At 57.9% G+C, this 44,320-nt stretch carries 44 protein-coding genes and 1 pseudogene; 22 read left to right on the forward strand and 23 right to left on the reverse strand.

Annotation, left to right across the window (positions count from 1 at the left end):
* Positions 1-237 precede the first annotated feature (237 nt).
* On the forward strand, positions 238-2,358 hold the full coding sequence (locus VZP09_RS11610; protein WP_328795153.1) for a TonB-dependent siderophore receptor: 2,121 nt from the start codon (positions 238-240) through the stop codon (positions 2,356-2,358).
* A 41-nt stretch (positions 2,359-2,399) separates the two neighbouring features.
* Here VZP09_RS11610 and emtA read toward each other — a convergent pair whose 3' ends face one another.
* The gene (gene emtA, locus VZP09_RS11615) at positions 2,400-3,011 is read right to left on the reverse strand and encodes a membrane-bound lytic murein transglycosylase EmtA (protein WP_002910846.1); all 612 of its coding nucleotides are present in this window, start codon (positions 3,009-3,011) and stop codon (positions 2,400-2,402) included.
* 175 nt (positions 3,012-3,186) lie between these two features.
* On the opposite strand from emtA, the gene ldcA reads away from it, so the two are divergent.
* On the forward strand, positions 3,187-4,101 hold the full coding sequence (gene ldcA / locus VZP09_RS11620; RefSeq protein WP_032438232.1) for a muramoyltetrapeptide carboxypeptidase: 915 nt from the start codon (positions 3,187-3,189) through the stop codon (positions 4,099-4,101).
* Positions 4,102-4,193: 92 nt separating this feature from the next.
* Complete coding sequence (locus VZP09_RS11625; protein WP_002910885.1) at positions 4,194-5,927, forward strand: potassium/proton antiporter; 1,734 nt, start codon at positions 4,194-4,196, stop codon at positions 5,925-5,927.
* A 16-nt stretch (positions 5,928-5,943) separates the two neighbouring features.
* On the opposite strand, the gene dadX is transcribed toward VZP09_RS11625, so the two are convergent.
* The 3 genes from dadX to VZP09_RS11640 form a co-directional block, all read right to left on the reverse strand.
* Entirely contained in the window at positions 5,944-7,014 is a 1,071-nt protein-coding gene (dadX, locus tag VZP09_RS11630; protein ID WP_285286753.1) for a catabolic alanine racemase DadX, read from the reverse strand.
* A 9-nt stretch (positions 7,015-7,023) separates the two neighbouring features.
* Positions 7,024-8,322: a D-amino acid dehydrogenase gene (locus tag VZP09_RS11635; RefSeq protein ID WP_032438230.1), complete on the reverse strand. Its 1,299-nt coding sequence runs from the start codon at positions 8,320-8,322 to the stop codon at positions 7,024-7,026.
* A gap of 98 nt (positions 8,323-8,420) precedes the next feature.
* A complete protein-coding gene (locus VZP09_RS11640; protein WP_004145506.1) occupies positions 8,421-8,567 on the reverse strand; it encodes a hypothetical protein in 147 nt (48 codons plus the stop codon).
* A gap of 76 nt (positions 8,568-8,643) precedes the next feature.
* On the opposite strand from VZP09_RS11640, the gene VZP09_RS11645 reads away from it, so the two are divergent.
* Positions 8,644-10,176 (forward strand): SpoVR family protein, encoded by a 1,533-nt coding sequence (locus tag VZP09_RS11645; protein ID WP_328795155.1) that lies wholly within the window; start codon positions 8,644-8,646, stop codon positions 10,174-10,176.
* 74 nt (positions 10,177-10,250) lie between these two features.
* Here the strand turns inward: VZP09_RS11645 and fadR are convergent, their stop codons facing one another.
* The gene (gene fadR, locus VZP09_RS11650; RefSeq protein WP_002910890.1) at positions 10,251-10,970 is read right to left on the reverse strand and encodes a fatty acid metabolism transcriptional regulator FadR; all 720 of its coding nucleotides are present in this window, start codon (positions 10,968-10,970) and stop codon (positions 10,251-10,253) included.
* Between the two features lie 248 nt (positions 10,971-11,218).
* On the opposite strand from fadR, the gene nhaB reads away from it, so the two are divergent.
* The 3 genes from nhaB (at position 11,219) to VZP09_RS11665 (ending at position 13,923) form a co-directional block, all read left to right on the forward strand.
* Positions 11,219-12,769 carry a sodium/proton antiporter NhaB gene (gene nhaB / locus VZP09_RS11655; protein ID WP_004180420.1) on the forward strand — a complete coding sequence of 517 codons (1,551 nt, stop codon included), beginning with the start codon at positions 11,219-11,221 and terminating at the stop codon, positions 12,767-12,769.
* A 128-nt stretch (positions 12,770-12,897) separates the two neighbouring features.
* A complete protein-coding gene (gene dsbB, locus VZP09_RS11660; protein WP_002910894.1) occupies positions 12,898-13,428 on the forward strand; it encodes a disulfide bond formation protein DsbB in 531 nt (176 codons plus the stop codon).
* Between the two features lie 150 nt (positions 13,429-13,578).
* A complete protein-coding gene (locus tag VZP09_RS11665; RefSeq protein ID WP_002910895.1) occupies positions 13,579-13,923 on the forward strand; it encodes a DUF1971 domain-containing protein in 345 nt (114 codons plus the stop codon).
* Positions 13,924-13,929: 6 nt separating this feature from the next.
* Here the strand turns inward: VZP09_RS11665 and VZP09_RS11670 are convergent, their stop codons facing one another.
* The 3 genes from VZP09_RS11670 to VZP09_RS11680 form a co-directional block, all read right to left on the reverse strand.
* Entirely contained in the window at positions 13,930-14,376 is a 447-nt protein-coding gene (locus VZP09_RS11670; RefSeq protein ID WP_002910896.1) for a YcgN family cysteine cluster protein, read from the reverse strand.
* Between the two features lie 94 nt (positions 14,377-14,470).
* Positions 14,471-15,130, reverse strand: coding sequence for a fumarylacetoacetate hydrolase family protein (locus tag VZP09_RS11675; RefSeq protein ID WP_004180422.1), 660 nt, complete (start codon positions 15,128-15,130; stop codon positions 14,471-14,473).
* Positions 15,131-15,146: 16 nt separating this feature from the next.
* The gene (locus VZP09_RS11680; protein WP_002910898.1) at positions 15,147-15,428 is read right to left on the reverse strand and encodes a YcgL domain-containing protein; all 282 of its coding nucleotides are present in this window, start codon (positions 15,426-15,428) and stop codon (positions 15,147-15,149) included.
* Between the two features lie 126 nt (positions 15,429-15,554).
* Here VZP09_RS11680 and minC point away from each other — a divergent pair, with 126 nt between their 5' ends.
* Genes minC through minE form a run of 3 tightly spaced genes read left to right on the forward strand, consistent with a single transcriptional unit; the run spans position 15,555 to position 17,362 of the window.
* Positions 15,555-16,253: a septum site-determining protein MinC gene (gene minC, locus VZP09_RS11685; RefSeq protein WP_004180423.1), complete on the forward strand. Its 699-nt coding sequence runs from the start codon at positions 15,555-15,557 to the stop codon at positions 16,251-16,253.
* Between the two features lie 23 nt (positions 16,254-16,276).
* On the forward strand, positions 16,277-17,089 hold the full coding sequence (gene minD / locus VZP09_RS11690; RefSeq protein WP_002910900.1) for a septum site-determining protein MinD: 813 nt from the start codon (positions 16,277-16,279) through the stop codon (positions 17,087-17,089).
* Positions 17,090-17,092: 3 nt separating this feature from the next.
* Positions 17,093-17,362, forward strand: coding sequence for a cell division topological specificity factor MinE (gene minE / locus VZP09_RS11695; protein ID WP_002910902.1), 270 nt, complete (start codon positions 17,093-17,095; stop codon positions 17,360-17,362).
* A 77-nt stretch (positions 17,363-17,439) separates the two neighbouring features.
* Here minE and rnd read toward each other — a convergent pair whose 3' ends face one another.
* The 5 genes from rnd to VZP09_RS11720 form a co-directional block, all read right to left on the reverse strand.
* Positions 17,440-18,555: a ribonuclease D gene (gene rnd, locus VZP09_RS11700; RefSeq protein ID WP_014343235.1), complete on the reverse strand. Its 1,116-nt coding sequence runs from the start codon at positions 18,553-18,555 to the stop codon at positions 17,440-17,442.
* An 81-nt stretch (positions 18,556-18,636) separates the two neighbouring features.
* Complete coding sequence (fadD, locus tag VZP09_RS11705) at positions 18,637-20,322, reverse strand: long-chain-fatty-acid--CoA ligase FadD (protein ID WP_002910904.1); 1,686 nt, start codon at positions 20,320-20,322, stop codon at positions 18,637-18,639.
* Positions 20,323-20,527: 205 nt separating this feature from the next.
* On the reverse strand, positions 20,528-21,109 hold the full coding sequence (locus VZP09_RS11710; protein ID WP_002910905.1) for a Slp family lipoprotein: 582 nt from the start codon (positions 21,107-21,109) through the stop codon (positions 20,528-20,530).
* Between the two features lie 38 nt (positions 21,110-21,147).
* Positions 21,148-21,843, reverse strand: a complete 696-nt coding sequence (gene tsaB / locus VZP09_RS11715) for a tRNA (adenosine(37)-N6)-threonylcarbamoyltransferase complex dimerization subunit type 1 TsaB (RefSeq protein ID WP_004151443.1) — start codon at positions 21,841-21,843, stop codon at positions 21,148-21,150.
* A gap of 145 nt (positions 21,844-21,988) precedes the next feature.
* Positions 21,989-23,899, reverse strand: coding sequence for an ATP-dependent DNA helicase (locus VZP09_RS11720; protein WP_004175456.1), 1,911 nt, complete (start codon positions 23,897-23,899; stop codon positions 21,989-21,991).
* Positions 23,900-24,029: 130 nt separating this feature from the next.
* Here VZP09_RS11720 and VZP09_RS11725 point away from each other — a divergent pair, with 130 nt between their 5' ends.
* On the forward strand, positions 24,030-24,374 hold the full coding sequence (locus tag VZP09_RS11725) for a RidA family protein (protein ID WP_002910910.1): 345 nt from the start codon (positions 24,030-24,032) through the stop codon (positions 24,372-24,374).
* On the opposite strand, the gene VZP09_RS11730 is transcribed toward VZP09_RS11725, so the two are convergent.
* On the reverse strand, positions 24,375-24,560 hold the full coding sequence (locus tag VZP09_RS11730) for a YoaH family protein (RefSeq protein ID WP_004145519.1): 186 nt from the start codon (positions 24,558-24,560) through the stop codon (positions 24,375-24,377).
* A gap of 88 nt (positions 24,561-24,648) precedes the next feature.
* Here VZP09_RS11730 and pabB point away from each other — a divergent pair, with 88 nt between their 5' ends.
* The 4 genes from pabB to VZP09_RS11750 all read left to right on the forward strand — a co-directional run bounded on the left by pabB (position 24,649) and on the right by VZP09_RS11750 (position 29,879).
* Positions 24,649-26,004, forward strand: a complete 1,356-nt coding sequence (gene pabB / locus VZP09_RS11735) for an aminodeoxychorismate synthase component 1 (RefSeq protein WP_020956685.1) — start codon at positions 24,649-24,651, stop codon at positions 26,002-26,004.
* Positions 26,005-26,007: 3 nt separating this feature from the next.
* Positions 26,008-26,586, forward strand: a complete 579-nt coding sequence (locus tag VZP09_RS11740; RefSeq protein ID WP_004180429.1) for a CoA pyrophosphatase — start codon at positions 26,008-26,010, stop codon at positions 26,584-26,586.
* Between the two features lie 162 nt (positions 26,587-26,748).
* Positions 26,749-28,113: an L-serine ammonia-lyase gene (gene sdaA / locus VZP09_RS11745; protein ID WP_328795156.1), complete on the forward strand. Its 1,365-nt coding sequence runs from the start codon at positions 26,749-26,751 to the stop codon at positions 28,111-28,113.
* A gap of 182 nt (positions 28,114-28,295) precedes the next feature.
* On the forward strand, positions 28,296-29,879 hold the full coding sequence (locus VZP09_RS11750) for an EAL domain-containing protein (protein WP_328795157.1): 1,584 nt from the start codon (positions 28,296-28,298) through the stop codon (positions 29,877-29,879).
* Between the two features lie 33 nt (positions 29,880-29,912).
* Here VZP09_RS11750 and yoaE read toward each other — a convergent pair whose 3' ends face one another.
* Positions 29,913-31,472, reverse strand: coding sequence for a CNNM family cation transport protein YoaE (yoaE, locus tag VZP09_RS11755; protein ID WP_328795158.1), 1,560 nt, complete (start codon positions 31,470-31,472; stop codon positions 29,913-29,915).
* A gap of 446 nt (positions 31,473-31,918) precedes the next feature.
* On the opposite strand from yoaE, the gene manX reads away from it, so the two are divergent.
* The 5 genes from manX to mntP all read left to right on the forward strand — a co-directional run bounded on the left by manX (position 31,919) and on the right by mntP (position 36,117).
* Positions 31,919-32,890 (forward strand): PTS mannose transporter subunit IIAB, encoded by a 972-nt coding sequence (gene manX, locus VZP09_RS11760; protein WP_002910917.1) that lies wholly within the window; start codon positions 31,919-31,921, stop codon positions 32,888-32,890.
* Positions 32,891-32,946: 56 nt separating this feature from the next.
* A complete protein-coding gene (locus VZP09_RS11765; RefSeq protein ID WP_002910918.1) occupies positions 32,947-33,747 on the forward strand; it encodes a PTS mannose/fructose/sorbose transporter subunit IIC in 801 nt (266 codons plus the stop codon).
* 12 nt (positions 33,748-33,759) lie between these two features.
* Positions 33,760-34,611 (forward strand): PTS mannose transporter subunit IID, encoded by an 852-nt coding sequence (locus VZP09_RS11770; RefSeq protein ID WP_004145526.1) that lies wholly within the window; start codon positions 33,760-33,762, stop codon positions 34,609-34,611.
* Positions 34,612-34,673: 62 nt separating this feature from the next.
* The gene (locus VZP09_RS11775; RefSeq protein ID WP_328795159.1) at positions 34,674-35,132 is read left to right on the forward strand and encodes a DUF986 family protein; all 459 of its coding nucleotides are present in this window, start codon (positions 34,674-34,676) and stop codon (positions 35,130-35,132) included.
* A gap of 418 nt (positions 35,133-35,550) precedes the next feature.
* Complete coding sequence (mntP, locus tag VZP09_RS11780; RefSeq protein ID WP_002910921.1) at positions 35,551-36,117, forward strand: manganese efflux pump MntP; 567 nt, start codon at positions 35,551-35,553, stop codon at positions 36,115-36,117.
* A gap of 3 nt (positions 36,118-36,120) precedes the next feature.
* Here mntP and rlmA read toward each other — a convergent pair whose 3' ends face one another.
* From rlmA to mgrB, 6 genes and pseudogenes are all read right to left on the reverse strand, one after another.
* Entirely contained in the window at positions 36,121-36,915 is a 795-nt protein-coding gene (gene rlmA, locus VZP09_RS11785) for a 23S rRNA (guanine(745)-N(1))-methyltransferase (RefSeq protein WP_002910922.1), read from the reverse strand.
* Between the two features lie 61 nt (positions 36,916-36,976).
* The gene (gene ftsI / locus VZP09_RS11790; RefSeq protein ID WP_002910924.1) at positions 36,977-38,725 is read right to left on the reverse strand and encodes a peptidoglycan glycosyltransferase FtsI; all 1,749 of its coding nucleotides are present in this window, start codon (positions 38,723-38,725) and stop codon (positions 36,977-36,979) included.
* 187 nt (positions 38,726-38,912) lie between these two features.
* Positions 38,913-39,122, reverse strand: coding sequence for a transcription antiterminator/RNA stability regulator CspE (gene cspE, locus VZP09_RS11795; RefSeq protein ID WP_001062678.1), 210 nt, complete (start codon positions 39,120-39,122; stop codon positions 38,913-38,915).
* A gap of 85 nt (positions 39,123-39,207) precedes the next feature.
* A pseudogene (locus VZP09_RS11800) lies at positions 39,208-39,279 on the reverse strand (DUF2627 domain-containing protein); the annotation flags it as partial.
* Positions 39,280-39,869: 590 nt separating this feature from the next.
* Positions 39,870-40,160 (reverse strand): YebO family protein, encoded by a 291-nt coding sequence (locus VZP09_RS11805; RefSeq protein ID WP_002911374.1) that lies wholly within the window; start codon positions 40,158-40,160, stop codon positions 39,870-39,872.
* Between the two features lie 74 nt (positions 40,161-40,234).
* Positions 40,235-40,378, reverse strand: a complete 144-nt coding sequence (gene mgrB / locus VZP09_RS11810) for a PhoP/PhoQ regulator MgrB (RefSeq protein WP_002911375.1) — start codon at positions 40,376-40,378, stop codon at positions 40,235-40,237.
* A 159-nt stretch (positions 40,379-40,537) separates the two neighbouring features.
* Between mgrB and VZP09_RS11815 the strand changes: the two genes are divergently transcribed.
* Positions 40,538-40,777, forward strand: a complete 240-nt coding sequence (locus VZP09_RS11815) for a YobH family protein (protein WP_004145533.1) — start codon at positions 40,538-40,540, stop codon at positions 40,775-40,777.
* Between the two features lie 56 nt (positions 40,778-40,833).
* Here the strand turns inward: VZP09_RS11815 and kdgR are convergent, their stop codons facing one another.
* Positions 40,834-41,625 (reverse strand): DNA-binding transcriptional regulator KdgR, encoded by a 792-nt coding sequence (gene kdgR / locus VZP09_RS11820; protein WP_328795160.1) that lies wholly within the window; start codon positions 41,623-41,625, stop codon positions 40,834-40,836.
* A gap of 177 nt (positions 41,626-41,802) precedes the next feature.
* On the opposite strand from kdgR, the gene VZP09_RS11825 reads away from it, so the two are divergent.
* Positions 41,803-43,173: an MFS transporter gene (locus tag VZP09_RS11825; RefSeq protein WP_002911379.1), complete on the forward strand. Its 1,371-nt coding sequence runs from the start codon at positions 41,803-41,805 to the stop codon at positions 43,171-43,173.
* 65 nt (positions 43,174-43,238) lie between these two features.
* On the opposite strand, the gene htpX is transcribed toward VZP09_RS11825, so the two are convergent.
* The gene (htpX, locus tag VZP09_RS11830) at positions 43,239-44,123 is read right to left on the reverse strand and encodes a protease HtpX (protein ID WP_002911381.1); all 885 of its coding nucleotides are present in this window, start codon (positions 44,121-44,123) and stop codon (positions 43,239-43,241) included.
* Positions 44,124-44,320 lie beyond the last annotated feature (197 nt).

Here is a 44,320-nt window from a genome sequence, read left to right on the forward strand (position 1 = left end):
CTACCAAAATCGGTAGGGGGAAGCGGTCTCCCTGGTCACTACCGTCCCGTGCAGACCCATTCTGCGGCTCGCGGGAAACACTTCCCCACGCCCTCGCGTTGAACAGGTCACCTTTTCGCTTGATCGCACAAATACAAACAATAATAATTCGCATTACTTTTTAACGAATAATGACAGATTCGTTTTTCACGCGGCGGCGTACAGGAGTACCAGACCGCGTTGGTTCAGGATGATCTTATGAACGTGGCTATTTATCGAAAACGCCCGGGGCTGCTGTATGCCCTTGCGGTCACACTCCCCTTCACCGCGCAAGCCGAAGAGACGGTGGTGGTCACTGCCACCCCGCCGGCGTCCGCCAGCGCGCCGACGGAGGGCTACAGCGCCAGCACCTCGCTCGGGGCGACGAAAACCGACCAGCCGTTAATCACTACCGCCCAGTCGGTGTCGGTGGTCACCCGCCAGCAGATGGCGGATCAGGGGGCGAATACCATCAGCCAGGCGCTGGAATATACCCCGGGGGTCTACTCCAGCTTCGGCGGCGGCGCCACCCGGTTCGACGCCATCTCCCTGCGCGGCTACCACGGCGGCGACGTCGATAACCTGTTCCTCGACGGCATGCGCCTGATGAGCGACGGCGGCAGCCATAACGTACTGCAAATCGACCCGTGGTTTATCGAACGCGTGGATGTGATCCGCGGCCCCTCCTCCGCGCTCTACGGGCAGAGCGTGCCGGGCGGCGTGGTCAACCTGACTTCCAGACGTCCGCAGTTCAGTCAGCAGGGCCACATCCGCCTGACCGGCGGCACGCAAAATACCAAAGGCGCGGCCTTCGATTACACCGACGCCATCAATGACCAGTGGGCATGGCGGCTGATCGGGATGACCCGCAGCAGCGACACGCAGTATGACCATACCCGCGAAGAGCGCTACGCGATTTCGCCTTCCCTGCTGTGGCAGCCGGACAGCGACACCTCGCTGCTGCTGCGCGCCTATCTGCAAAAAGATCCTTCCGGCGGCTACCACGGCTCTTTGCCGCTGGACGGCACCCGCTACGCGCACAATGGCCGTAAGCTCTCCCCCAGCACCAACGAAGGCGATCCGGGAGATGGCTATCAACGCCGCCAGCAGATCTACAGCTATGAGTTTGACCACCAGTTCACCGACGTCTGGTCGGTCTATTCCGCCGGGAGCTACACCCATACCAACGTCTCCCTCGATCAGGTCTACCAGGTCGGCTGGATAGATGACAGCGACATGCTGGCCCGCGGCTACAGCGGTTCGCGCGGTTCGCTGGACGGCTGGTCAACCGATAACCGCCTGCGCGCCGATTTCAATACAGGCGACCTGGCGCACACCCTGATCCTCGGCGCCGAATATCATCGCTTCCGTAACGACCTGTGGACCGGCGCCGGCGGCGCGGCGCCCCTTAACCCGTTTAGCGGCTATACCGCGCAGACCGGACATACCGTTACCTACAGCGACGACAATAATCGCCGCTATTACCAGACCGGGCTGTATCTGCAGGATGAGATGGTCTGGAACCGCTGGCATGTGGATGTTTCCGCCCGCTACGACCGCATCGTTTCCCAGCAGGTCAGCGATACCCAGGGGACCTCAAACCGCCGTTCAGACGACCATATCAGCGGCCGCGCCTCGCTGTTGTACGCCCTGGACAACGGTCTGTCGCCCTACCTGAGCTACAGCCAGGCGATCACTCCGGCGATGCTGCCGGGCGCGGACGGCAAACCGTTGAAACCGACCACCGCCGAACAGGTTGAAGCCGGCCTGAAGTTCCAGCCGCCGGGCAGCAGCGATCTCTATAGCATCGCGATTTACGACCTGACGCAAAAGGATGTCGCCACTCGCGACCCGAACATCGCCACCGCCACCTATATTCCGGCGGGTAAGGTCCATTCCCAGGGCGTTGAGCTGGAAGCGCACCACCAGATCACCCCGCAGCTGAGTACTATCGCCTCGTATACCTGGAATCGTCTGCGTTTCCAGGACACCCAAGACGGGACCGACAATAACACGCCGCAGCTGACCCCGGATCAGATGGCCTCCTTCTGGGCGCGCTATCAGTTCCCGGCGGGGATCTCCGTTGGCGCCGGCGTCCGCTACATCGGTAAACAGTGGGCGGATGATGCCAANACCGCGCGGCTGCCGTCGGTCACGTTGATGGACGCCATGATGCGGGCCGACCTCGGCGTCTGGTCGCCAACGCTGAAAGGCGCTTATGTGCAGGTTAACGCCAACAATATCGGCGACCGCGAGTATATTTCCGGCTGCTATGGCACCGGCAACTGTTACTGGGGAGCAGAGCGCAGCGTTATAGCCACCGTGGGCTACGATTTTTGAGGACGTGGCCTCCGGGAGACTACCGGAGGCCAAACGAGGGATTACATGGCGTCCAGCGCTTTCTGGAGTTTCCAGATATAGCGCGGCGCCTGCGGTGCCGGGTGTTTTTTCACCACATGCTCGAAGAACTCATCGGCGTCGAGATCGTTAATCTCCTCAATGGCGTCCTGGCGGTTCGAGGAGAAGGTACGCAGCAGCGCGCCAGCGCCGTTGGCATAGGAGACCACCACCGCATAGCGCATCACCTGCGGGTCTTTGATCCCCGCCAGCGGACCGTTCTCCAGAATGCTCAGATAGGCGGCCCCCATCGAGATATTACGTTCCGGGTTTTTCAGCTCACTGACCGACGGCTCGCCGCGCCACCCCATCCGCCGATAGACATCGCGTCCGGAGGTCGACGGCTTGAGCTGCATCAGCCCGACGGCGCCGGATTTACTCACCACCGCAGGATTACCGCCCGACTCGATGGCGATGATCGCCGTGATCAGCTGCGGATCCACGCCCCAGGCGGCGCCGGCTTTTTCACTGATCGGCATCCACTGCATCGCCCGCTTCACCGGGACCTCGGGGTTCCACGGCGGGTTAGTGTAATCATGTTTCGAACTACAACCGGCCAGAAAAACGACTAAAATAAGCAACCATCTCAATTTCACACATCTATCCTTATCTACCCAAACGCCATCATGCTACAGAACGACGGCCGCGGTACGTCTCCCGCCTGCCGACAACCTGAAGGATGACGGGTGCGGACTGAAGTTAGCCACCTGGAGATGACAATCGCCATTCCAGGNGGCATCATAACCCTTTCATTCATAGCAAGGAATTATCATGTCTCAGTTTTATCTGGTCGCGCCATCCGGGTATTGCATCAACCAGCAGGCGGCAGCCCGCGGCGTCGAGCGTCTGCAGCAGGCCGGACACGAGGTGGCCCACCAGCAGGTCATTCCCCGCCGGCAGCAGCGTTTCGCCGGGACTGAACATGAACGGCTGGCCGATATTAACCAGCTGGCCCAGTTGCCCGGCCGCAACCGGATCGTCCTCGCCGTGCGCGGCGGCTACGGCGCCAGTCGCCTGCTGCCGCATATCGACTGGCAGGGGCTGGTTGCCCGCCAGCAGCGCGACCCGCTGCTGATTTGCGGCCACAGCGATTTCACCGCTATCCAGTCGGGCCTGCTGGCCATGGGCAACGTCATCACCTTCAGCGGGCCAATGCTCGCCGGCAACTTCGGCGCGGAGACCCTCGACCCGTTTACCGAGCACCATTTCTGGCAGGCGCTACGCCAGCCGGAATTCACCCTCGAATGGCCGGGCGAAGGGCCGAACTGCCGGGTGGAAGGCACCCTGTGGGGGGGAAATCTGGCGATGCTGACCTCGCTTATCGGCACGCCGTGGCTGCCGGCGATCCGCGACGGCATCCTGGTGGTGGAGGATATCAACGAGCACCCGTTCCGCGTCGAGCGCATGCTGCTTCAGCTGTTGCACAGCGGCGTGCTGGCGGCGCAGAAAGCGGTGATCTTCGGCAGCTTCACCGGCAGCGCGCCGAACGACTATGACGCGGGATACGATTTGCCGCAGGTTTTTGATTATCTGCGCCAGCGGCTCCCCCTGCCGCTGATTAGCGGACTGGAGTTTGGCCACGAGCAGCGCACGGTGACCCTGCCGCTGGGCGCCCGCGCGCGCCTGGTGAATCAGGCGACGGCCACCACCCTGACGATCGGCGGCCATCCGGTGCTGACAGAATAAATTTCCCGAACGCATAGGCGGATCCCCTGCGAATTGTTAAAATAGTGTCACTTTTAGCCATTTTTTCACGCCAGTCAGGGAGTACGTGAACATTGGACGCCGCTGCGGTCATTAGTCTGTTTATTCTGGGTTCTGTTTTAGTAACCTGCAGTATCTTATTGAGCTCCTTTTCTTCGCGCCTTGGCATCCCGATTCTGGTCATCTTTCTGGCCATCGGGATGCTGGCAGGCATTGACGGCATCGGCGGCATCCCCTTCGACAATTACCCCTTCGCCTATATGGTGAGTAACCTGGCGCTGGCGGTGATCCTACTGGACGGCGGGATGCGCACCCAGGCCAGCTCCTTTCGCGTCGCGCTGTGGCCCGCGCTGTCGCTGGCGACGGTTGGGGTGCTGATCACCTCGGCGCTGACCGGGATGATGGCGGCCTGGTTGTTCAAGCTGGATCTGATCGAAGGCCTGCTGATCGGCGCCATTGTCGGCTCCACCGACGCCGCGGCGGTCTTCTCGCTGCTCGGCGGCAAGGGGCTCAACGAGCGCGTCGGCTCGACGCTGGAGATAGAGTCAGGCAGTAACGACCCGATGGCGGTCTTCCTGACCATCACCCTGATCGAAATGATCCAGCAGCACCAAACCGGCCTCAGCTGGATGTTCGCCGTGCATATCATTCAGCAGTTCGGCCTCGGGATCGCCATCGGCCTCGGCGGCGGCTACCTGCTGCTGCAGATGATTAACCGCATCGTGCTGCCCGCCGGCCTCTATCCGCTGCTGGCGCTGAGCGGCGGGATCATGATTTTTGCCGTCACCACCTCCCTCGACGGCAGCGGTATCCTCGCCGTCTATCTCTGCGGCTTTCTGCTGGGCAACCGGCCGATCCGCAACCGGCACGGCATCCTGCAGAACTTCGACGGTCTGGCGTGGCTGGCGCAGATCGCCATGTTCCTGGTGCTGGGCCTGCTGGTGACGCCCTCCGACCTGCTGCCGATCGCTATCCCGGCGCTGCTGCTGTCGATGTGGATGATATTCATTGCCCGGCCCCTGTCGGTGTTTGCCGGCCTGCTGCCGTTTCGCGGCTTTAACCTGCGCGAACGGGTGTTTATCAGCTGGGTTGGCCTGCGCGGCGCGGTGCCCATTATTCTCGCGGTGTTCCCGATGATGGCCGGCCTGGACAACGCCCGCCTGTTCTTCAATGTCGCCTTCTTCGTGGTGCTGGTGTCGCTGCTGCTGCAGGGCACTTCGCTGTCGTGGGCGGCGAAAAAAGCCAAAGTGGTGGTGCCGCCCATCAGCTGGCCCATCTCCCGCGTCGGGTTGGATATTCACCCGGAAAACCCGTGGGAGCAGTTTGTCTACCAGCTGGGGGCCGATAAATGGTGCATCGGCGCGGCGCTGCGCGACTTGCACATGCCACCGGAGACGCGGATTGCCGCGCTGTTTCGCAACAATGTCCTGCTGCACCCCACCGGCAGCACCCGCCTGCGGGAAGGCGATATCCTGTGCGTTATTGGTCGGGAGCACGACCTGCCGGCGCTGGGCAAAATGTTCAGCCAGTCGCCGCCGGTGGCGCTCGATCAGCGCTTTTTCGGCGACTTCATTCTTGATGCTGAGGCCCGCTTCGCCGATGTGGCGCAAATCTACGGTCTCGACGGCGGTGAGGAGTTCCGCGAGCATCAGCAGTCGCTCGGGGAAGTGGTGCAGCAGCTGCTGGGCGCGGCGCCGGTGGTGGGCGACCAGGTGGAGTTCGCCGGGATGGTGTGGACGGTAGCTGAAAAAGAGAACGATCACGTGCTGAAGGTTGGGGTGCGGGTCGCGGAAGACGAGGCGGAGTGATCCGCCCCGGAATAGGTTACAGGGTCACAACTGGCACCCGCGGCGCCAGGGCGCACATCAGCTCATAGCCGACGGTGCCGCTGCTGGCCGCCACGTCGTCGATTTTAATCTCTTTACCCCACAGCTCGACCGGCGCGCCGATCCCGGCCTGCGGACAAGGCGTTAAATCGACCGCCAGCATATCCATCGATACGCGTCCAACGGTAGTGGTGCGTACGCCATCCACCAGCACCGGCGTGCCGCTCGGCGCCACCCGCGGATAGCCATCGGCATAGCCGCAGGCGACGATGCCGATCCGCTGCTCCTGGGTGGTGCGGTACAGGCCGCCATAGCCAATCGCCTCGCCGGGGCGCAGGTTCTGCACGCCGATGATTTCGCTGCGCAGCGTCATCACCGGCTTCAGCCCGGTGTCGGCGATGTCCTGCCACTGCCCGGAAGGCGACGCGCCATACAGCACGATGCCTGGACGAACCCAGTCAAAATGCGCTTCCGGATGCCAGAGGGTCGCCGCCGAGTTGGCCAGCGAGCGCGGGCAATCCAGCCCCTCCGCCGCCTGTTCGATACGGCGCATCGGCTCGACAATTCCCTGCGGGTTCTCCGCCTCCGCGAAGTGCGACATCAGCGTCATCTCGCCGACGTTGCTTATCGCCCGCAGCTGCTGCCAGACGGTGTGGACCCGCTCAGGCATAAAGCCCAGCCGGTTCATGCCGCTGTTCACCTTGAGATAGATATCCAGCGGCGCGCGCAGCTTCGCCTGCTGCAGGGCCTTAATCTGCCAGTTGCTGTGGACGCTGGTGGTTAAACGATATTGATCCAGCACCGCCAGCTCATCGGCATGGAAGAAGCCCTCCAGCAGCAGGATTGGGCCTTTCCAGCCCTGCTCGCGCAGCAGGATCGCCTCTTCCAGGTTGAGCAAGGCGAAACCATCCGCCGCGCTTAACGCACTCCATACGCGCGCCACGCCGTGGCCGTAGGCGTTGGCCTTGACCACCGCCCACAGGCGCGACCCGGGGGCCGCGCGACGCACTATCTGTAAATTCTGCCGCAAGGCCAGCAGGTCGATGCTGGCCACTACCGGACGGGTCATGCAAGCTCCTTAGTTGTGTGCGCCGTGCAGGTGCTGCGGGCGCGCCGGGGTAAAACCGGGGCTGTAGCGGGCAACCGCCAGATCGTCGTAAGGGATCGCCGGCGTGCGGCCGGAGATCAGATCGCTGATAAGCTGCCCGGAGCCGCAGGCCATGGTCCAGCCAAGCGTGCCGTGGCCGGTGTTGAGCCACAGATTTTTATACACTGTGCGGCCGACCACCGGCGTGCCGTCCGGCGTCATCGGCCGCAGGCCCGTCCAGAACGTCGCCTGCTCCACGTGGCCGCCGCGCGGGAACAGATCGCGCACCACCATCTCCAGGGTTTCGCGACGCGGCTGCAGCAGCGCTTTGTTAAAACCGACGATCTCCGCCATGCCGCCGACCCGAATGCGCTGATCGAAGCGGGTGATGGCGATTTTGTAAGTCTCATCAAGGATAGTTGAAACCGGCGCGCCGTCCTCCTGAGCGATCGGAATAGTCAATGAGTAGCCTTTCAGCGGGTAGACCGGTATATCCACCAACCCTTTAAGCATCGCCGTCGAGTAGGAGCCGAAGGCCATCACATAGGCGTCGCCCTTGATAATCTCATCGCCGCATTTCACCCCGGCAATGCGATCGCCCTCGTGCAGCAGCGAATCCACTGCGGTGTTGAAGCGGAAGGTCACGCCGGCCTGCTCCGCCATCGCCGCCAGACGGGTGGTAAACAGCTGGCAGTCGCCGGTTTCATCATTTGGCAGACGCAGGCCGCCGGTCAGTTTGTGGCTGACCTCAGCCAGCGCCGGCTCCACCTCCGCCAACCGCTTCGCTTCCAGCAGCTGATACGGCACGCCGGCGTCCTCCAGCACCGCGATGTCGCGGGTGGCATTTTCATACTGTTTGGCGGTACGGAACAGCTGCAGCGTCCCGCCCTGGCGCCCTTCATACTGAATGCCGGTGGTGTCGCGCAGCGCCTTCAGGCAGTCGCGGCTGTACTCCGCCAGGCGCACCATACGGCCTTTGTTCTCCATATAGTGGCGGGTGTCGCAGTTGCGCAGCATCTGCCACATCCACTTCAACTGGAACGAGGTGCCGTCAAGACCGATCGCCAGCGGCGCATGGCGCTGAAACATCCATTTGATCGCCTTCAGCGGCACCCCCGGCGCCGCCCAGGGCGCCGCATAGCCGGGAGAAATCTGCCCGGCGTTGGCCGCGCTGGTCTCCTCTGCCGGACCGGGCTGACGGTCGATGACCGTCACGTCATGACCCGCCTGACTCAAATACCACGCGCTGGCTACCCCAACCACCCCACTTCCCAGTATGACGACACGCATAGCGACTCCGTAACAGTTAAAGAACAATCATCTAATTACAAATTGATAACTCAGTTGAAAATATTATTCAACATACGCTTTATTTATGGTGACTTAACTCACAGCAAACCGCACCAGCCCTGCGCTGTGAGATTTACGATCTCATGCTGCGCTTTATTTTTACCCAGCATTAAATTCTGCAAACAAGGCAAAAAAACGGCTTTGAGATGGGGAAATCGCGAAGAAAAGCGATTGGCGTACAGCACAGTTTGCTGCACCGTGTTCTATGCTTGTTTAGAGGTTTTCCGTTCAGAGAAAACCAACAACAACGAGGGCGCGCTAATGGCTACGATTGACTCCATGAACAGGGACACCACCCGTTTAAGCGATGGACCCGACTGGACGTTCGAGTTACTGGAAACCTACCTGGCCGAAGTGGACCGGGTCGCCAAGCTCTATCGTCTTGACACCTACCCGCACCAGATCGAAGTCATTACTTCCGAGCAGATGATGGACGCCTACTCCAGCGTCGGCATGCCCATCAACTATCCGCACTGGTCGTTTGGCAAAAAATTTATTGAGACCGAGCAGGCCTATAAGNACGGTCAGCAGGGTCTGGCGTATGAGATAGTCATCAACTCCAACCCCTGTATCGCCTACCTGATGGAGGAAAACACCATCACCATGCAGGCGCTGGTGATGGCCCATGCCTGCTACGGGCATAACTCGTTTTTTAAAAATAACTATCTGTTTCGCAGCTGGACCGACGCCAGCTCGATCATCGACTATCTGATCTTTGCCCGTAAGTACATCACCGAGTGCGAAGAGCGCTATGGCGTCGACGAAGTAGAGAAACTGCTCGACTCCTGCCACGCGCTGATGAACTACGGCGTCGACCGCTATAAACGTCCGCAAAAAATCTCTCTGCAGGAGGAGAAAGCGCGGCAGAAAAGCCGGGAAGAGTATCTGCAAAGCCAGGTGAATATGCTGTGGCGCACCCTGCCGAAGCGCGAGGAAGAAAAAGCGATTGAATCCGCTCGTCGCTACCCTTCCGAACCGCAGGAGAATCTGCTGTACTTTATGGAGAAGAACGCCCCGCTGCTCGAACCGTGGCAGCGCGAGATCCTGCGCATCGTGCGTAAAGTCAGCCAGTATTTCTACCCGCAGAAACAGACCCAGGTGATGAACGAGGGGTGGGCCACCTTCTGGCACTACACCATCCTCAACCATCTCTACGATGAAGGGAAAGTGACTGAGCGCTTTATGCTGGAGTTTCTCCACAGCCATACCAACGTGGTGTTCCAGCCGCCGTACAACAGTCCGTGGTACAGCGGGATTAACCCCTACGCGCTGGGCTTCGCCATGTTCCAGGACATCAAGCGCATCTGTCAGTCGCCCACGGAAGAGGATAAGTACTGGTTCCCCGATATCGCCGGTTCTGACTGGCTGGAAACGCTGCATTTCGCCATGCGCGACTTTAAGGATGAAAGCTTTATCAGTCAGTTCCTGTCGCCGAAGATCATGCGCGATTTCCGCTTCTTTACCGTGCTCGACGACGATCACAACAATTATCTGGAGATCTCGGCGATTCATAACGAAGAGGGTTATCGCGAGATCCGCAATAAGCTCTCCGCGCAGTATAACCTCAGCAATCTTGAGCCGAACATCCAGGTGTGGAACGTTGACCTGCGCGGCGACCGATCGCTGACCTTGCGCTATGTGCCGCACAACCGCGTCCCGCTGGACAAAGGCCGGCGCGAAGTGCTGAAGCATGTGCATCGTCTGTGGGGGTTCGATGTGCTGCTGGAGCAGCAGAACGCCGACGGCAGCATTGAGCTGTTGGACCGCTGCCCGGCACGGCCGAACGCGCTATAGCATTGCGGGGCGAGTAAAATAACNNNGGGGGCCATTGGCCCCCTTGTTCTGTTTATCGATCGCGAAAAGCCCGCTTAACGCATATTCATGGCTAAATCACCGGGCAGCGATTTCTGCATCCGGTGCCAGATCTCGCCGCTGTCATGGCCGTAGCGACGAACCAGCTCGTAAACCTGGTCATGCAGGCCAGCCTCACACACTTTCGCCAGCTGATGATAGAAACCGAGCGCCAGGCTGCGCGCTTCCGGGCTGGAGAAATAGTGGCGGCCGATGCGGGTATACAACCCCTTCATGCCGTTGAGGATCAGACCGTAGATCGGGTTGCCGGAGGCGAACGCCAGACCACGGAAAATATTATAATCAAGCTCGGCGAAGGCGTCGGCGTGATCCTCCACCTCCCGGGCGCTGTCCAGGACCGCCAGCGCTTTATCCGGATGCTGGCGAAACGCGGTGCGGATAAAAATCGTGGAAATGTTGGTGCGCACGGAGAGCAGATTATCAATCAGCTGCGGTACGCTGTCGTGATCGAGGCGCGCCAGCGTTTCGAGGATATTCAGGCCGGAGGTTTCCCAAAAGTTATTCACTTTAGTGGGCTTACCATGCTGAATGGTCAGCCAGCCGTCACGGGCCAGACGCTGCAATACTTCGCGCAGGGTTGTGCGGGTGACACCGATCAGCTCAGAAAGCTCGCGTTCAGCGGGGAGAATCGATCCGGGAGGGAAGCGGTTATTCCAGATACTCTCAATGATGTACTCTTCCGCGAAACCCGCAGGGCTCTGCGCCTTAATGACCATAGTAAGATTTCCATTACACAGCGTTACAATTGCACTCATCATACCAGAGCCGCTATAGCGCAGATAGCATGGCAAGTGAATTAAAAAGGGATCGCCGTTTCATTTTCCGCTTTTACTTTGCGCTTTTCCTTATCTTCACAAACCGCCAGCGCGGCGCGAAGAAAGTTGCTTCTCATTTTGCTCAACTGGTACTCTTGCCAATCGTTATGCACAAAACCATGCACTCATTGACGGGGAAGGATTCTGTCGTGGAAATTTCTTATGGCCGCGCGCTGTGGCGCAATTTTCTTGGCCAGTCGCCGGACTGGTACAAGCTGGCATTAATCATTTTCTTAATCGTAAATCCGCTGGTGTTCGCCGTGGCGCCGTTTGTCGCCGGCTGGCTGCTGGTGGTCGAGTTTATCTTTACCCTCGCCATGGCGCTGAAGTGCTATCCGCTGCTGCCGGGTGGTCTGCTGGCTATCGAGGCGCTGCTGATCGGCATGACCAGCCCGGCGCACGTGCGGGAAGAGATCGCCGGCAATCTGGAGGTGCTGCTCCTGCTGATGTTCATGGTGGCGGGTATCTACTTTATGAAACAGCTTTTGCTGTTCGTGTTTACGCGCCTGCTGCTGGGGATCCGCAGCAAAATGCTGCTATCGCTGGCCTTCTGCCTGGCGGCCGCCTTCCTCTCGGCCTTTCTCGATGCGCTGACGGTGGTGGCGGTAGTGATCAGCGTCGCCGTCGGGTTCTACGGCATCTATCACCGCGTCGCCTCGGCGCGCCCGGACGATAGCGACCTGCTCGATGACAGCCATATCGAGCAGCACTACCGCGAGGTGCTGGAGCAGTTCCGCGGCTTTCTGCGCAGCCTGATGATGCACGCCGGCGTCGGGACCGCGCTCGGCGGCGTCATGACCATGGTCGGCGAGCCGCAAAACCTGATTATCGCCAAAGCCGCGGGCTGGCATTTTGGCGAGTTCTTTCTTCGCATGGCGCCCGTGACCCTGCCGGTGATGGTCTGCGGTCTGTTAACCTGTCTGCTGGTCGAAAAGTATCGCCTGTTTGGCTACGGCGAACCGCTACCGCCGACGGTGCGCAAGGTGCTGCAGGAGTTTGACGATCGCAGCCGCGCCCAGCGCAGCCGTCAGGAGCGACTGCGGCTGATTGCCCAGGCGCTCATTGGCGTTTGGCTGATCGTGGCCCTGGCTTTTCACCTGGCTGAGGTCGGCCTGATTGGCCTGTCGGTGATCATCCTCGCCACCACCTTTACCGGCGTTACCGATGAGCACGCCATTGGCAAGGCGTTCACCGAGGCGCTGCCCTTTACCGCGCTGCTGACGGTCTTCTTCTCCATCGTCGCGGTTATCATCGATCAGCAGCTGTTCACGCCGGTGATCGAGTTTGTCCTGCAGGCCTCGCCGCACGCGCAGCTGTCGCTGTTTTATCTGTTCAACGGCCTGCTGTCGTCCATTTCGGATAACGTGTTTGTCGGCACGGTCTACATCAACGAAGCGAAAGCGGCGCTCGAACATGGCGCCATCAGCCTGCCCCAGTTTGAGATGCTGGCGGTAGCGATCAACACCGGCACCAACCTGCCCTCGGTGGCCACCCCGAACGGCCAGGCGGCGTTTCTCTTCCTGCTGACTTCCGCCCTGGCGCCGCTTATTAGGCTCTCCTATGGCCGTATGGTGTGGATGGCGCTGCCCTACACCATCGTACTGACGCTGGTCGGCCTGTTATGCGTCGAGTTCACCCTGATGCCAGTCACCGACTGGCTGCTGGCGCACGGCTGGCTGGTGACGCCCAGCCTGCCCTGAGTCAGTTTTTGCCCGGGTTCGCCCGGGCGCATCAATAACCCGTTACGGAATATTTTCCGCCGCGCCTCTGGCGTCGGTTCGGTTTTCGTTTACACTGCCATGATTTAGCATCTTCCAGGGAAATGATTATGTTGCAATATTTAAACCAGTGCTCAAGAGGACGCGGTGCCTGGCTCCTGATGGCGTTGACCGCTTTTATTCTCGAACTTGTCGCGCTGTGGTTCCAGCACGTGATGCTGCTGCAGCCGTGTGTCATGTGTATTTACGAACGCTGCGCGCTGTTCGGCATCATGGGCGCGGGACTGGTGGGCGCTATCGCCCCCAAAACGCCGCTGCGCTATGTCGCCATGGCAATCTGGTTGTACAGCGCGATACGCGGACTACAGCTGGCGTGGGAGCATACGATGATCCAGCTGCACCCTTCACCGTTCCAGACCTGCGATTTCGCCGCCCGCTTCCCAACCTGGCTGCCGCTGGATAAATGGCTGCCGCAGGTTTTCGTTGCGTCCGGAGACTGTTCAGTACGTCAGTGGCAGTTCCTGTCGCTGGAGATGCCGCAATGGCTGGTGGGGATTTTCGCCGCCTATCTGCTGGTCGCTATTCTGGTGATCGTTGCTCAGCCTTTCAAAGCGAAAAAACGCGATCTGTTTGGTCGTTAAGCCGCGGCGAGTATAGCCCACAATGAAACGCCCTGCGGGGCGTTTTTTTATGCCTCCTGCGCATCACTGAATCGTTTCATGTCTATGGTTGACCACAGCTGCCAAAAGGTGCATATTAAATACATCTTTTAAAACCCCACAGGAGCTCACATGTCATCTTTACTGATCCCCGCAGACTGGAAAGTTAAACGCTCCACCCCATTCTTTACCAAAGAGAATGTCCCTGCCGCCCTGCTGAGCCACCACAACACCGCGGCTGGCGTCTTCGGCCAGCTGTGCGTCATGGAGGGCACGGTCACCTATTACGGTTTTGCCAATGAACAAGCGACGGAGCCGGAGAAAAAAGTCGTGATTCATGCCGGGCAGTTTGCTACCAGTCCGCCGCAGTACTGGCACCGCGTCGAACTCAGTGACGACGCCCGCTTCAATATTCACTTCTGGGTGGCGGAAGAAACCGACGGTGAAAACGGGCTGTTCCACGCGAAGAAAGCGTGACGGCGCTTAGCGCGCCCTGTCAGGCAGATTAAGGATATGGTCCTGCCAGTCGACCACCGTGGACTCAGGCACCGCAATATGGCGAACGGAGATGCGTTCGCCGTGCATCGCCGCTTTTGAGCCAGTCAGCAGCGGGTGCCAGGCCGGCAGAGGCTTGCCTTCCGCCAGCAGGCGATAGGCACAGGTCGGCGGCAGCCATTCGAAGGTCGGCAGATTTTCGCGGGTAAGCTTGATGCAGTCCGGCTCATACTCAAAGCGACGCGCGTAGTTACGACACTGGCAGGTTTTGATATTGAGCTGACGACAGGCGACGTTGGTGAAGTAGATCTCGTCAGTGTCTTCATCCATCAGCTTGTGCAGGCAGCACTGGCCGCAGCCGTCACACAGCGATTCCCACTCCGCGTCGCTCATGTCATCCAGTGTTTTTTGTTGCCAGAAAGGTTGTTCGCTCATCGGAGTGTCCGTCGTTGCCAGTTAAGGGTGCACCTTATAACCAGTCTGGCACGCCGATGCAAGTTTTGCCGCCCCAAAAGGCGGCAAATAGCGCTTACAGCACGCGGGTAGTGAGCGCCAGGCCGTTGAAGCCGACCTCCAGCTCGTCACCGCTGTGCAGCGGCCCCACGCCTTCCGGGGTGCCGGTGAGGATCACATCCCCGGCTTTGAGGGTAAAGAAGCGCGACATATAGGCGATCAGCGGCACAATCCTATGGATCATGTCGGCAGTGGTGCCCTGCTGGCGCACTTCGCCATTAATCTTCAGACTTAACGACGTATTCTGCGGGTCGCCGTGGAACTCAGCGGCCGGGATAAAGCCGGAGATCGGACAGGCGTTATCGAAGCCTTTGGCCTTCTCCCAGGGTTGTCCCGCTTTTTTCATTTTCGCCTGCAGGTCGCGCAGCGTGAGATCCAGCGCGACGCCATAGCCGGCAATCCCTTTCAGCACATGCTCTTCCGTCGCCTGACGCAGCGTGCTGCCGATAAGCACCGCCAGCTCGACTTCGTGATGCACCGAGCCCAGCCCCTCAGGAAGCACCAACGGCTGACGAAGATCGCACAGCGCAGTCTCAGGTTTAATAAACAGCACCGGCTCTTCCGGCGTCGCACTGCCCATTTCCTTGATGTGTTTCGCATAATTACTGCCGACGCACACTACTTTGCTTACTGGATAATCCAGAAGCGCACCCTGCCAGTTATGATGTTGGTACATTATTTTCCCTCGTGGGTTAATCGGATTGTTTCCCCTGTTCCGCCAGGTGTTTCTTTAGTAGATTTTCAGACGGCGGAGGCAGTTGCAGGTAATAGCCCTGTTCGCTTAACGCCTGTTTCACTTTTTCCAGATCGGCGTTAACCAGTTTTTTGCGCCCATCCAGCGGCAGCAGCATCGCCATTTGCGGCGTGCCAAAGCTGCGCATTAGCTCGTCAGGAACGCGCGAGAAATCGTCCTTTTTTTCGACGTATAAATAGGTTTGTTCACGTTTAGTACTTCGATAGATCACACAAAACATAGTTTTACTCGGAATTAGACCCGTGGTCACTTGCCTCAATATATGAGTGACTATAACATGCCTTTTAGTCTTCGGAATATCACCGCACTTCGGCGGTTGATAAACAGCAAATTGAGTAAGGCCAGGATGTCAAATACGCCAATCGAACTTAAAGGCAGTAGCTTCACGTTATCTGTCGTTCATTTGCACGATGCAAATCCCGAGGTTATTCGTCAGGCGTTAGAAGACAAAATCGCCCAGGCTCCCGCTTTTTTACGTCATGCTCCGGTGGTGGTGAATATCGCCAGCATCGAGGAGGAGGTGGAATGGCGCGCCATCAACGAGGCTATCGCCGCGACCGGTTTACGTATTATGGGCGTTAGCGGATGCAAAATTCCGCGCCTGAAAACCGAAATCGACCGCGCCGGCATCCCGTTATTAACCGAAGGGAAAGAAAAAGCCTCTCGTCCGGCACCGTCCGACCCCACCCCGCCGCCGCCAGTTGCTAGTCAGATCACAAAAACGCGTTTGATTGATCAGCCGGTACGTTCCGGTCAGCGCATTTATGCGCCACACTGTGATCTTATTGTTACAAATCATGTGAGTGCCGGTGCGGAACTTATCGCTGACGGAAATATCCATGTATATGGCATGATGCGAGGACGCGCGCTGGCAGGCGCCGGTGGCGACAGAGACGCCCAGATATTTTGTACCCACCTTGCGGCGGAGCTGGTCTCCATCGCCGGGGAATATTGGCTGAGCGATAACATCCCGGCCGAATTTTATGGCAAAGCGGCGCGCCTGCGTTTAGGTGAAAGCGCTTTGGCAATTCAACCGTTAAATTAATCCCTTTTTAACAAGGAATTTCTATGGCACGCATTATTGTTGTGACTTCGGGTAAAGGGGGCGTTGGCAAGACCACCTCCAGCGCGGCCATCGCTACAGGTTTGGCCCAGAAGGGAAAGAAAACCGTCGTTATCGACTTCGACATCGGCCTGCGTAACCTCGACCTGATTATGGGCTGCGAACGTCGCGTCGTTTATGATTTCGTCAACGTCATTCAGGGCGATGCCACACTGAACCAGGCGCTGATTAAAGATAAGCGCACGGAAAATCTCTACATTCTCCCGGCTTCCCAGACCCGGGATAAAGACGCTCTGACCCGCGAAGGCGTCGACAAGGTTCTCGAAGAACTGAAGAAAATGGAATTCGATTTCATCGTCTGTGATTCCCCGGCAGGCATTGAAACCGGTGCGCTGATGGCGCTTTACTTTGCTGATGAAGCCATCATCACCACTAACCCGGAAGTCTCCTCCGTTCGCGACTCCGACCGTATCCTTGGCATTCTCGCCTCTAAATCCCGCCGCGCGGAAAATGGCGAAGAGCCAATCAAAGAGCATCTGCTGCTGACCCGCTACAATCCAGGCCGCGTTAATAAAGGCGATATGCTGAGCATGGAAGACGTGCTGGAAATTCTGCGCATCAACCTGGTAGGCGTGATCCCGGAAGACCAGTCAGTCCTGCGCGCATCCAACCAGGGTGAGCCGGTGATCCTCGATGCCGCCTCGGACGCAGGCAAAGCCTATGCCGATACCGTTGAACGTCTGCTCGGAGAAGAACGCCCTTTCCGCTTCATTGAAGAAGAGAAGAAAGGATTCCTCAAACGCCTGTTCGGAGGATAAATTATGGCTTTACTCGACTTTTTTCTCTCGCGAAAAAAGAACACGGCTAATATTGCGAAAGAACGCCTGCAAATCATCGTCGCCGAGCGCCGCCGCGGAGACGCGGAGCCGCATTACCTGCCGCAGTTACGCAAAGATATCCTGGAAGTGATCTGTAAATACGTACAGATCGACCCGGAGATGGTCAGCGTGCAGCTGGAGCAGCGGGACGGGGATATATCCATTCTTGAGCTGAACGTGACCCTACCCGAAACGGAAGAGTCGAAATCCTGACCTGTCGCGCTATCGCGAAAAAAAACCGGCTACGCCACGCGCCGCCGGTTTTTTAATGCTCTGAACCTGGCCGCGAACTAGCGCGGATAGTCGTTTAACAGCCTCTTCAGCCGCTCGGCCATTAGCTCCCCGCGCCAACCGGAAATCAGCTCAGGTTCACCGGCTTGCGTTTTCAGCTGCCAGTGCCAGTTCAGCAGCTGGTTGATCTGCCGACGCGACGCCAGCAGCTCCGCGCTTACGCCCTTCTCCGTGCTCACTTCCTGCACCAGCGCTTTAATATCTTTAAAGGCTTTGCGGTAGCCCGGCATGTCGATCAGGTTCTGCAGCGGCGCTGGCAGGGCCGACTCCGGCAGCGCCTGCGCTTTTTCGACCAGGCTAATCAGCGTTTTGCCGTGGAAGCGAATTTCGCTACCGGACAACCCGAGGCTGTCGAGCTCGCCCAGGCTGGTGGGCATATAGCGCGCCACGCTCCACAGATGCTCTTCCCGCACCACAAAGTTTACCGCCAGGTCGCGCTCGCGCGCTTTGCGCAGGCGCCACTCCGCCAACAGCTGCAGACAACCCAGCTGGCGGGTACGCAGCTGCCAGGCGTTGCCGATATCGCGCCAGGCCTCGGCCGGGTCGACCACCTCCTGACGACGCTGCTGCATCACGCGGCACTCGTCGAGCGCCGCCGGCAGCCAGCCAGCGCGATCGGTCTCCGCCATTAACTGGCTGGCGATCGGCAGCAGATACCAGACGTCGGCCGCGGCATATTCACACTGACGCTCAGTCAGCGGGCGCGCCAGCCAGTCGGTGCGGGATTCGCTTTTATCCAGCGCTACCCCGGAATACTCTTCCACCATCGAGGCGAAGCCCCAGGACATTGGGCGGCCGCAGAAGGCCGCCAGGATCTGGGTGTCAATCAGCGGCTGCGGCATCAGGTTAAATGCATTAAGGAAGACTTCTAAATCTTCGCTGCCGGCATGCAGGTATTTAGTCACATCCTGGTTGAGCAGCAGGTCGCGCATCGGCGCCCAGTCGTTAATCGTCAAGGGATCGATCAGAGAGACCTGCTGGCCGTCGAACAGCTGCAGCAGGCCCAGCTGCGGGTAATAGGTGCGGGTGCGGACAAATTCCGTATCCAGAGCGACGGCGGAGGCCGTGCTTGCCGCTTCGCAGACAGCGCGCAGGCCATCGTCGGTGGTGATCATCTGATAGTTCAAAGCATACTCTCTTAACTTGCGCCCATAAAAAACGCCGGCGTAGCCGGCGTCAGGCGACTCATTCGTTACTTAGCCTTTATTGTCCACTTTAGCGCGCGCTTCGTCACGCAGTTCTCGCCGCAAAATTTTCCCGACGTTGGATTTCGGCAGTTCATCACGGAATTCCACCAGCTTCGGCACCTTGTATCCGGTCAAATGGCGACGGCAGAACGTAATCAGCGCCTCTTCGGTTAACGCAGCATCTTTCTTGACTACGAAAATCTTCACCGCTTCGCCGCTGCTGCCTGACGGCACGCCGATGGCCGCCACTTCCAGCACCCCGCTATGCTGCATGACCACATCTTCGATTTCGTTCGGATAGACGTTAAAACCCGACACCAGGATCATATCTTTTTTGCGATCGACGATGCGCAGGAACCCCTCTTCATCCATCACCGCGATATCCCCGGTGTGCAGCCAGCCGTCTTTGATAATCTCATCCGTCGCGTCAGGGCGCTGCCAGTAGCCCAGCATCACCTGCGGCCCTTTAATACAGAGCTCGCCCGGCTGACCCGGCGCCACTTCGTTATCATCATCATCCACCAGTTTGGCTTCGGTGGAGGGCACCGGCAGGCCAATGCTGCCGCTGTGGTAGTCAATATCGTGCGGGTTAACGCTGACCAGCGGAGAACACTCTGTCAGGCCGTAGCCCTCCAGCAGATATTGCCCGGTCAGTTTTACCCAGCGCTCGGCCACCGCCTGCTGCACCGGCATCCCACCGCCGGCGGACAAATGCAGCGAGGAGAAATCAAGCTGCTGGAACTCTTTGTTGTTCAGCAAGGCGTTGAACAGGGTATTGACCCCGGTCATGGCGGTAAAAGGATACTTCGCCAGCTCCTTCACCAGCCCGGGGATATCGCGTGGGTTGGTGATCAGCAAATTTTGCCCGCCCAGTTCGATAAACAGCAGGCAGTTCATGGTCAGGGCGAAAATGTGATACAGCGGCAGCGCGGTCACCACGAACTCTTTGCCGCGATGCAGCAGCGGGCCGTAGGTGGCATTGACCTGCTCGAGGTTAGCCAGCATATTGCGGTGGGTGAGCATCGCACCTTTGGCCACGCCGGTGGTGCCCCCGGTGTACTGCAGAAACGCCAGATCTTCCGCAACGATCTCCGGCTTGACGTACTGCATGCGATAGCCGTGCTGCAACGCGCTGCGAAACGAGATGGCGTCCGGCAGGTGGTACTTCGGCACCAGGCGCTTAATGTACTTGACCACAAAGTTCACCAGCGTGCCTTTGGCGGTGGAAAGCTGGTCGCCCATGCGCGTCAGGATCACATGCTGGACCTGAGTTTTCGCCACCACTTTTTCCAGGGTATGGGCAAAGTTGGAGACTATGACGATCGCCGCCGCGCCGCTGTCGTTGAGCTGATGCTCCAGTTCGCGCGGGGTATATAAGGGGTTGACGTTAACCACGATCATCCCGGCGCGCAGGATGCCAAACAGAGCCACCGGATACTGCAGCAGGTTAGGCATCATCAGGGCCACGCGATCGCCCTTCTGTAACCCCAACCCCTCCTGAAGATAAGCGGCGAAGGCGCGACTACGCTCCTCCAGCTTACGGTAGGTCATCACTTCACCCATATTGATAAACGCCGGTTGGTCGGCGTAACGGGTGGTGGCATGTTCAAACAGTTCAACCAGGGATTGATAGCGGTCAGGATTTATCTCCGCCGGAACATCTGCGGGATAACGGTTTAGCCAAACCTTTTTCACTGCATCACCTCTGAAATAGTTATTCGTCGTCATCACAGCCCCTGGATAATACATTTTGTTAACATTATATTAACTCAGCGTACCAGTTTATTAATTAGGCAATGAGCAGGTTGCGAAGCGCGTCACTATTTTTTTTCTTATTCGACTGAAAACAAAGAAACAGCGGACCGGCCGCTGTTTCTTTGAACTAACATAAACAACAAAATCATTCGGTTACAACGTTTCTCACCTCAGCAGGGCCGGGATTGTACCAGCCCCAGCCGCCATAGCCGTAGCCCCAGGGGCGCGGACCCAGCATCCACGGGTCGATAGGTTGCGGAGGCATCACCACCTGCTGCACTACGTTCCAGCGCTTGTAGCCGGTGGCGTTCATCAGCATAAATTTATACGGCGTGCTGCCCACCTTGCCGTCAACCACCCCGGCGATCGGTCCGACCACGGTCACTAGTTGACCGCGGAAATCCACCGGATCGAGGAAGCCATTGACGTCAGCAAAAATCCTTCCGCGGGACGGCTCGCCCAGCACTGGCCGCGCGCCGCTGTCCAGCGGTACGGTGGCGATTTCTAAGCGGGTTTTCCCCTGCTGGTTTTGCACATTGACCACCTTACCGCCAAAGCGCGCTTCCTGGCCAACGTACAGCTGCGGGGCGTTCATCACCCGCACCAAATCCTGCTGCGGCGTCGGGCTGGTGCCTTTGATGGCATCCGGCACTGACACGCAGCCGCTTAGCGCAACGGCAACCGCCGCGGCTAACAGCCAGCGAACGCCCTGTTTTTGACCCGCCATGATGCGACTCCTTTTCTCAGTCTTCTTGTTACTGAGATTCACTCGCGGCCTGGAAGTTTCTTCCACGCCACCTCGTTTCGCAAATAAACCGGCTCCGCTTTCTCCACGGCCACGGTTTTCCCCGCCGCCAGCAGGTAACAGGCTAACGGCAGCATATCCTCCGCCGCCGGCAATTCAATTTCGCCGCTGCTTAAGGTCAGTCCGCTCGCTTTCGCCAGATCCGGCCACGCCTGCCATCCGGTGCCGACGGTGGCCCATTCGCCGGAAAGCTGTGCCAGTCGTTCGGCTACCGCGTCCGGTTTGAGCACCGCTTCCGTCTCTTCGCCATGCCAGACGCCCTGCTCGTCGCGCTGGTACTCGGCCCAGTAGACTTCGCCCATACGCGCATCAATGGCCGCCAGCACACGGGTGGCGCCGGTTTTGCGCCAGGCGCCCTGCGCCATGGTGGCCAGCGTGGAAACGCCAATCATTGGCAGTTCGGCGCCCAGCGCCAGCCCCTGAGCGATACCGATGCCGATGCGCACGCCGGTAAAGCTGCCCGGACCGCGGCCAAAGGCCAGCGCGTCCAGCTCGCTCAGCGTGGTGCCGCTCTCGGTGAGGACCTCCTGCACCAGCGGCAGGATACGTTGGGTATGTTCGCGGGGACAAATTTCGAAATGAGCACTAAGGGTGCCATCATTCCACAGAGCCGCGGAGCAGGCCTCTGTGGCGGTATCGATAGCCAAAATTCGCATGGGTGGTCACGCTCTCGTTACATAGTTCAGGCCTTCAGGCAGCCTGATTTCCGGCAAACGGCCAACCCGCCGCCATGCCGCCCGAAGTCTATTGGGAACCGCTAATTAACAAAATGGCGCGCAGCTTAACACATTTTAGTGCGGATTACCTTGCCGGCGGTACGGCGAGAAAGCGCACCGCCCGACGGATATCGCGGGTTCGCGGCGCCGGCGGCAGACTGGCCAGGAACACCGCGCCGTAGGGGCGCATCACCAGCCGGTTGTCGCAGATCACCAGCACCCCGCGGTCGTCGATATCGCGGATCAGGCGACCCACCCCCTGCTTGAGGGTGATCACCGCATCCGGGAGCTGCACTTCATCGAAGGGATCGCCGCCGCGCAGCCGGCAATCTTCCATCCGCGCTTTTAGCAGCGGATCGTCCGGCGAGGTGAACGGTAGCTTATCGATAATCACCAGCGACAGCGCGTCGCCGCGCACATCGACTCCCTCCCAGAAGCTGCTGGTAGCCACCAGCAGCGCGTTGCCGGCGCTGACGAACTGCTGCAGCAGCTGGCCTTTGCTGGTCTCGCCCTGCAGCAGCACCGGTAGCGTCATGGTGGCGCGGAACTGCTCCGCCAGATCGCGCATCATGGCGTGCGAGGTGCACAACATAAAGCAGCGACCATCGTTGGCCTCGATCAGCGGCTTGAGCATCGCCGCCAGGTGTCGCGCCGCGCCGGGCTGGTTCGGCAGGGGTAGGTTGCGCGGCACGCAGAGCAGCGCCTGGTGCTGATAGTCAAAGGGACTCGGCAGCAGTAGAGTCTGCGCCTCGTCGATCCCCAGCCGGGCGGTAAAGTGATGCAGATCGTCGTTCACCGACAGCGTCGCCGAGGTAAAGATCCAGCTCCCCGACTTCTGCGCCATCACCTCTTTAAACTTCTCGGCCACGGTCAGCGGCGTCAGCGCGAGAGTAAAGTGGCGCGAGGTACACTCATACCAGTAGCTGTAGCCCGGCTGGTTGATCTCTTTCAACCGCTTCAGGCGCCCGCGATAGAGGGTGGCGCGCTCAAAAGCGGCGTCGAGCAGCGCCGAGCGACCCAGCGAAAGTTTGGCGACGTCATAGCATAGCTCGAGCGCGTCATCGAGCAGCAGCAGCGCTCGCTGAATGTGGCTGTCCGCCAGCAGCTCGCGCAGATTGCCGCGGTAGCCCGGGTCTCCCAGCTGCAGGCGGAAATCCTGCGCGCTTTGCGCCAGGCGGTCGGCGCATTTTTGCAGCTGCTGAGTGTCTTTCAGTTCGGTGCGGTAGGCAATGGTGATGTCTTTCGCCAGGTCCAGCAGCTGGCGGCTGGAGAGCGACTGGCCAAAGTACTGACTGGCGATATCCGGCAGCTGATGGGCTTCATCGAAGATCATCACTTCCGCCTCGGGGATCAGCTCGGCAAAGCCGCTCTCTTTGACCACCATATCGGCCAGAAACAGGTGATGGTTGACCACCACCACGTCGGCGTCCATCGCTTTTTTACGCGCCTTCACCACGAAGCAATCTTTATACAGTGGGCAGTCGCTACCGAGACAGTTATCGTTGGTGCTGGTGACCAGCGGCCAGGCCTGAGAGTCTTCCGCGACGCTGGCGCAGGTGCTGATATCGCCATCCTGGGTTTGATTCGACCAGGAGCGCAGGAGGATCACATCGCTGAGGGTTTGCACCGGCAGATCGCCGCCCGCCAGCGCCTGCTGCTCAAGACGTTCGAGACACAGGTAGTTGGAGCGCCCTTTGAGCAGCGCCAGTTTCCCGGTGAATTTGAGCGCTTTGGCGACGGTGGGCAGATCGCGGCTGTAAAGCTGATCCTGCAGCGCTTTCGAGCCGGTGGAGATAATCACCTTTTTTTTCGCCCGCAGCGCAGGCGCCAGGTAAGCGTAGGTTTTACCGGTTCCGGTCCCCGCTTCCACCACCAGCGGCCGGGAGGCCTCAATCGCTTCGCTGACCGCCACCGCCATCTGGCGCTGCGGCTCGCGCGGTTTAAATCCCGGTATGGCTTTGGCTAGCTGGCCGTCTGCTGCAAAATCGTCGATCACATTGCCCCCTGGTTATTTGGACAGTGATTATGTCAGGGAGGACGGCGTTTCGCCAGTCCGGGTAGTGACGCGAGCGGCACATTATGGCAGTCTTGCCGCAGCCGAATGGAATGCTTAAAGAGGNNNNGCAATGACAATTACGCGTATTGATGCCGAAGCCCGTTGGTCAGACGTGGTGATCCACAACCAGACCCTGTACTACACCGGCGTGCCGGCAAATCTCGATGCCGACGCTTTCGAGCAGACCGCCAATACCCTGGCGCAGATTGACGCGGTGCTGGAAAAACAGGGCAGCGACAAGTCGCGTATTCTTGACGCCACCATCTTCCTCGCCGATAAAAGCGACTTTGCGGCGATGAATAAAGCCTGGGACGCGTGGGTGGTGGCTGGTCACGCCCCGGTGCGCTGCACGGTGGAAGCGACGCTGATGAACCCGCAGTATAAAGTTGAGATCAAAATTATCGCCGCGGTGTAATTACTCGTCCTCATCCTCATCTTCAAAGCGCGCGACGATCTGCTCGCCGGTATGCGTTGCGCGCAGCTCTTCCGCCACCAGGGCAATCGCCTGGCCGCTGCTTATCCCCTGAGCCATTAGCTCATGGATACGTTCGACCGCTTTTTGCTGTTGCTCGTGGCTCAGCGAAGGTAAACCTGCAAACATCTTTTACTCCTGCTACATTGTGGGGCGTAATTATTTCACGCCGTCCCCGACTACGCCAGAGGGGCGGCAACGTTCAGGATCGAGAAAGATGTTGTCCCCCGCGATTATTACCCTGCCCTGGCGCCCGGATGCGGCCGAACACTATTTTGCGCCGTTAAGCGCCCTGCCCTGGGCGATGCTGCTGCATTCCGGCTTTGCCGACCATCCGCATAACCGCTTTGATATTCTGGTGGCTGCCCCGCGCGCCACGCTACTGACGCGCGATGAACAGACGTGGGTCGACGACGGCGAAGCCGTTGTTGTCTCAGCGGAAGATCCGCTGCAGCTCCTGCAGCAGCAGTTGGATCGTCAGCCGTTCACGCCGCAACCCCATGACGATCTGCCGTTTCTCGGCGGCGCGCTGGGATTATTCGGTTACGACCTGGGCCGTCGCTTTGAGCGTCTCCCTTCGCACGCGCAGGCCGATATCGCGCTGGCGGATATGGCGGTGGGGATCTATGACTGGGCGCTTATCGTCGACCACCAGCGCCAACAGATATCGCTGCTCAGCTATGACGACCCGCAGCAGCGTCTACAGTGGCTGGAGGCGCAAACGCCGACGCCGGGTGAAACCTTCGCCCTGACCTCTGCCTGGCAGTCAAATATGAGCCGCCAGCAGTACGGCGAAAAATTTCGCCAGGTACAGGCCTATCTGCACAGCGGCGACTGCTATCAGGTCAACCTCGCCCAGCGTTTTCAGGCCAGCTACGTCGGTGATGAATGGCAGGCCTTCCGCCAGCTGAACGCCGTCAACCGCGCCCCCTTTAGCGCCTTTATTCGCCTCGATGAAGGGGCGATTTTAAGCCTGTCGCCGGAGCGCTTTATCCAGCTGCGCCAGGGGGAGATCCAGACGCGGCCGATAAAAGGCACCCTGCCGCGGCTCGATTCGCCGCTGGCAGATGCGCAGCAGGCTGAGAAGCTGGCGAATTCGCCGAAAGATCGCGCCGAGAATTTAATGATTGTCGACCTGATGCGCAACGACATCGGCCGCGTCGCCGTCCCGGGCAGCGTGCGGGTCCCCGAGCTGTTCGTGGTGGAGCCGTTCCCGGCGGTCCATCATCTGGTCAGCACCATCACCGCCCGCCTGCCAATGACGCTGCACGCCAGCGACCTGCTGCGCGCCGCCTTTCCCGGCGGCTCGATCACCGGCGCGCCGAAAGTGCGGGCGATGGAGATTATCGATGAACTGGAGCCCCAGCGACGCAATGCCTGGTGTGGGAGCATTGGCTACCTGAGCTATTGCGGCAATATGGATACCAGCATCACCATTCGCACCCTGACGGCATGGCAGGGACAGCTGTACTGCTCCGCCGGCGGCGGAATTGTGGCGGATAGCGAGGAAGCGGCGGAATATCAGGAAACTTTTGATAAAGTTAATCGTATCCTGCAGCAACTGGAGAACTAGACCATGGCGGATCGCGCCCTTAATCTGGATGATTTTCTGTCCCGCTTTCAGCTTCTGCGCCCGCAGCCTTCGCGCCATGCGCTCAATCAGCGGCAGGCGGCGGTACTGGTGCCGATCGTGCGCCGGCCGCAGCCCGGCCTGCTGCTGACCCAGCGTTCGCCGCTGCTGCGCAAGCACGCCGGCCAGGTCGCCTTTCCCGGCGGCGCAGTAGATAATACCGACGCGACGCTTATCGCCGCCGCCCTGCGCGAAGCTCAGGAAGAGGTGGCGATCCCGCCGGAGGCGGTCGAGGTGATCGGCGTCCTGCCGCCGGTGGACAGCGTCACCGGCTTTCAGGTGACGCCGGTGGTGGGCATTATTCCCCCGGATCTGCACTACCACGCCAGCCAGGACGAAGTCTCCGCGGTATTTGAAATGCCGCTCGCCGAAGCCCTGCGCCTTGGGCGCTACCATCCACTCGATATCCACCGCCGGGGCAACGACCACCGCGTCTGGCTCTCCTGGTACCAGCATTATTTTGTCTGGGGAATGACCGCCGGGATCATTCGCGAGCTGGCGCTGCAAATTGGCGCACGTCCTTAGCTATACTGATAATGAGAGGGCGCTCTCATTATCAGTAAAATCGCGGTTAGCCATTAGTTTAATTCATGTGAATAGTTGAACTGACAGGGCGCTTCCCTCTTACACTATGCGCAGTTATTACATCGTTACCGCACCCGCGGTAACCCTGTCAGGAGTATTATCGTGATTAGTCTATTCGACATGTTCAAGGTGGGGATTGGTCCCTCATCTTCCCACACTGTTGGCCCGATGAAGGCCGGAAAACAGTTCGTCGATGACCTGGTCGAAAAAGGATTGCTTAATGCAGTGACTCGTGTGGCGGTTGACGTCTACGGTTCACTGTCATTAACCGGCAAAGGCCACCATACGGACATCGCCATTATCATGGGACTGGCGGGCAATCAGCCCGATACGGTCGATATTGACGCGATCCCGGCTTTTATCCGTGACGTCGAAGCGCGCGGTCGTCTGCTGCTGGCCAACGGCCAGCATGAGGTCGACTTCCCGGCGGATGACGGCATGCGTTTTCGCAGCGACAACCTGCCGCTGCACGAAAACGGCATGACCATTCACGCCTGGGCCGGCGAGAAAGAGATCTACTGCAAGACCTACTACTCGATCGGCGGCGGCTTTATTGTCGACGAAGAGCACTTCGGCAAGGAAAACGCCAACGAACTGCAGGTGCCCTACCCATTTAAATCGGCGCAGGAAATGCTGGCCTACTGCAAAGAGACTGGCCTGTCGCTCTCCGGGATGGTGATGCAGAACGAACTGGCTCTGCACAGCAAAAAAGAGATCGAGGATTATTTCGCCAACGTCTGGCAGACCATGCGCGCCTGTATCGACCGCGGGATGAACACCGAGGGCGTGCTGCCTGGCCCGCTGCGCGTACCGCGTCGCGCCTCGGCGCTGCGTCGTCTGCTGGTGGCCAGCGATAAGCTCTCCAGCGATCCAATGAACGTTGTTGACTGGGTCAATATGTTCGCGCTGGCGGTCAATGAAGAGAACGCCGCCGGCGGTCGCGTGGTAACCGCGCCGACCAACGGCGCCTGCGGCATCGTTCCGGCGGTACTCGCCTATTACGATCACTTTATCGAGTCCGTCAGCCCGGAGATCTATTTTCGCTACTTTATGGCCTGCGGGGCGATCGGCGCGCTGTATAAGATGAATGCGTCCATTTCCGGCGCGGAAGTCGGCTGTCAGGGCGAGGTGGGCGTCGCCTGCTCGATGGCGGCGGCGGGACTGGCTGAACTGCTCGGCGCCAGCCCGGAACAGGTTTGCGTGGCGGCGGAGATCGGCATGGAACACAACCTCGGCCTGACCTGTGATCCGGTCGCCGGTCAGGTGCAGGTGCCATGCATTGAACGTAACGCCATCGCCTCCGTCAAGGCGATCAACGCCGCGCGAATGGCGATGCGCCGCACCAGCGAACCGCGCGTCTCGCTCGATAAGGTGATCGAGACCATGTATGAAACCGGTAAAGACATGAACGCCAAGTACCGCGAAACCTCGCGCGGCGGCCTGGCGATTAAAGTTCAGTGTGACTAAACTTTTCGTGCCCCTCTGCGCCTGCAAAGCGCGCAGGGGGTTAACCCTGGTGACTGAAATCTCCCTGATGCGCCTTCAACGGCGCATTTTCTTTTTTCTATACCTGGCGATATTCTGCCACTACACTTGCTCTATAAAATAAGCCACGCTTAACCACTCGTCCTGTCGACAGGGTGTCGCACATGCAGACTGCACAAAAAGTCATTACGGCCTATCGTCACAAACGCATTATTGTCTGCCTGCTGGTAGCCCTGGCGACCCTGGGCGCCACATTAGCCATCCGATTTATTTCGCAGCGCAGCGTAAATGAAGATTATATTCGCACGGCCGCCAGCCAACGGGTGGCGGCGCTCAATGACATCTTGCGCCCGCTAAGCGCGCAGCGAGCCACCCTGCTCCCTCTGGTGGGCAAACCCTGCCCTGATATCCATCTGACGCTGCGCAAAATGGCGGCCTCGTTGCAAACCATTCGTTCCGTCGCCCTCGTCACGTCAGGTATCGTTTACTGTTCCAGTATTTTTGGCCCGCGACAGGCAGACTTACATCGCCTGCAGCCCGCGCTTCCTGCGCCCCGCCCTCTGCTACTCTTCTCGAACGACAGCTCCTTGCTCAAAGGCTCGCCGGTACTGATCCAATGGTATCCAGCCGCGGAGAGCGGCCTGGACGGCGTGATGCTGGTGGTGAATATTGAGCTGCTGGGAACCTTAATTCTTAATGAAAAATCGGCCCTGATCAGCGACGTCAGCCTGCAGGTTGGCGATCGTTATTTTAGCAGCCGCCATGGGCTTCTCGAAAAAGCGCATGTCCCGCAGGGCACGGTGATTTATCGCCAGCGCTCTACGGAGTTTCCGTTTACTGTCAATATTAACGGCCCTGGCGCCTCGGCGATTGCGCTTGAGGAGCTGCCCGGCGAGCTGCCGCTGGCGCTGATTTTTAGCCTGCTAATGACCGGCATCGCCTGGCTGGCCACCGCAGGCAGAATGAGTTTCTCGCGGGAAATAAGCCTTGGCATTTCGGCCCGGGAGTTTGCCCTCTGGTGCCAGCCGCTGCAGGATGCGCGCAGCGGCCGCTGCTGCGGGGTGGAGATCCTGCTGCGCTGGAATAATCCCCGCCGTGGGACGATTTCGCCGGAGGTATTTATCCCCATCGCCGAAGGCAATAATCTGATCATCCCTCTCACCCGCTATGTGATTGCCGAAACCGCTCGCCGCCTGGACGCTTTTCCTCGCGACCGCCATTTTCACATCGCGATCAATGTCGCCGCGCGCCATTTCGCTAACGGACTCCTGCTGCGCGACCTGCACAATTACTGGTTCAGCGTGGATCCGGTGCAGCAGCTGGTGGTCGAGCTAACCGAACGCGATGTCCTGCAGGATGGCGACCAGCATATGGCCGAACATCTGCACTTTAAGGGCGTACAGCTGGCGATCGATGATTTTGGTACCGGCAATACTTCGCTCTCATGGCTGGAAAAGCTGCGCCCGGATGTTTTGAAGATCGACCGCTCGTTCACCAGCTCGGTCGGCATAGATAGCGTGAACGCGACGGTGACAGATATTATTATCGCCCTCGCCAACCGCCTGCATATTGTTACCGTTGCCGAAGGGGTGGAGACGCTGGAGCAGGAAAACTACCTGCGTAGCCACGGCGTCGATGTGCTGCAGGGGTTTTATTATGCGCGGCCGATGCCGGTGGAGGCGTTCCCGGCGTGGCTGGCCAGCAGGGAGGAGAGTGAGAGTGAGAGTGAGAGNGAGACGACAGAATAACTCGCCGGCCGCAGCGGCCGGCGAGCCTGGCGATTACTCTTCTTCGTCGCTCGGCGGACGAGTGACCACCGCGCGCACCAGATCGACCCGGTAATCATTCGCTTCCACTACGGTAAAATGCAGCGGCGGAAGCGACACGACGTCGCCAATGCGCGGGATATGACCATTGGCGGAGATCACCAGCCCGGCAACGGTGGCAATATCCTCATCGTCATTGATCAGTGGATCCAGCCCCAGCGCCTGCTGCAGCGCATGCAGGNCGGTCGACCCCTTAATAAGCCAGCCATCGCCATCGATGACAATCTCTGGCGTCTCATCAGCGTCCGGGAATTCACCGGCGATGGCTTCAAGGACGTCCAGCGGCGTGACCAGCCCCTGCACCACGCCAAATTCATTAGTTACGATGACGAAGCTGCCGCGCGCCCGACGCAGGACCCCGAGCAGATTGATCGGGTCCAGCGTTTCCGGAACGACAATTGCCGGGGAGGCAGAAGCCAGCGCCGCGACGTTTTCCCCCGACTCCAGGGCCACCAGCATCTCTTTCGCCCGCACGATACCAATGATTTCATCCAGCTCTCCGCGGCAGACCGGGAAGAGGCTGTGCGGCGACGACAGCAGTTGACGACGAATTTCATCTTCACTCTGCTCAGCGTCGACCCAGCTGATTTCTCCGCGCGGGGTCATGATGCTGCGCAGGGAGCGCTGGGCCAGGGTCAGCACGCCGTTAATCATGTAGCGCTCTTCTTCCGCAAAGGCGCCCTCAGGAACGGGCACCGCGGCTGGACTGTCTGCGTCATGGCTGACGGAGGCCTGTTTGCGGCCGCCCATCAGGCGCAGGATGGCATCCGCGGTCCGAGCGCGCAGCGGCAGCGTCGACTGGTGGCGAACAAAGTTACGGCGCGCCACCTGGTTAAAGAACTCGATAATGATCGAGAAACCGATCGCCGCGTACAGATACCCTTTCGGAATATGGAAGCCAAACCCTTCCGCCACCAGGCTCAGGCCAATCATCAACAGGAAGCTCAGACAGAGCACGACCACCGTCGGGTGCTGGTTGACAAAGCGCGTCAACGGCTTGGAGGCCAGCAGCATCAAGATCATCGCGATCACCACCGCCGCCATCATCACCGGCAGATGGTTAACCATCCCGACCGCCGTGATCACGGCGTCCAGGGAGAAGACGGCATCCAGCACCACTATCTGCAATACTACTACCCAGAAACTGGCATAGCCTTTACCGTGACCGGCATCGTGCTGGCGGTTTTCCAGCCGTTCATGCAGCTCGGTTGTCGCCTTAAACAACAAGAAGATCCCGCCGAGCAGCATGATGAGATCGCGCCCGGAAAAGGAGAAATCGGCGATGGTAATCAGTGGTTTCGTCAGCGTCACCATCCAGGAGATGACCGACAGCAGCCCCAGGCGCATCACCAGCGCCAGTGACAGGCCGATCAGACGCGCTTTATCGCGCTGCTTCGGCGGCAGTTTGTCCGCCAGGATGGCAATAAACACCAGGTTGTCGATACCGAGCACAATTTCCAGAACGATAAGCGTCAACAGGCCGGCCCAGATTGAGGGATCCATTAACAATTCCATGTACGACTCCGGTTTGCGGCAAGGTCAGTCATCGCCATGCCATGCAGGGGCGCGACACCAGGTGCTGAAAGAAATGCGGGATACGTAGAGGTGGCAATCAGATGCCAGAAAGTGAAAAGACGTCGATGACGGTCCATACTGCGGGCTATGCCCTATACTCCTGAGTAATTAAACGGAAGTTAAACATAGCAAAATATAGATCGAAATTGGAAATAATTTACCTGAATTTGCAATAACTAAGGCTATTTTTTGCGCTGCAAAATTATTCGCAGACGATACGTGATTAACGGATCTTCATCACATTAATTATTTTTTCACTGTCTAAAATAATTCGCGGTAGTAACTATTTTCTATCTTACACCCTAACTGAATCGATTTTGTCCTCAAGAGTGATTCAGGATGTATCAAAGCAGATGATGCATTCACGATAATAAAGGAGGTAGCAAGTGACGATTGCTATTGTAATAGGCACACATGGTTGGGCTGCAGAACAGCTGCTGAAAACAGCAGAAATGCTGTTGGGCGAGCAGGAAAACGTTGGCTGGATCGATTTCGTTCCGGGTGAAAATGCCGAAACGTTGATCGAGAAATACAACGCCCAGTTGGCAAAACTGGATACCAGTAAAGGCGTGCTATTTCTCGTCGATACATGGGGAGGCAGCCCTTTCAACGCTGCGAGCCGCATTGTCGTCGATAAAGAGCATTACGAAGTTATCGCCGGCGTCAATATCCCGATGCTGGTGGAAACCTTCATGGCCCGCGACGACGATCCTTCCTTTGATGAACTGGTCGCCTTAGCGGTTGAAACCGGCAGCGAAGGCGTGAAAGCGCTTAAAGCCAAACCGGTGGAAAAAGCGGCCCCTGCGCCCGCGCCTGCCGCAGCGCCAAAAGCCGCCGCACCGGCCAAACCCATGGGCCCGAACGACTACATGGTAATTGGCCTTGCGCGTATAGACGACCGTCTGATCCATGGTCAGGTCGCCACCCGCTGGACCAAAGAGACCAACGTTACCCGCATCATCGTTGTCAGTGATGAAGTGGCCGCGGATACCGTGCGTAAAACTCTGCTGACCCAGGTTGCGCCGCCGGGCGTCACCGCTCACGTGGTGGATGTGGCCAAAATGATCCGCGTCTACAACAACCCCAAGTATGCCGGACAGCGCGTTATGCTGCTGTTTACTAACCCGACCGACGTTGAACGTATCGTCGAGGGCGGCGTGAAAATCACCAGCGTCAACATCGGCGGTATGGCGTTCCGCCAGGGTAAAACCCAGGTTAACAACGCGATTTCAGTCGATGCCAAAGATATTGAGGCGTTTAAAAAGCTGAACGCCCGCGGTATCGAGCTGGAGGCACGTAAAGTGTCCACCGACCCGAAACTGAAAATGATGGATCTGATCGCTAAGGTTGATAAATAACCCGGCGGATCGCGCCCCAGTTTTCACTTTAAGACTTAATCAACAGGAGAAGTACAATGGAGATTACCCTTCTTCAGATTGTGCTGGTGTTCATCGTCGCGTGTATTGCNGGTATGGAGTCGGTACTTGATGAATTTCAGTTCCACCGTCCCCTGATCGCCTGTACGCTGATCGGCGCCGTTCTCGGCGATATGAAAACCGGTATTATCATCGGCGGTACGCTGGAGATGATAGCCCTGGGCTGGATGAACATCGGTGCGGCGGTAGCCCCTGATGCCGCGCTGGCGTCCATTATTTCCACCGTCCTGGTTATTGCCGGCCATCAGAGCATCGGCGCCGGTATCGCGCTGGCTATCCCGCTGGCGGCGGCAGGCCAGGTGCTGACCATCATCGTGCGCACCATCACCGTGGCCTTCCAGCACGCGGCGGATAAAGCGGCGGAGAATGGTAACCTGACCGCCCTGTCGTGGCTGCACGTCTCGTCCCTGTTCCTGCAGGCGATGCGTATCGCTATCCCGGCCGTTATCGTGGCGATTTCCGTCGGCACCAGCGAAGTTCAGGGCCTGCTGAATGCTATCCCGGAAGTGGTCACCAGCGGTCTGAACATCGCCGGCGGTATGATCGTGGTTGTCGGTTATGCAATGGTCATCAACATGATGCGCGCAGGCTATCTGATGCCGTTCTTCTACCTCGGCTTCGTCACCGCCGCCTTCACCAACTTCAACCTGGTGGCCCTGGGTGTGATTGGTGCGGTCATGGCAATCCTCTACATTCAGCTGAGCCCGAAATATAACCGCGTCGCCGGTGCGCCGGCTCAGGCGGCTGGTAACAACGATCTCGATAACGAACTGGACTAACAGGTGAGCGAAATGGTTGATATGACTAAAAATACCACCGAGAAAAAACTCACACAGAGTGATATTCGTGGCGTGTTCATTCGTTCTAACCTGTTCCAGGGTTCATGGAACTTCGAACGTATGCAGGCGCTGGGGTTCTGCTTCTCTATGGTTCCGGCGATTCGTCGTCTGTACCCGGAGAACAACGATGCGCGTAAGCAGGCGATTAAACGTCACCTTGAGTTTTTCAACACCCACCCTTACGTTGCCGCTCCGGTACTGGGCGTAACGCTGGCGATGGAAGAGCAGCGCGCCAATGGCGCAGAGATTGACGATGGCGCTATCAACGGCATCAAAGTCGGTCTGATGGGACCGCTGGCCGGCGTTGGCGACCCGATCTTCTGGGGTACCGTGCGTCCGGTGTTTGCAGCCTTAGGCGCCGGGATCGCGATGAGCGGTAGCCTGCTCGGTCCTCTGCTGTTCTTTATCCTGTTCAACGCGGTGCGTCTGCTGACCCGTTACTACGGTGTCGCCTATGGTTATCGCAAAGGCGTGGATATCGTTAAAGATATGGGCGGCGGCTTCCTGCAGAAACTGACTGAGGGGGCGTCAATCCTCGGCCTGTTTGTCATGGGGGCGCTGGTTAACAAGTGGACGCATGTGAACATTCCGATGGTGGTGTCAAAAATCACCGGCTCTGACGGACAGGTTCACGTCACCACGGTGCAGACTATCCTTGATCAGCTGATGCCGGGTCTGGTGCCGCTGCTGTTGACCTTCGCCTGTATGTGGCTGCTGCGTAAGAAAGTTAACCCGCTGTGGATCATCGTTGGCTTCTTCGTCATCGGTATCGCCGGCTACGCGGTCGGCCTGCTGGGTCTGTAATTTCCAGGCTGTACGCCGGGGGCTTGCCCCCGGCTTTTTTTTATCAGGAGAAACGCAAAGCAATGACCTTCACGGACCTGGTGATCATCCTGTTTATCCTTGCGCTACTGGCCTACGCGATATATGACCAGTTTATTATGCCGAGGCGAAACGGCCCGGTACTGCTGGCCATCCCCCTGCTTCGCCGCAGTCGCGTTGACGGCATGATCTTTGTCGGCCTCACCGCCATTCTGATCTATAACAACATCACCCAGCACGGCACGGCGATCNCCACCTGGCTATTATCTGCGCTGGCGCTGATGGGGCTCTATTTATTCTGGATCCGTACGCCGAAAATCATTTTTAAACCGCACGGCTTTTTCTTCGCCAACGTGTGGATAGAATATCAGCGGATTAAAGAGATGAATTTATCCGAGGACGGTGTGCTGGTGATGCAATTAGAGCAACGGCGGCTGCTGATACGCGTACGAAATATCGACGATCTGGAGAAGATATACAAACTTCTCATTACAACTCAATGACTTAAAAATATAGCCAGCGCTATATTATTCCCGTTAGCAGCGGAGAAATATTATAGCCACGGCTATATTTCCCGCCTAACCTTATCTTTTTTATTAACTATTTTTTCACTTATAAATTTAAATGAAAATCGTTNTCATTTGGTTATTAAAATAGCCCTCTTCTGTTATTGTTTTATATTCTAAAAATATGTTAAGGTTGCGCCCGTCGTTGGGGAGTAGCCGATTTCCTGCCCGCCAGGAAATGTACGTGTCAACATACTCGTTGCAAAACGTGGCACGTACGGGTTGAAGAGATTCAATCAGGCGAGACCATAGATACATCACTGCTGTACGTATTGCTCAGCCATTGAGCGGCTCCGCGTATGTTTACTGGGGGCAGCGATGTGTCATATGGATTATCCCCGGTCAGGACACGCACATGAATTTATCCGCTACCATTCTTCTCGCTTTCGGCATGTCCATGGACGCCTTCGCAGCCTCCATCGGCAAAGGCGCCACCCTGCATAAACCCAAATTTTCAGAGGCAGTACGCACCGGGCTGATTTTTGGCGCCATTGAAACCCTGACACCGCTGGTCGGCTGGGGGCTTGGCATGCTGGCCAGCCAGTTTATCCTCGAGTGGAATCACTGGATTGCCTTTATTTTACTGGTGTTTCTCGGCGGGCGAATGATCGTCGAAGGTTTTCGCGGCGACAGCGACGAGGCGTGCGAGGCGCCTCACCGACATGGTTTCTGGCTTCTGGTCACCACCGCCTTCGCCACCAGCCTTGACGCGATGGCCGTCGGCGTCGGTCTGGCCTTCCTGCAGGTCAGCATTGTGACCACCGCGCTGGCGATCGGCTGCGCCACCTTTATCATGTCGACGCTGGGGATGATGGTCGGTCGCTTTATCGGCCCGCTGCTTGGCAAACGAGCCGAAATTCTCGGCGGTATCGTGCTGATTGGCATCGGCAGCGAAATCCTCTGGAGCCATTTCGCCGGTTAAGCTTTACGCTTCGCGCTGCCAGCAGTGGATCATAAAATCGGTCTGGCAACCAAAGGTCGGCTGCTGACGCAGCGCGGCGTGCACTTCGGCTTTAGCCCGCCATGCGAACGGCGTCATCTGCAGCAGGGCCTGCGCTTCACTTCCCGTCAGGATCATCGGATAAGCCAGCTGCTGCTGAGCCTCCAGGCGGAACCCCGGCATCGCTTCCGTCTTCAGCTCATGCAGGCGAACTTCATCGTAAATAAGCCCTTTCAGCTCCAGTAAGTGACGGGGACCCGGCGTGGCGGTGATCACCCAACCACCGGGACGCACCACCCGCGCCAGCTCTTCGGCGTTGCAGGGCGCGTAAATGCGCACCACCGCGTCGAAGCTAGCGTCGGAAAATGGCAGGCGCTGGCTGGAGGCCACGCAAAAATTCACCTGCGGGTAGCGTTTTGCCGCCGCGCGGATCGCCGGCTTCGACACGTCCAGCCCCCAGCTGCGGCTGGCGATGGCGGCAAACGCGTGGGTGTAATACCCCTCGCCACAGCCGATATCCAGTAAATCCGTAGGGGCGTAATGTCGCAGCCGCTCAGCGATAGCATCCCGTAGCGGCTGATAATGTCCGGCGTCGAGGAACGCCCGCCGGGCCTGCATCATTTCGGCGCTATCGCCGGGATCGCGCGACCGCTTGAACTGCACCGGTAGCAGATTGACGTACCCCTCTTTCGCCAGATCGAACTGGTGCCGCTGCGGGCAGGAATAGTGGTTGTCGCTACGGCTGAGCGGCGCGTGACAAAGGGGGCAACTGTATGACATGACGGCTCCGGTGTTGCTGAAAGGGCGAAAGTGTAGCGCTATTCGCCCCTGCAGACCACTGTTACAGCGCCGGCCCCTGTGGGTGGCTATCGTGCATTACGATCAGATTCTCCGCCCCTTGCGGCATGCCGTCCGGCATGACGTTCTCCAGCCGCAGGACATCGCCCATGATCTGGCTGAAGACCGGCGCGGACACAGCGCCGCCGTAATAGGAACCATTGCTCGGATCGTTCATCACCACCACCAGCGCGAACTGTGGTCGACTGGCGGGCGCCACGCCGGCGGTATAGGCCACATACTTATCGATATATTTGCCGTCCGGGCCAATTTTCTTCGCCGTGCCGGTTTTTACCGCCACCCGGTAGTCGCGTACCGCCGCTTTGGTACCGCCCCCGCCCGGGAGCGCCACGCTCTCCATCATATGTTCCACGCTATGCACAATACTCTCCGGCATCACCCGCGTGCCCATCACCGGCGGATCGATGCGGGTAATCGACAGTGGTCGCGCAATGCCGAAGCCGCCGATGGTGGCGTAGACGTGGGCGAGCTGGAGCGGGGTGACCATCAAACCATAGCCGAAGGCGAAGGTGGCGCGATCCAGTTGCCCCCAGTAGCGGCGATGCGGCATCAGCCCGGCGCTTTCGCCGGTCAACCCCAGCCCCGTCGGTTCGCCAAAGCCGAAAGCTTTATAGGTATCGATCAGATGCTGCACCGGCATGGCGAGCGAGAGATGGGACACGCCGGTATCGCTGGATTTCTGCAGGATCCCGGTCAGGCTCAGCTCCGGATAATAGCCCACATCGCGAATACGATGGCCATCGAGGACGAACGGATGGGTATCCACCACGCTGTCTGGCTGGACAATCCCCTGCTGTAGCGCAGTCATGATCACCAGCGGTTTGACCGTCGACCCGGGCTCGAAGGTGTCGCTGATGGCCCGGTTGCGAAAATCATCCAGCGTCGCGCTATCGCGATTGTTCGGATTGAAGTCCGGATAGCTGGCCATCGCCAGGATCTCGCCGGTATCAATTTTGATCAATACCGCCGCCCCGGACTCTGCTTTGTTCCAGCGGACGGCGTTGTCGAGGGCGTCTTCCGTCACCGTCTGCAGGCGTTCATCAATACTCAGCTGCAGATTATGCGCCGGTACCGGCGGCACTTCGGTAATGTTCTCAATGACATTACCATGTTTATCTTTACGCACCAGACGTCGCCCGGGTTTACCGGTCAACTGGGCGTTAAAGCTTTTCTCCACCCCTTCGATGCCCTGATTATCAACATTGGTAAAGCCCAGCAGATTGGCAGCCACGTGGCCCGCCGGGTAGAACCGTCGCGATTCATCGCGCAGGTAGACGCCCGGCAGATGCAGTTTATCAATCCACTCTGCCTGCTCGGGATTGATCTGACGCGCCAGATAGAGAAAGCGAGCGTGGGGATGACTCTGTACCCGCTGGGCCAGCTCTCCGAGGTTGAGGTGCAGCGCTTCGGCCATCGCCTGCCAGCGGGGCCCATAGCCCACACCGCCCTTCTCCATAGTGGTCTGCGGGTCGATCCAGATAGCACTGACCGGAACGCTCACCGCCAGCGGCCGTCCTTCCCGGTCGCTGATCATCCCCCGCTCAACCGCTACGGGTTCTTCGCGCAGGGAGCGCATATCTTCTTGTTTTACCAGGTTATCGGGGGAGATAATTTGTAGCCAGCCCACGCGGACCAGCAGCAGCCCCAGACAACCGAGAATGGCCACACACAGTAACCCGAAGCGAATCGGGGTGAAACTGGCGGCGGACTTCGTTTTTTTCTTTAGCACCATAGCTCCGGCATTGTTTTGCAACCAACTGATTTAACAGAAAATTAGCAAAACAGACTGCTACACAATGCTAATAAAGATGAGTATTTGCAACAAGACGCGACGGGAGGGGGAAAAATGACATGCTTTGCAATAAAAATGCAAAAGCCCCGCGCAGGCGAGGCTTTTATACAAGAAGAGTGGTCTTGTATCAGATAGCAGTTACGTTAACTGCAGCCGGACCTTTCTGGCCGTCCTGAATTTCGAACTCAACGTTCTGGCCTTCAGCCAGAGTTTTGAAGCCGTTACCCTGGATAGCGGAGAAGTGTACGAACACGTCTTTGCTGCCATCAGCCGGAGTAATGAAGCCAAAACCTTTAGACTCGTTGAACCACTTAACTTGACCTTTAATCTTTGCCATTTGCAAAATTCCTTAGACTGTTTTCTTCGCCTGCTGGCGTTTACCTAGATAAAACTGACACATAACTGCATGAGGCACTAATTTAAGGTTCGGCAGAGAAGCGGTATTCAACGACAACGTGTTTACTCAGGACTTCTTTACTGAAAATGCCACACATAAACAGAACTGTACCTCGTTTAACCCGAAACGTGTTATCACACACTACGTAAATAATGGCAAGCCATTTTTAAACGTGTCTCGATCGTTCGCACAAATTATAAGGTAATCATTTGATCGCCTGCACATTTATGCGTCTTTGCCGCCCCTGGCAAGGCGCTACAGCATCAGCCAATATCGCCCATTCGTTGCCTCATTACTGCAACTTTTTTACCATAGCTCAACAACTTCGCTTCGTCCAGGTATGTCCGTACACGAACTGCTGTAATGTAAGCGTCTGGTGGGCAACGGTGAATATTGATGCGCATAATTCGTTATAACTCCAGACTAAAAATCGCTAAGCCGTGCCAGTGTAGTGATAATAAAACCTGTTAGTCGTCACGCTAAAAATAGTGCTAATTCTGCACCTTAATAATGAAAAAAAGATGACAGTGTCACGTTACCCAACAATAAACGCGGCGAGAATGACTTTATTTACAGCGTGTAATAAAGAGGATATTGCACTAAGAAAGGAATAATGGAATAAGAATAAGATATTACCGCCCGCTATCATGCAGGTGCGCATCTTATGATGCACACCTGTCGGGCGCCTTAACGTTCAGCTACCAGGCGGATAAACTCATCCTCCCCTTTCGCCTTGCCGGCGACGGTCGGCTCAGCCACATCCTCTTTCTCTGGCGCATTAGCTTCGCACAGGCGACGTAACAGCGCATTCTGCCGCTTTTGCTGATCCAGCAGCGCTTGCAGCAGCTCTATCTGCTCATTCGCCCGCGAACTGGCGCGGTTGACGAAGAACCATAACAACAGACCGACAAGCAGCAGCGCCACGGACACAGCCAGCGATGCCAGATTTAAAATCCCAGGATTTAGTAACTCACTCATTTCACCACCTCAAAGAGAAGGCGTTCATTCTACCACCCGCGGCGCAGAAGGAAATCAGTCGGCAGAAAAATGTCTTACCACGGAATAAATTTATTAATAGTGCAAATGCCGCTGAAAAACTGAACATCCTGGTCGCACATTACGTTAAGCATCTGAGTCCACAGCAACAGGCAGCCTGCTATGATGACTATCAGTAAAACCCACCGTAATTTTTTCACTCCACTCTCCGCATCAGTACGCAATGTCGCCAGGATAGCACGGCCTTCTTAAACCGCGGCTAACTGTATTACGAAAGGTAAGTTTAGGAATCATCGACTTGTTTCAAAACGTGTTCGTGTCAAAATCACGCCAGGGATCATACAAATAATGAGGCATCAATGCGATTAATCATTCGTACTATTATCTTGGTGGCTATCTTATGGATTGGCGTATTATTGAGCGGTTATGGGGTGTTATTCCACAGTGAGGAAAACGTCGGCGGTCTGGGTCTTAAGTGCCAATACCTCACCGCCCGCGGAGTCAGCACCGCACTTTATGTTCATTCCGACAGCGGAGTGATCGGCGTCAGCAGTTGCCCTCTGCTGCGTAAAAGCACAACCGTGGTTGATAACGGCTAACATCGAACCGGCGATCGCGACGTAGCGCCGCGGTCGCCAACCCGGTATCCGCCGCCTCAGAACGGATAGTCGTTGTATCCCATTTGTTCAGAAATCTTACGCGCCGCCTGATGGAGCATCGCCACGTATTCATGCAAGCGTTCTTCAGAGAAACGTAGCGTTGGGAAAGAGATGCTCAGCCCGGCGATGACCACGCCGAAACGGTCAAACACCGGCACGCCAATGCAGCGCAGCCCCTCTTCCTGTTCCTCATTATCCTCGCCATAGCCCTGCTCGCGAACGCCATCCAGCACTTTTAGCAACTCCTCGGTGCTGGTAATGGTCCGCTCGGTGCTGCGCTTATACTCCACGCCGTCGAGGATCTGCTCCACTTCGCTGCGATCGCGCCATGCCAGCAGCACCTTGCCAATCGCGGTACTGTACAGCGGGTTGCGGCGGCCAATACGCGAGTACATCCGCAGGTTATACATCGAGTCAATTTTATGGATGTAGACGATACTGTCTTCATCCAGCGCCCCAAGATGGATGGTCTCTTTCGTCAGTCGCGAAAGTTCGCGCATCTGAATATCGGCGCTGCGCACCAGGTCGACGTTCTGCAGCNCGCGCGCGCCCAGTTCGAACAGCTTGAGGGTGAGAGAGTATTTCTCAGACTCTCCTTCCTGTGCCACATAGCCCAGTGATTTCATGGTCTGTAAAAAGCGATAAACGGTGCTTTTCGACATCATGACGCGCTGGGACAGTTCGGTAATGCCAATTTCACGCTCTTCACTCAGCGCCTGTAGGATGCCGAAAACCTTCAATACCGAAGAGACAGAATCTGGCTGTTTATCCAAATCTGCACCTGCCATTTATCACCTCGTCGTAACTGTTTTATAAAAATTAGAACCGGTTTTTATTATAAATTCGCCGCCTCTGAGCCGCAATCATTCTTCTGCCACTTCGTTACAAATCTGCGACATACTGCGAATTAATCAATGCTAAACTCATCATTCAAAAAACCGTTTCATTTAAGACTCATATTCACCATGGATAAAAATTCTTCTGATGGCGTGCCGTTGCCGCAACGCTATGGCGCCATTCTGACCATCGTGCTTGGGCTGACCATGGCCGTGCTCGACGGGGCTATCGCCAACGTCGCGCTGCCGACTATCGCCAGCGATCTCAACGCCTCACCGGCGGCTTCAATCTGGATCGTTAACGCCTACCAAATCGCCATTGTCATCGCCCTGCTGCCGCTCTCCTTCCTCGGCGACATGGTCGGCTATCGGCGTATCTATAAGATAGGCCTGGTGGTGTTTATCTTTACCTCGCTGGCCTGCGCGCTGTCGCGTAGCCTCGAAATGCTAACCTTCGCTCGCGTCGCGCAGGGATTGGGCGGCGCCGCGCTGATGAGCGTCAACACCGCGCTGATCCGTCTGATTTATCCGCAGCGCTTTCTTGGTCGCGGCATGGGCATTAACTCCTTTGTCGTTGCCGTCTCTTCGGCGGCAGGCCCGACTATCGCCGCAGCGATCCTCTCCCTCGCCTCATGGCAATGGCTGTTTTTAATTAACGTGCCTCTCGGCATCGTCGCCTTTGTTCTGGCCATGCGCTTTCTGCCGCCCAACAGCGCGCGCAGCAAAATCATCCGCTTCGATCTGCCGAGCGCCATTATGAACGCCCTTACCTTCGGGCTGCTGATCACCGCCCTGAGCGGTTTCGCCCAGGGGCAGTCCACTCAGCTGGTGCTGGCGGAGGTCGCCGCTATGCTGGTGGTGGGGTTCTTCTTCGTTCGCCGCCAGCTCACGATGCCCGTCCCCCTGCTGCCGGTCGACCTGCTGCGNATCCCACTCTTCTCTCTCTCTATCTGCACTTCNATCTGCTCCTTCTGCGCGCAGATGCTGGCGATGGTCTCTCTGCCCTTTTTTCTGCAGTCGATGATGGGGCGCAGCGAAGTGGAGACCGGTCTACTGCTAACGCCGTGGCCATTAGCGACCATGGTGATGGCGCCGCTGGCCGGCTATTTGATCGAGAAATGTCATGCCGGGCTGCTGGGGGCTATCGGTTTGCTGATTATGGCCTGCGGCCTGTTCGGCCTGGCGCTGCTGCCCTCGTCGCCCTCCGATCTGGATATCATCTGGCGCATGGCGCTGTGCGGCGCCGGCTTCGGGCTGTTTCAGTCGCCGAACAACCATACCATCGTCGCCTCGGCTCCGAGCCATCGTAGCGGCGGCGCCAGCGGCATGCTGGGCACCGCTCGCCTGCTCGGACAGAGCACCGGCGCGGCGCTGGTGGCGCTGCTATTCAATTTGCTCGGTAACAACGGCACCCACACCGCCCTGCTGCTGGCCGGCACCCTGGCTATCGTCGCCGCGCTAATTAGCGGTCTGCGGGTCACTCAGCCGCGCGCAGCCTGACGGACGGTAAAAAAAATCCGCAGCTTGCGGGCTGCGGATTTTCGTTTTCAGCGTCAGAAGATAGATTATTTCAGATATTCACCGCTACGCAGGGCTTCAATACGCTTATCCAGCGGCGGGTGAGTCATAAACAGTTCGCTCATGGATTTCGCTTTACCGTTAATGCAGAACGCCATCATGCTGCTGGCTTCCTGCGGCTCATAGCTGGTTTTCAGACGCTGCAGGGCTGCAATCATCTTCTCGCGGCCTACCAGACGCGCCGAGCCGGCGTCAGCATGGAACTCACGGTAACGCGAGAACCACATGGTGATTATGCTGGCCAGAATACCGAACACCAGCTCAAGCACCGTGGCGACGGCGAAGTAGATCAGCGGGTTGCCATTGCTGCTCTCCCCTTCATCTTCCCGGTTGCCGCCGAGGAAACCGGCCGCAATCTGCGCGATAACGCGGGAGATAAAGATAACGAAGGTGTTCACCACCCCCTGGATCAGGGTCATGGTAACCATATCGCCATTGGCGATGTGGCTGATTTCATGGGCAATGACCGCTTCCGCTTCATCACGGCTCATGTTTTGCAACAGCCCGGTGCTGACGGCGACCAGCGAGGCGTCACGACGCGCGCCGGTGGCGAAGGCGTTAATGTCAGGCGCGTGATAGATAGCTACCTGCGGCATGGCAATACCTACCTGCTGCGCCTGCTGCGCAACGGTATTCATCAGCCAGCGTTCCGTTTCGTTGCGCGGCTGCTCGATCACTTCCCCACCCACTGACTTCAGCGCCATCCACTTCGACATCATCAGCGAAACGATAGAACCACCGAAGCCGAACAGCAGGGCCATAATCAGAAGACCGGTCATGCTGCTGGATTGGATCCCCGTGAGGCTTAACACCAGCCCGAACACGACCATCACTGCCAGGTTCGTCAGCAGGAAAAGCGCGATTCGCATCATAATTTTCTTTTTACCTCAATTTAACAAAACGCACTATGCGATTACCCACATCGTATGGGTCAGGCTGCAATTTTCAACCATCAGCCCCCGCTAAGTCACGATAAAAACACAACTTTACATTTTGTAGCATCTTGCTGACAGCGGCAGCGCAGGTTGACATTTTGTTAGATGAGCTGAATGGCGATGACAACGCGCAC

The sequence above is a fragment of the Klebsiella sp. EMBS2024 genome (assembly GCF_036233805.1).
GTDB classification, from domain to species: domain Bacteria; phylum Pseudomonadota; class Gammaproteobacteria; order Enterobacterales; family Enterobacteriaceae; genus Klebsiella; species Klebsiella pneumoniae.

Excerpts from the sequence above, each read along its gene's own strand:
- VZP09_RS11805 (WP_002911374.1), bottom strand. The coding sequence starts at position 40,160 with ATGAGTGAGTTACTAAATCCTGGGATTTTAAATCTGGCATCGCTGGCT.
- VZP09_RS11635 (WP_032438230.1), bottom strand. The coding sequence starts at position 8,322 with ATGCGTGTCGTCATACTGGGAAGTGGGGTGGTTGGGGTAGCCAGCGCG.
- dadX (WP_285286753.1), bottom strand. The coding sequence starts at position 7,014 with ATGACCCGTCCGGTAGTGGCCAGCATCGACCTGCTGGCCTTGCGGCAG.
- htpX (WP_002911381.1), bottom strand. The coding sequence starts at position 44,123 with ATGATGCGAATCGCGCTTTTCCTGCTGACGAACCTGGCAGTGATGGTC.
- tsaB (WP_004151443.1), bottom strand. The coding sequence starts at position 21,843 with ATGCGAATTTTGGCTATCGATACCGCCACAGAGGCCTGCTCCGCGGCT.
- VZP09_RS11670 (WP_002910896.1), bottom strand. The coding sequence starts at position 14,376 with ATGAGCGAACAACCTTTCTGGCAACAAAAAACACTGGATGACATGAGC.
- minE (WP_002910902.1), top strand. The coding sequence starts at position 17,093 with ATGGCTTTACTCGACTTTTTTCTCTCGCGAAAAAAGAACACGGCTAAT.
- cspE (WP_001062678.1), bottom strand. The coding sequence starts at position 39,122 with ATGGCAAAGATTAAAGGTCAAGTTAAGTGGTTCAACGAGTCTAAAGGT.
- ldcA (WP_032438232.1), top strand. The coding sequence starts at position 3,187 with ATGTCTCAGTTTTATCTGGTCGCGCCATCCGGGTATTGCATCAACCAG.
- mntP (WP_002910921.1), top strand. The coding sequence starts at position 35,551 with ATGAATTTATCCGCTACCATTCTTCTCGCTTTCGGCATGTCCATGGAC.
- VZP09_RS11770 (WP_004145526.1), top strand. The coding sequence starts at position 33,760 with ATGGTTGATATGACTAAAAATACCACCGAGAAAAAACTCACACAGAGT.
- VZP09_RS11725 (WP_002910910.1), top strand. The coding sequence starts at position 24,030 with ATGACAATTACGCGTATTGATGCCGAAGCCCGTTGGTCAGACGTGGTG.
- rlmA (WP_002910922.1), bottom strand. The coding sequence starts at position 36,915 with ATGTCATACAGTTGCCCCCTTTGTCACGCGCCGCTCAGCCGTAGCGAC.
- pabB (WP_020956685.1), top strand. The coding sequence starts at position 24,649 with ATGTTGTCCCCCGCGATTATTACCCTGCCCTGGCGCCCGGATGCGGCC.
- VZP09_RS11730 (WP_004145519.1), bottom strand. The coding sequence starts at position 24,560 with ATGTTTGCAGGTTTACCTTCGCTGAGCCACGAGCAACAGCAAAAAGCG.
- minD (WP_002910900.1), top strand. The coding sequence starts at position 16,277 with ATGGCACGCATTATTGTTGTGACTTCGGGTAAAGGGGGCGTTGGCAAG.
- VZP09_RS11665 (WP_002910895.1), top strand. The coding sequence starts at position 13,579 with ATGTCATCTTTACTGATCCCCGCAGACTGGAAAGTTAAACGCTCCACC.
- VZP09_RS11710 (WP_002910905.1), bottom strand. The coding sequence starts at position 21,109 with ATGGCGGGTCAAAAACAGGGCGTTCGCTGGCTGTTAGCCGCGGCGGTT.
- rnd (WP_014343235.1), bottom strand. The coding sequence starts at position 18,555 with ATGATCACCACCGACGATGGCCTGCGCGCTGTCTGCGAAGCGGCAAGC.
- fadR (WP_002910890.1), bottom strand. The coding sequence starts at position 10,970 with ATGGTCATTAAGGCGCAGAGCCCTGCGGGTTTCGCGGAAGAGTACATC.
- ftsI (WP_002910924.1), bottom strand. The coding sequence starts at position 38,725 with ATGGTGCTAAAGAAAAAAACGAAGTCCGCCGCCAGTTTCACCCCGATT.
- VZP09_RS11675 (WP_004180422.1), bottom strand. The coding sequence starts at position 15,130 with ATGTACCAACATCATAACTGGCAGGGTGCGCTTCTGGATTATCCAGTA.
- VZP09_RS11680 (WP_002910898.1), bottom strand. The coding sequence starts at position 15,428 with ATGTTTTGTGTGATCTATCGAAGTACTAAACGTGAACAAACCTATTTA.
- VZP09_RS11740 (WP_004180429.1), top strand. The coding sequence starts at position 26,008 with ATGGCGGATCGCGCCCTTAATCTGGATGATTTTCTGTCCCGCTTTCAG.
- VZP09_RS11815 (WP_004145533.1), top strand. The coding sequence starts at position 40,538 with ATGCGATTAATCATTCGTACTATTATCTTGGTGGCTATCTTATGGATT.
- dsbB (WP_002910894.1), top strand. The coding sequence starts at position 12,898 with ATGTTGCAATATTTAAACCAGTGCTCAAGAGGACGCGGTGCCTGGCTC.
- minC (WP_004180423.1), top strand. The coding sequence starts at position 15,555 with ATGTCAAATACGCCAATCGAACTTAAAGGCAGTAGCTTCACGTTATCT.